A 56,548-nucleotide genomic window follows, 5' to 3' on the forward strand; every position below is an offset into this window, starting at 1 on the left:
ACCGCTTCGGTGACATCGCCCTCGGCATTGCGCCGGTAGATCCACACCGCATCGCCGCGAGAGCGTTTATGCAGGAAACCGTTGCGATACTCGTAGGACGTGGGTGCGTCATCCGGCGGAATCAGCGCCACCAGCCGTCCGACCTCGTCGTAGCGGTATTCGGTGATGGCACCCAAAGCATCCTGCTCGGCGATCAACCGTCCCGAAGAGTCATAGGCCTTGAGTTGCTCACCACCGTCCGCCGAGACTTTACGCACCAGTCGCGCACGTTCGTCGTGGACGTACGTCTCTTCGGTGCCGTCGACGTAATGCACCGCGACACTGCCGTCGTCATTCCAGACGTAGCGCGTGTCCATCTGCGAGAACGACGCCCAGTGCCTGACACATCGAGCGGCTTTCCCCGAGCGCTCCCACTCCCAGAAGAAACTCGCCCCGCCAGCCAGTTGCCGCTGCAGAATCACGTGGGCGTCGTCGTAGTCGTAACGCTCGCTGTCACCGACGGCGTTGCTGGCCTCGATCAGGTGCTGATAAGCGTCGTAGCGGTAACTGACCAGCGCTTGTTCAGTTACCCACTCCGCGTTCTGAAAAACCTGGTAATCCACACCCAGCAACTGCGCCCGGTCATAGCGCAACAGCAGCGAACGCCCGGCACCGTTGTCCAGTCGCTGCACCCGGTCAGACCGATCGCGCTGCACCGTCAGACGATTGCCATAGGCATCGCTGATCGCCGTCAGCCGTCCTGCACGAAAGTGATAAAACCGCGCCGTATCCCCGGCCAGCGCGAGGATCAGCTCCTCCGGTTCATCGCCAAGAAAAATCGCCGCCCGCGACAGACTGTTGTGAATCGCTGGACGCTCAATACTCGGCAACGGAAAGCGGGTGCGGCGGTTCTCGTGGTCGACCCAGACCACAAAGTCGCCTTCAAAGACCAGCCGATGCCCCAGCGAATGACTCCAGCCAAACCCCAACCCGACATCGATCTCAGCGGCGCTCGAGCGATACAACCGCGTGAACTCAAACGGCAACACGCCATCGAGCACGGCATCGCTCAGGGTCAGCAGTTCCTCACCGGTGACCATCGATACCGGGCAGCCATTGGTGCAGGTGAAGGGCACGCAATCGGCGCTGTCGCCGTTGGGGTTTTTCGCCTGATCCGGTGAGTCGTCGTGATGCTCGTCTTTCTTCAGCAAGGTGTTGCGCTGCGCATCCCAGCGCAACTGCATCCGGCCCTTTTTCACACCTGCCGCGATGCCTCGGGCAGCAACGGCTTTGTATTGATCGACGTATTTGATGAAGCCCTCAACGATGCCGAACATCGCCTGCACCAAACGCTTCACCGCCGACAGCAATTGCACGGCGCGATCCGCCAGACGCAGCGTCAGATAAGCGATGCCTGCACCACCACTGACGAACGTCAAGACGACGCTGATCAGCACATCGATGAGCACCTGCACCATGATCATCGATGCTGCTTCTGCGGTTTTGCCGGCGATTTCACTGGGCGGCAGCATCTCCAGCCAAAGGCTGGCAGTGCGCAGCAATAAACACAGTGCAGCTTCGTCACTGACCAGCAATTGAAGCTTTTCCATGACGTCAGGGGCTGTCGCTGCCAGCGCCATCAACTGCGTGGCGCCCTCGCCCAATCGCTCGGCGAACGCCCCGGGATCCTTGAGAATGTCCGAGAGCAAACCAATGCTGTCCCACACCCCCTCGATCGCCGCCCAACTCCCGGCGAGCATGCCGTTGCCCGCCGCCGTCGCCACCGACTGCGACCACTGCGGTTTGAAAACCTGCCACTCGCTGCGCAACCAGCCATCCAGCTCAGCGGTCAGGCCGTCATAGGCGTTGAACAGGTTCTCGACCTGACCCTCAGTGACCTCGCTGTGCACCTGCACCCGGTAGAACTTTCCCGCTGTTCCCGTGAACGAGCCCTTGCCTTGCGCGTCGAGGGTCACGGGGGTGGTTTCGCCACCATCCATGGCGATCACATCGACCACGATGTTGCCGAGCGGGATGTCGTACACCGACTCGAATTTGCTCTCGATCTCCATCACCCTGCCCTTCGGGCACTGGACGACACCTGAGAAAAATTCGTTGTCAGTGCTGCTGACGGCAGTGCTGTCGGCACCGAAGCGGATGATCCGCTCCATGCCCATCAGCGACGGAAAATCCGTCGCGTGACTGACTTTTTCCGCCGCTCGACTGGCCCAATGCTTGAGCTGCTCGCGGTAAATACTGAGGGTGGCGGGAAAGCTGTCGAGTCCTTGCTCGATGCGGGTGACGGCTTCCATCAGCGCACGCGGGTGTGCGAAGTGGACTGAATAACCGGGTCAAACATGAGCGTTCCCTCGCGCAAAAATTAGGCGCGGGAACTGTGCGGGGGATCAATCAGGAAAGAAGTCAGGCGAGTAGGCGATGACTGTAGGACTTATCTGTAAAGAATCGACAAGAAATAAACAGGTGCGCAGAAACGCAAACGCGGCGAGAGGAAAACCTCACGCCGCGTTGATTTGAGCGGAGATAAATGGATTTACAGTGTTGAATAGCGAGTACTCAGCCCTTTCAATTTGAGCTCAGCCAAGGGGTGCCCGGCTTTGGCAGCCATGCCCCACCAGTGTGCGGCTTCGAGAGGATCCGGCGACTTGCTCGGTGTTCCCGCCAGGCTGATCACACCGACCTGATAAGCCGCTTTGCCATCACCCGCAAGTGCCGCCAACCGCAACAGGCGCACACCTTCTTCACGCGCGCCCAGGCCGACACCACGAAAGGTCAGGATGTGCCCATAGAAGCTTTGCGCACCGACATCGCCAAGGTTGGCCATGCGCGCAAACTGACCTTCAAGCCAGCGCCAGCCACGCGGTTGCCGTACGAACCACGACCAGTGAAACAGCCTGCGAGCCAGCCAATAGCTCGCCCGCGCCTTGAGCCGTAAAAACACTCAGGCCTCCGCCGATTCCGGGTACTCGTATTCAAAAACGCGGACCACTTCCGAGGCGTGCCAAGAGGCGGCGGCAACGCCATCGGACGGCCCGGAAAAACGCCCCAGACGTTCAACGCACTCAAAGAAACCGGTGCGTGGCAGGCGACTGGCACCTTGGCTGATCACCAGTGAGCTGCGCAACGGTTGCTCGGCCTTGGCATCCAGCGCGGCCAGATGCTCAAGCGCGGCGGTCAAGGTTTGCATGGCCGGTGTCGGCAATTGCAACCGCTCGAGCAAGGCGCGATAAGTCAGCAGATGGCGCTGACGGCGCGCCTGATCCAGCTCTCCGAGCAATCCGTCCCAATGTTGACGACTGATGCGTACGCTCACGATTCATCCCTCCACCCTGGCACCGTCAGTTCCCAGGCCAAACTGCGGCGAATCGCGGCGTCGGGCTGACGCTCACCACTTTCGATCATGGCCAGATAAGACGGGCTGATGCCTACCGTGCGGGCCAGCGCCTCAATGGCGATGCCCTTCCCTTCGCGCAAACTGCGTAGTTGATCCAGACCTGGAAGAATCTGGTCTGGTGTGGCCGCGAGCGGCGTGACTGCCGGACGCGACGGTGTTTCGTTGATACCTGCTGCTTTTAGTAGAGCCTGATACTGAGCCCACGGCAGAACCGCGTATTCGGGTTCGCCATCGCGTGCAATTATCTGAATATCCATGACTACCCCGTAGGACAACAACACTTAGCGAGTCGGCACTTTTCCCTAGAAGTGTAATCCTAACAGCGGCCAAGGTCGCGGGGGGTATCTATCTGTACGAGGGTGTTGAGAATCAGGTTTTTTTCGGCCCCTGAAGTTGCAGTTGTTCGGGGGTATCCGGCAGGCGTTCGACGACTGCCAGTTTTTCCGGCTGCTGACGGTTGCGCCAAAGACGAAAAGCATTGAGTTCATCGTCGAGGGTTTTCATCAGCCAGGCGAGGACGGCAATGTCGTCGAGCATGCCGAACACGGGAATGAAATCCGGAATCGCATCGACCGGACTGAGGAAGTACATCAACCCCGCCACGACCGAAATCAATGCTTTGCCACTGATGGCCCGATACTCGCCGCGCCAATAGGCCAGGCACAACGCCTGGAGTAAACGTAAGTCGTCCTTGAGTTTACCGAGACGATTGCCTTGCGCGGCGCCTTTGCTGGCAACCGCAAACAATAAGGTCGGCAAGCGGCCTCGTGCCAGCAGGCGACCGGCCAGGGGCAGGAATCGAGCGAAATTCCACGGAGCTTTCATCTATTCCTCCCGTTGAAATGTTATCCACACAAATTGTGGATAACCTTGTGAACAGAGCTGCATTTCAGCGCTGGAAGCCCCGTTTCATAAGGGCTGCGCTCAGATCGGGCGTTTTTTACTCACATAAAAAACCCCAATATTTCATTGACTTGGCTGCTCAGGGCGGCTAGCGATGGCAGTCTCATTGGCTATGACTCTCCCGACTGCCATCGGTTCGCTCTGTTTACCCTTGCCAGGGTCCAGATGCAACAACGCCCCGCATAAGCGAGGCGTTGTTGTTGAAGCCTTTACCAATTACTTGGCAGCAGCGGCTTCTTTGGCTGGATCCTTGATGGCCAGCAGTTCCAGGTCGAAGACCAGAACCGAGTTGGCCGGGATTGCCGGGCTTGGCGACTGAGCGCCGTAAGCCAGATCGCTAGGGATGTACAGTTTGTACTTCTCGCCAACGTGCATCAGTTGCAGACCTTCAACCCAACCCGGAATCACGCCGCTCACCGGCAGATCGATCGGGCTGCCGCGCTCGACGGAGCTGTCGAAGACGGTGCCGTTGGTCAGCTTGCCGGTGTAGTGAACGGTCACTACGTCAGTCGGCTTAGGCTGTGGGCCATCAGCTTTCTTGACCACTTCGTACTGCAGGCCGGAAGCGGTGGTTGTTACACCAGCCTTCTTGCCGTTTTCTTCGAGGAATTTCTTGCCAGCGGCTGCCGACTCTTCGCTCATCTTGGCCATACGCTCTTCAGCACGCTTTTGCAGCGCGGCGAAGGCTTCGACCAGTTCTTCGTCTTTCAGCTTCTGTTCTTTCTTGCCAACGGCATCTTCGATGCCCTGGGCTACCGCTTTGGAGTCCAGATCATCCATGCCTTCCTGAGCCAGGCTCTTGCCCATGTTCAGGCCGATACCGTAGGAAGCTTTTTGCGCCGGGGTTTTCAGCTCTACGCTGGTCTGCGAATCACAACCCGCGAGGACCAGGCTAACCAGGGCAACCGCCGCCGCCAACCGATGCTGTTTCATGCTATTTCCTTGTTCATGCGCCGAAAGGGCAATCGAGTAAAGCCGCGAGCTTATCAGGCCGCCACGACCAATGGCTACCGGCATGAGAGCAGGAAACTTCCGATAAGTTCAGGGATTAAAACGCATTGGCGCGAAGCGACGATGAAGCTTCTGTCATCTCGCCCCGACAATCAGCGTCGTTTCTTCTTGCATCATCTGGCGTAATGGCCACTTGCCGCATAGTGCAGGCTCAGGCATAACAGCGGAACAATTCGACAAGGATGTTTATCTTGCGCCTTTTATTCCGTGTGCTGACCCTGATCGTCGTGCTGCTGGGACTCGTGCTCGCAGTGGTGCTGTATTACGTCGCCAACCCGAAATTGCCCTTCTACTCCCCCGCCGAGCAGGTGCATTACCTCGATCAGTGGAATGACGAAGACCGGCAAACCTACTATTTCACGCCTCAGGGCACGCAGGTCAAAGGCCTGCGCTATGAGTGGTTCCAGGCGTTGGAGCTGCCCTTCTCGGAGCGACGTTTCGCCTCACCCGATTACCTCGCGCGTTTCGGTTTTCTGATTGATCCGCAGCAGAAAGCCACGGCGAACAATCCGGGTAACCTCCCCGTCGGTTTTGCCCGGCACCAGAATCCCGGAAACTCCGAGCAATATCTGGACATCACTTGCGCCGCTTGCCACACCGGCGAATTGCGCTTTAACGGCCAAGCCGTGCGGATCGACGGTGGTACCGCGCAACATGTGCTGCCTTCCAGCGTTCCTACTTTGCGCGGCGGCAGTTTCGGACAGGCGTTGGTGGCAAGTCTGACCGCGACTTACTACAACCCATGGAAATTCGAACGTTTTGCCAGAACCGTGCTGGGCGACGAATACGACACGCGCCACGAGCAATTGCGCAAAGACTTCAAAACCTCTCTGAATACATTCATCAAGGTCGCCTGGAACGATACCCATCGCGGCCTCTATCCGACCGAAGAAGGTCCTGGCCGCGCCGATGCCTTTGGACGCATTGCCAATGCGACGTTTGGCGATGCGATTTCCCCCGCCAACTATCGCGTGGCCAATGCCCCGGTGGATTACCCGCAGCTGTGGGACATGTGGACATTCGATTGGGTGCAGTGGAACGGCTCGGCGCAGCAGCCGATGGCGCGCAACATCGGTGAAGCGTTAGGCGTCGGCGCCACCCTGAATTTTTTCGATGGCAACGGCCAGCCGCTGCAAGGCGAAGCACGCTATGCCTCCAGTGTGCGTGTGCGTGATCTGCACAAGATCGAAGAAACCCTGCAAAAGCTCAAGCCACCCACCTGGCCTGAGGAGCTGCTTGGCGCCATCGACAAACCACAGGCAGTGAAGGGGCGCATGCTGTTTGCCGAGAATTGCGCCGGTTGTCACGTCCCGCGCCAGACTCAGGAAGGTCAGCGCTGGGTGCAGCATTTGCACATGCTGCCGGTCGACGTCATCGGCACCGACCCGACCGCCGCCAACAATATCGCCACCCACCGTTTCGACCTGACTGCCCTGCAATGGGATCTGAAGGAACTCGAAACCCTGGACGTCAAACTGCACCCGACGCCCAAGCAACCCCTGGATCTGAGCCAACTGTCGGTGGCCAGGGGCCTGGCTTACGTCACTGCCTTCGTCGAAGACCGCGCCTACCGCGACGCCAACGTCACACCACAGGAAAAGCCCCGGCTGGACGGCTTCGGCCTGCCAATCGGCGTGCGCGAAAAAGTCGCCTACAAGGCCCGGCCGCTAGCCGGTGTCTGGGCTACTGCGCCATTTCTGCACAACGGCTCGGTGCCGAGCCTTTATCAGTTGCTGTCGCCGCAAGATGAGCGCGCCACGACCTTTTTCAAAGGCACATTCGAATACGATCCGCGACATCTGGGTTATCGCACCGAAGCCTTTACCAATGGTTTCCTGTTCGACACGCGCATCACTGGCAACCACAACAGCGGCCATGAATTCCGCGCTGGCGAACGCGGCAACGGCGTGATTGGCCGGCTGCTGCAGCCCGAAGAACGCTGGGCGCTGCTTGAATACCTGAAAGTCCTCGGCGGCCCACTGGAGGCGCAACTGCCATGATCTCGGCCTTCAAGAAAGAACTGCCGCTGTTGGCCAGAGTCTGGTTGTGGCTTGGACGTCTGCTTGGCAAAGTCCTGCTGATAATGGTCATCATCGGCCTCCTCGGCTGGGCCACTGCCACGGCATGGTTTGCCTGGCAGCACCGCGGCCCGGTTTCGGCGCAGGAGCAGATTCCGCCCGGCGAAGCCGCGATGACTCAGGACGTGATTCAGACTGCCGTGCGCGTCGTCGATCAACATCGCGAAAGCACACGCTATCTGCGCGACGCACATGCCAAGGCCCATGGCTGCGTCAAGGCTCAGGTGCAGGTTCTACCGGAACTGGCGCAGTCGCTGCGACAGGGCGTATTCAGTGAGCCAGGCAAAACCTGGCAGGCAATGATTCGCCTGTCCAACGGCAATGCCTACCCACAGTTCGACAGCATCCGCGACGCCAGGGGCATGGCGATCAAACTGCTGGACGTTTCGGGAAAACAGTTGCTCGACAACCGCCAGGCAGTGCATGAACAGGATTTCGTGATGTTCAGCCATCCGAATTTCTTTGTCAGCGATGTCGCCGAGTATCGTCAGAATGTGGCAGCGCAGGCTGACGGCAAGAAGGTCATGGCGTTTTTCCCCGGGTGGGACCCGCGCAGCTGGCAGATCCGTCACTTGTTTATTGCCTTGGCAACATTGTCGCCGCCGCCGGACAGCCCGACGGCGACTACATACTTTTCGGTTTCGCCCTACAAGTTCGGCGACGCGAATGCAAAGTTTCGCGTAGCACCAGACCCAGACAATTGCCCCGCTTACACATTGCCCAAACAGAACCACGACCTGCCAAACTTCCTGCGCAGCGCGTTGAATCAGCAATTGTCGGCAGATCGGGTACCGGCCTGTTTTATGCTGCAAATCCAGCGCCAGGATGCCAATAAATACATGCCGATCGAAGACACCAGCATCGAATGGCGCGAGCAGGATGCGCCTTTCGAAACCGTAGCGCTAATCACGCTGCCGCCGCAGGATTTCGATAATCCGGCGCTGAATCTGCAATGCGACAACCTGTCGTTCAATCCTTGGTTTGGCGTTGAGGCGCATCGCCCGATCGGCGGCATCAACCGGTTGCGCAAAGCGGTGTACGAAGCAATTAGCGACTATCGCCATCAACGCAACAGCGAATGATCCGTATGGCGCCTGCTGGCAACAACGCTGGTCGATGCCGTAATCCTTCCGACAGTGGGCCAGGTCTTGCTCGGGAACAGAACACTGAGGATCCCGGCGTCGGCAACTTTGTCGACAGACATCGTTGGCGTGATCTCGCCAGTGATTAACTTCTGCTCAAGGCCTTGAGCCAGTTCGACAAGCAGCGCGCGGACCTTCGGCATGAGCGGCTTGGCAAAACGTAGCACCGCCCCATCGCGGGTGACGGCAAAAACACGCTGATGAGGTGCCATGATTACACGGTCCAGACTGACCTTGAGGTCCGCTGCAGAGAAGAAATTCTGCTGAAGCTCCACTTCGCTCGGAGCCAGACGTGCCGTTGGTAATGGCTGAATCGAATGGTAAATGCCATGCACACGAAATTCGCGGGGGATCAACGGATTGCCGTGCTGATCCTTGGGAAACAGTTGTGCCCGGTCGAAGCTGGCGTAAGGGCTGGAAACCGGTTCGGTCAGAATAAAAAAATCACTGACGTTATGTTTGAGAATGAAGCCGACATTGGGCTGCGCTGCTGTCGACTCAGGTGATTTGGTATGCAGATAAAGCGCAACATCCTTGGCATCCTGAAAGATCGGACCAAAGATCGGCATTGCTGAGTGTGCCGGCTGTACTTGCAGGATATCCGTCCTCCAACTGGCGTTGAGGTGGCCGCGGTGCCGCCAGAGATCACCGGTTACGACGACCGTTGTTGTTCCGGCGGCCAACGTCAGCAAGATCCACAGGCTGCTTGGAATCGAACCATCTTCATACAACTCCTCGAAACGTCGAGGCTGGCCGCTACTTTTCCTGGTAAGGCGCGGCGAAAGCTCCTGCTCAAACGGCGAGTCTTTCGACGTGTATGACAGAAGCCCCCCATTACGCGCGGATAGATAACATTTCGCGAATTTTCGGTGCGTATTCATCACTTCCGACAAATCTGAAATTGCGAAGAAACGATTACGCTGAATCCATTCGGTTGTGGCCTCATCGGTACCTTGCGCTTTCACCGGACGGGCGTGAAAACTCGCCTCAAGGGTGAGGCCGCTCGGGACAATCAGCTCCCCCGCCGCGCTGACGACTACAGCGGGTATGCCAGGTTGCCTGGTGGTTGCATCGCCCTGATGATTCTTGTCGTCGGCCACCGGCGCATCTATGCGCTCTGCGCAAATGAATCGTGCATCGACGGTTTTCAGAATGAACCCGTTGAATTCGCCGTTTCGCGGGGCCTTCAACAGGCCGTGCAGGCATGCAGCGGCGTCATCGCTGGAAAGAAAGGCTGGACTGGATGACAGGAACGACAGCGCTTGGCCGTCATCGGCGGCAGAAATTTCAGCAGGATTTGGCATTGGATTGGCTCTCGTCGGGCAATTGGCTGGCTCTATGACGTAGAAGCGTCATGAAGAACATTGCTCATTGTCCGAAAGCGACGGAACCGGCAGGCACTACATAGTTATGGGTCGCGAAAAATACCCAAATCCCAGACAGCAAAAAGCCCGCACAAGGCGGGCTTTCTGTGGTGATCTGGCGTTCAGTGTTCCAGATTACCGAATATGGCGCAGCGGACGGGACTCGAACCCGCGACCCCCGGCGTGACAGGCCGGTATTCTAACCGACTGAACTACCGCTGCGCGAAACGCTTGAAACGAATGGTGGGTGATGACGGGATCGAACCGCCGACATTCTGCTTGTAAGGCAGACGCTCTCCCAGCTGAGCTAATCACCCTTCGCTTCGTTACGGGACGCATTATGCCACAAGTTTTCGTAAAGTGTTGATTTAATTGAAGTTTTTTTCAAATAAATCCGAAAACCCGTAAAACGACACATCCCGTGGGTACAACTGTACAAACCTTGAGGCAGAAAAAAACCCGCTTTGGCGGGTTTTTCCGTGGTGACCTGGCGTTCAGTGGTCCAGGTTACCGAATATGGCGCAGCGGACGGGACTCGAACCCGCGACCCCCGGCGTGACAGGCCGGTATTCTAACCGACTGAACTACCGCTGCGCTAAACACTTGAAACGAATGGTGGGTGATGACGGGATCGAACCGCCGACATTCTGCTTGTAAGGCAGACGCTCTCCCAGCTGAGCTAATCACCCTTCGCTTCGGTGTGGCGCGCATTCTACGGAGCGACCCAACCTCTGGCAAGCACTTTTTTAAATAATTTTCTCAGGCCTTCCAAAGGCTTAGAGAAGGGTTGGCCTATGGGACGGCGAAGACAATAATGCCCCCCTTTGTATAAAGGAGAGACTCACCCCATGTGGTTCAAAAACCTGCTTATCTATCGCCTGACCCAAGACCTGCCTGTCGATGCCGAGGCGCTGGAAACTGCACTGGCCACCAAACTGGCGCGTCCATGTGCAAGCCAGGAGTTGACCACCTACGGTTTCGTCGCGCCGTTCGGCAAAGGCGAAGATGCTCCACTGGTGCACGTCAGCGGTGACTTCCTGCTGATTTCCGCGCGTAAAGAAGAACGCATCCTGCCGGGCAGCGTTGTGCGTGACGCGGTCAAGGAAAAGGTCGAAGAGATCGAAGCCGAGCAGATGCGCAAGGTCTATAAGAAGGAACGCGATCAGATCAAGGATGAAATCATCCAGGCGTTTCTGCCGCGCGCGTTTATCCGTCGCTCGTCGACCTTCGCCGCCATCGCGCCGAAACAGGGCCTGATCCTGGTCAACTCGGCCAGCCCGAAACGTGCCGAAGACCTCCTGTCGACCCTGCGTGAAGTGATCGGCACCCTGCCCGTCCGCCCGCTGACCGTAAAAATGTCGCCTACCGCGACCATGACCGAATGGGTCACCACGCAAAAAGCCGCCGACGACTTCTATGTACTGGATGAGTGCGAACTGCGCGACACCCACGAAGACGGCGGTATCGTCCGTTGCAAGCGTCAGGACCTGACCAGCGAAGAAATCCAGCTGCACCTGAGCACCGGCAAAGTCGTGACTCAACTGTCGCTGGCCTGGCAGGACAAGCTGTCGTTCATGCTCGATGACAAGATGACCGTCAAACGTCTGAAGTTCGAAGATCTGTTGCAGGATCAGGCGGAACAGGACGGCGGTGATGAAGCGTTGGGGCAACTGGATGCCAGCTTCACGCTGATGATGCTGACCTTCGGTGATTTCCTGCCGGCACTGGTTGAAGCGTTGGGTGGCGAAGAGACTCCTCAAGGCATCTAAAGCCGTGTGATGTCCAAACTGTAGGAGTGAGCCTGCTCGCGATGAGGGACTGACATTCAACTTATGTGTTGATTGAAAGATCGCTATCGCGAGCAGGCTCACTCCTACATTTGTTTTGTGGTGTTCATTTAATAATAAGGATCAAGCCATGCGCGCACTGGCTGCACTCAGCCGCTTTGTCGGCAATACCTTCGCTTACTGGGTTCTGATTTTCGCGGTGATTGCGTTCCTGCAACCGGAGTGGTTCCTCGGCCTGAAAAGCGCGATCGTGCCGCTACTCGGGCTGGTGATGTTCGGTATGGGCCTGACCCTCAAACTCGACGACTTCGCTGCCGTTGCCCGCCATCCATGGCGTGTGGCGCTGGGCGTGGTTGCCCATTTCGTGATCATGCCCGGCGTGGCGTGGTTGCTTTGCCAGGTGTTTCATCTGCCGCCGGAAATCGCCGTCGGGGTGATCCTGGTCGGCTGCTGCCCAAGCGGCACGTCGTCCAACGTGATGACCTGGCTGGCTCGCGGCGATCTGGCGTTGTCGGTCGCGATCGCTGCCGTCACCACCCTCCTCGCCCCACTGCTGACCCCGGCGTTGATCTGGCTGCTGGCCTCGGCATGGTTGCCGGTATCGTTCATGGAGTTGTTCTGGTCGATCCTGCAAGTGGTGCTGCTGCCGATCATTCTCGGCGTAGTTGCCCAGCGTTTGCTTGGTGACCGAGTACGCCACGCAGTGGATGTATTGCCGCTGGTGTCGGTGGTCAGCATCGTGATCATCGTCACCGCCGTGGTGGCCGCCAGCCAGGCAAAAATCGCCGAATCCGGCCTGCTGATCATGGCTGTGGTCATGCTGCACAACAGCTTCGGTTATTTGCTGGGCTACTTCACCGGGCGCCTGTTCAAGTTGCCGCTGGCCCAGCGCAAATCGCTGGCGCTGGAAGTGGGCATGCAGAATTCGGGATTGGGCGCGGCGTTGGCCAGTGCGCATTTTTCGCCATTGGCGGCAGTGCCGAGCGCGCTGTTCAGCGTTTGGCACAATATTTCCGGGGCACTGCTGTCGACGTACTTCCGGCGCATGAGTGAGAAGGAAGATCGCGATTCGCTGGCGCAACAAGCGGCCGACTGAGGCGCAAACTTGATCCCCGGGTTAATGCTCGTCAAACTATCGCGCAACGCGGGGACGACCCTGCGGCTCGATCGAGTCATTAATCTGGGGACGACCCCGTCAATCGATGGAGGTCTCTCATGTCCTGGATCATTCTGTTTTTCGCCGGCCTGTTCGAAGTCGGCTGGGCCGTCGGCCTGAAATACACCGACGGTTTCAGCCGCCCGCTCCCCACCGTACTGACCGTTGCGGCCATGGCCATCAGCCTTGGCCTGCTTGGCCTGGCGATGAAAGAATTGCCGCTGGGTACGGCCTATGCGATCTGGACCGGTGTTGGTGCCGTGGGCACGGTGATTGCCGGGATCATCCTGTTTGGCGAGTCGATGGCGTTGATTCGGCTGGCCAGCGTGGCGTTGATCATTACCGGGTTGATCGGGCTTAAGGTCAGCGCCTAGGCCTCGACCGCTATCGCGAGCAGGCTCACTCCTACAGGGGAACGCGTTTCAAATGTAGGAGTGAGCCTGCTCGCGATGAGGCCCACACAGTCACCGACTATCTAACTGCCCCGCGCAACTCCCCGACCAACCCCTGCAACTTCGCCGGCTCAGCCGCATCAACGCCCACCGGCGCACCCGCCACCAACGTCACCCGCGACCACAACCGATGAAAAAAGCCCTTGTTCGGATCGCGACTGAAGAAACTCCCCCACAGCCCTTGCAACGCCAGCGGAATCACCGGCACTGGCGTCTCCTCCAGAATCCGCGTCAGCCCGCCCCGGAACTCGTTCATCTCGCCATCCGACGTCAGCTTGCCTTCCGGGAAGATGCACACCAGCTCACCATCCTTCAGATATTGAGCAATCCGCGTGAAGGCCTTTTCGTAGATCTGGATGTCTTCGTTACGCCCGGCAATCGGAATTGTCCCCGCCGTGCGGAAGATAAAGTTCAGTACCGGCAAGTTGTAGATCTTGTAGTACATGACAAAGCGAATCGGCCGACGCACCGCACCGCCAATCAGCAAGGCATCGACGAACGACACGTGGTTGCACACCAGCAATGCCGCGCCTTCATCGGGAATCGCCTCAAGGTTACGGTGCTCGACGCGGTACATGGAATGGCTGAGTAGCCAGATCATGAAACGCATGCTGAACTCGGGGACGATCTTGAAGATGTAGGCGTTGACGCCGATATTCAGCAGCGACACCACGAGGAACAACTGCGGGATCGACAGCTTGGCCACGCTCAGCAGCACGATCGAGACGATGGCTGATACCACCATAAACAACGCGTTGAGAATGTTGTTGGCGGCAATCACCCGCGCGCGCTCGTTTTCAGCGGTACGTGACTGGATCAAGGCATACAGCGGCACAATGTAGAAGCCACCGAATATGCCGAGGCCGAGGATGTCAATCAACACTGCCCATGTGTGCACGAAACCGAGCACTGCAATCCAGCTGTGGCCGGTGACGCTGTCAGGAATTCCGCCGGAATGCCACCACAACAGCAGACCGAACACGGTCAGACCGAACGAGCCAAACGGCACCAGACCGATCTCGACCTTGCGCCCGGACAGCTTCTCGCAAAGCATCGAACCCAGCGCGATGCCAACCGAGAACACAGTGAGAATAAGCGTTACAACAGTTTCATCGCCGTGCATCCACTCTTTTGCGTAGGCCGGAATCTGCGTCAGGTAAATCGCCCCGACAAACCAGAACCACGAGTTGCCGACGATCGAGCGCGACACCGCCGGGGTCTGGCCCAGGCCAAGTTTCAAGGTGGCCCAGGATTGGCTGAAGATGTTCCAGTTCAGGCGCATTTCCGGGGATGACGCAGCCGCGCGAGGGATGCTGCGGCTGGCCAGATAACCCAGCACGGCAATGCCGACAATGGCAGTCGAGACCAGCGGCGCGTAATGGGTCGATGACATGATGACCCCGGCACCAATCGTCCCGGCGAGAATCGCCAGAAACGTGCCCATCTCCACCAGGCCGTTACCACCCACCAGTTCATCCTCACGCAGCGCCTGCGGCAGGATCGAATATTTCACCGGTCCGAACAGCGCCGAGTGCGTGCCCATGGCGAACAGTGCCACCAGCATCAGCGACAAGTGATCAAAGAGGAAACCGACCGATCCTACGGCCATGATCGCAATTTCCGCGAGCTTGATCAGACGGATCAGCGCGTCCTTGGCGAACTTCTCCCCGAACTGCCCGGCCAATGCCGAGAACAGAAAGAACGGCAGAATAAACAGCAACGCACACAGGTTGACCCAGATCGAGCGGTCACCCTCAATGGTCAAGCGATAGAGAATGGCGAGGATCAGCGACTGCTTGAACACGTTGTCGTTGAACGCGCCGAGCGACTGCGTGATGAAAAACGGCAAGAAGCGCCGCGTGCGCAGCAGGTTGAACTGTGAGGGGTGACTCATCTTCCGTGTTTCCCTGATGTTTAAGGTAGAGAGGCCTGGGTACTGCTTATTGGATTCTCGAACCGCGATCCAGGCCACACCTTACCTAAACTTTTCAGGTTATTTCTTCAAACCTGCGATGCACGGCGAGACAAACAGCTCGCCTCGCCAGGCGCCTTGCACGGTGCGTTTGCCGACAATCAGCCACATTACCGCCAGCAACAGCACCAGCGCGGTACCGAAGACGCTGAAAAACGTCAGGTTCAGGGTGCTAGCCAGTTTCAAGGTTGCCAGCGAATACACACCCAACGGGAAGGTGAATCCCCACCAGCCGAGGTTGAACGGAATGCCGTCACGCAAGTAACGCACGGTGATCAGCAGCGCCATCAGCATCCACCACAGACCAAAGCCCCACAGCGTAATCCCTGCAATAAGTCCAAGACCCGAAGCGATTTCGCCGATGCCCGGCAGACCGTTTGCCGCGAAGATCGCTGGCGCATCACCGCCCAGCAGCAACATGCCCAGCGCACCGGTGCCGATCGGGCCGAGGGCCAGCCAGCTCGAAGCGGCCATGTTTTCGTGGGGCAGTTTATGCAGAGCCATGCGCAGCAGCAGAATCGTCAGAATGCTGAACGCTACCGGTAGGGAAAAGGCCCAGAGCACGTAGCTCGTTGTCAGTACCACCAGTTGCGAATGGGCGTCGGTCAGGTGCGGAGCGAGCAAACCACCGCTGGCCGCTGCCACTTCTGCCGCCACTACCGGCAACAGCCAAACGGCGGTCATCTGGTCGATGCTGTGTTCCTGGCGGGTAAACATCATGTAGGGAATCAACACGCCGCAAGCCAGCGACATGGCCACATCGATCCACCACAGCACTTCGGCGAGATGGATCACGCCGTCGCCCCAGCGCGGCAGGCCGAACAGCAGAACGCCGTTGATGATCGTCGCCAGACCCATCGGAATCGTGCCGAAGAACATCGATACCGTGGAGTGGCCGAAAATCCGCCGCGCTTCATCAAAGAACAGGATCCAGCGCGCGGCGTAGGCGACGGTAAACAGGCTGAATAACAGAATGTTGAACAACCACAAACCTTCAGCGAAAGCGTGCAGGCCTGGAATGGCCACCGGCAGTTGCGCCAGCGCCAACGCCAACACTCCGGTGCCCATGGTCGCGGCGAACCAGTTTGGGGTGAACTGGCGAATCACTTCGCGTGGATGCTGAAGCTGGCTGAACGGCTTGATGCCGGGTTTGGCAGTGTTGGGGCAAGTCATCATGGAGTCCTCTCCTCTGGTGAGGTTGAACCCATGGTAGAACCGAATCGAATATCTATATAACGGGTAATTTCTCTAACTGTTATCTGTTTTACCAATATGCAGTCAGACGCTGCCTTCGCTTTCGATCACCAGAATCCGTGCTGCGCCTTGCGGATGGGCGACATGCTCGGTGCCGACGCTCGCATAGAAGATGTCGCCGACATCAAGCTGCACCTGTTTTTCCTCGCCCTGCTCACGGTAATGCATGATCACCTGGCCATCGAGCACCACAAACACTTCCTCGCCGTCGTTGATATGCCATTTGTACGGCTGATCCGTCCAGTGCAGGCGCGTGGTGATGCCGTTCATGTTGGCGATGTCCAGCGCGCCCCAGGCGCGCTCGGCGGTGAAGGTCTTGCTGCGAATAATCTTCATGAGTCGATCCGTGAGAAGAAGGCTGGGCAAGGCTAACCGAAAGCGCGCCGTTTATGGAGCACGGCACACTTTGGATGGCGCTGGACGCAGGCTCAGCAACAGCGCGCCTAAAGCCAACACGATCAGAATTGCCCCGTAACCATCGGTGGTCGCCAGCAAACCGTAGTTGCGCGACAAGTGCCCGGCGAGCAATGCCGGCAGGCAGAACGCCAGATAACTGACCACGTAATACGCCGCCATCAACCCGGCGCGCTCATGGGGCAAAGCCAGCGGCACCAGGCTGCGCACAGCACCGAGAAATCCCGAGCCAAAGCCGCAACCAGCCACCAGCGTGCCGAGGAAAAACAGCGACAGACTGGCGCTGTGCACGCCCAGCAGAATCAACACCAGACCGATCGGCAGCAGGCTCGCGCCCAACTGCAATGCTCGCGCGGCGGGACGATTGCGCATCATGAAAATCATCAGTGCCCCGGTCACCGTCAAGGCTGCCACGGTTGCGCCGCCGATCAAATTGGAGGTCGAACCGGTGGCGGTGCGCACCAATGACGGTGCCAACGAGGCGTAGAAACCGCCGAGCGCCCACGTTGCCGTATTCAGCGGCAACACGCGCCACAAGGTGGCCCGCGCTTGAATCGGCACGTGCAACGTCGGCCGCAGCGATGCCCACGCCCCGGCTTGCGGGGTGACGCTTTCCGGCAAGCGCCAGACATAGACGCCCTGCAAGACGAACAGCGTGAGCAGCAGCCAATAGGTCAGTTGCAACGGCGCCGGCGCAAATTCGGCCAACAAACCGCAGCCCATGCCGCCCAAGGCCATGCCGAGCAACGGCGCCACACTGTTGATCAACGGCCCCTGCTGGCGATCCGTGTCGAGCAGGGTCGCGCTTAAAACAGCGGTGGCCATGCCGGTGGCAAATCCTTGCAGAACACGCGCGCTGATCAGCCACGCCACGCTGTCGGCATAGATAAACAGCAGCATCGCCAACGCGTTGAGCAACACGGCGGTGAAGATCACCGGTTTGCGTCCCAGGTGATCGGACAGCGAGCCGACAGTTAATAGCGCCGCCAACAGGCTGAGGGCGTAGACGCCGAAAATCAGGGTCAGAACAGCTGCCGAGAAATGCAGTTGATCCTGATACAAGTGATACAGCGGCGTCGGCGCCGTGGAAGCAGCGAGAAAACTGAGTAAGGTGATCGCCAGAAACCACAGGCTGGATCGATTGGAAGCAAGGCTGATCATGGGCACACTCCGCAAAAGCTAATTTTTTGCTTTTGCGGAGTGTGCTACTGCCTCGCGCTTAAAGCAAATTCTTTGTGTTAAGGTCTGCGGCATGGCTATTAAAGAAGGTTTACGCCCCGGCGGCCGCAGTGCCCGGGTGCAAGATGCAATTCATTCGGCAGTCCGCGCGCTCCTGCAGGAGCAGGAGCGTTCGAGCGTGACCGTCCCGCAAATCGCCGCGCGCGCGGGCGTTACACCGTCGACGATTTACCGGCGCTGGGGTGATCTGGCGGCGCTGCTCGCCGACGTCGCCCTCGCCCGCATGCGCCCGGACAGCGAACCGGCGCAAACCGGCAGCTTGCGCAGCGATATCCGCGCGTGGGCCGAGCAATATCTCGATGAGATGAGTTCGGAGCCTGGGCGCAATATGATGCGCGACGTGCAGGCGAGCGCTACGCCGGGGTATTGCGTGACGATCATTGGCGCGCAGTTGCAGACGATCATTGAGCGGCATCCGGATGAAGTGGCGCCGTGTGTCGATCGCCTGATCAATCTGGTGGTGGCGCCGGTGGTGTTCCGGATTCTGTTTTCGGCGGCGGCGCTGGAGGTGGATGAGCTGCATCGGCTGATCGATATTGCGCTACGTCTGGACTGACGCCTGCTCGCGATAAGGCCCGACCTGTCACCGCCAAAACCACCCGCTTCCCCACCTGCGACACCCCGCCGCGCCACGACCTTGGTCGACACTGACTAACCGCCCCGCGCATGCGAGACTGTCCGCCCGGGCAGGAGTGCCGGGGAGTCTTTTGTCGGGAGTGTTGCATGTCGCTGTCCACCGGGCTGATCGCCGCCGTCGCCCTGGCCTATATGGCCATCATGTTCGCCATCGCCTTTTACGGCGACCGACGCAGCGCGCCGTTGCCGCCGCGCGTGCGTGCCTGGGTGTACAGCCTGTCGCTGGCAGTTTATTGCACCAGCTGGACGTTCTTCGGCGCGGTTGGCCAAGCAGCCGAACAGCTGTGGTCATTCCTGCCGATTTACCTCGGGCCGATCCTGCTGTTGGTGGGCGCGCCGTGGGTCCTGCAGAAAATGGTGATGATCAGCAAACAGGAGAACATCACCTCCATCGCTGACTTTATCGCCGCGCGCTACGGCAAATCGCAATCGCTGGCGGTGGTCGTAGCGCTGATCTGTCTGGTCGGCGTCCTGCCCTACATTGCCCTGCAACTCAAAGGCATCGTTCTCGGCGTGAATCTGTTGATCGGCGCCGGTGCCGATGCCATGGGCACCCGTGCCCAGGACACCGCGCTGATCGTGTCGCTGGTGCTGGCGCTGTTCACCATCGTCTTCGGCACGCGCAACCTCGATGCCACCGAACACCACCGGGGCATGGTGCTGGCGATTGCTTTCGAATCGCTGGTCAAACTGTTCGCTTTTCTCGCCGTCGGCGCCTTCGTCACCTATGGCCTGTATGACGGTTTCGATGACCTGTTCAACCAGGCCATGCTCGCCCCGCGTCTCGAGGAATACTGGAAAGAAACCATCAACTGGCCGTCGATGGTGGTGCAGACCGGTGTGGCGATGATGGCGATCATCTGCCTGCCCCGGCAGTTCCACGTCACGGTGGTGGAGAACATCGATCCGCAGGATCTGCGTCTGGCCAAATGGGTGTTTCCCGCCTATCTCGCCTTGGCCGCGCTGTTTGTAGTGCCGATCGCCTTGGCCGGTCAGATGCTGCTGCCCAGCGACGTACTCCCCGACTCCTTCGTGATCAGCCTGCCCCTGGCGCAGGCGCATCCGGCGCTGGCAATGCTGGCGTTTATCGGTGGCGCATCAGCGGCAACCGGCATGGTGATTGTCGCCAGTGTGGCGCTGTCGACCATGGTCTCCAACGACATGCTGTTGCCTTGGTTGCTGCGCCGCAATAATGCCGAGCGCCCGTTTGAAGTATTCCGCCAGTGGATGCTCTCGGTGCGGCGCGTGAGCATCGTGGTGATCCTGTTGCTGGCGTACGTCAGCTATCGCTTGCTCGGTTCGACCGCGAGTCTGGCGACCATCGGCCAGATCGCCTTCGCTGCGGTGACCCAACTGGCGCCAGCGATGCTTGGCGCGCTGTACTGGAAGCAGGCCAACCGCCGCGGGGTTTTCGCCGGTTTGGCCGCGGGTACATTCCTGTGGTTCTACACGTTGATCCTGCCGATTGCCGCGCACAGCCTCGGCTGGTCGCTGAGCAGTTTTCCCGGATTGGCGTGGCTGCACAGCAATCCGTTGAACCTGCCAATTACCCCGCTGACCCAAGGTGTGGTGCTGTCGCTGGCCGGTAACTTCACCTTGTTTGCCTGGGTCTCGGTGTTATCCCGCACGCGCGTGTCGGAGCACTGGCAGGCCGGGCGTTTCATCGGTCAAGAGATCAGCGCACGGCCGAGTGCACGCTCGATGCTGGCGGTGCAGATTGACGATTTGCTGCAATTGGCCGCGCGTTTTGTCGGCGAGGAACGTGCGCGCCAGAGCTTCATTCGCTTCGCCTATCGCCAGGGCAAAGGCTTCAACCCCAACCAGAATGCCGACGGCGAGTGGATCGCCCATACCGAGCGCTTGCTGGCCGGTGTCCTCGGCGCTTCTTCGACGCGCGCGGTGGTAAAAGCCGCCATCGAAGGTCGGGAAATGCAACTGGAGGACGTCGTCCGCATCGCCGACGAAGCCTCCGAGGTGCTGCAGTTCAACCGCGCCTTGCTGCAAGGTGCGATCGAGAACATTACCCAAGGCATCAGCGTGGTCGACCAGTCGCTGAAACTGGTGGCCTGGAACCGGCGTTATCTGGAGTTGTTCAATTACCCGGACGGTCTGATCAGCGTCGGCCGGCCGATTGCCGACATCATTCGCTACAACGCCGAGCGCGGCCTGTGTGGCCCCGGCGAAGCGGAAGTCCACGTTGCCCGCCGCTTGCACTGGATGCGTCAGGGCCGCGCGCATACCTCTGAACGTTTGTTCCCCAACGGCCGGGTGATCGAGCTGATCGGCAACCCGATGCCGGGGGGCGGTTTCGTCATGAGTTTCACCGATATCACCGCGTTCCGCGAAGCCGAGCAGGCGCTGACCGAAGCCAACGAAGGGCTGGAGCAGCGAGTCAGCGAACGCACCCAGGAACTGTCGCAACTCAACGTCGCGCTGACCGAAGCCAAGGGCACCGCCGAGGCGGCCAACCAGTCGAAAACCCGCTTCCTCGCGGCGGTCAGCCATGACTTGATGCAACCGCTGAACGCCGCCCGCCTGTTCTCCGCCGCCCTCTCCCATCAGGATGACGGCTTGAGCAGCGAGGCGCAGACACTGGTGCAACATCTCGACAGTTCCTTGCGCTCGGCCGAGGATCTGATCAGTGATCTGCTGGATATTTCCCGCCTGGAAAACGGCAAGATCAACCCGGATCGCAAGCCGTTTGCGGTCAATGAACTGTTCGACATTCTCGGTGCCGAGTTCAAGGCGCTGGCGCAGGAACAAGGCCTGAGCTTCCGCGTGCGCGGCAGTCATTTGCGTATCGACAGCGACATCAAATTGCTGCGCAGGATTTTGCAGAACTTCCTCACCAATGCGTTCCGCTACGCCAAAGGCCCGGTGTTACTGGGCGTGCGTCGACGTGGCGGCGAATTGTGTCTGGAAGTGTGGGATCGCGGACCAGGGATTCCGGAAGACAAACAACAGGTGATTTTCGAGGAGTTCAAGCGCCTCGACAGCCATCAGACCCGCGCCGAAAAAGGCCTCGGGCTGGGTTTGGCAATTGCCGATGGCTTGTGCCGAGTGCTCGGCCACACTTTGCGTGTACGTTCGTGGCCAGGCCGCGGCAGCGTGTTCAGCGTCAGCGTGCCGCTGGCTCGCTCACAAGCCGTGCCGGCCAGCGCCGCCGTGGAATTGAACGGCAAGTTGCTGAGCGGCGCGCAGGTGCTGTGCATCGACAACGAAGACAGCATTCTAATCGGCATGAACAGCTTATTGAGCCGCTGGGGCTGTCAGGTATGGACGGCGCGTAATCGTGAGGAATGCGCGGCGTTGTTGAACGACGGCGTGCGACCGCAAGTGGCGCTGGTCGACTATCACCTCGATCACGGGGATACCGGCACCGAGTTGATGGCGTGGTTGCGCACGCATCTGGGTGAGCCGGTGCCAGGGGTGGTGATCAGTGCTGACGGGCGACCGGAGATGGTCGCGCAGGTGCATGCGGCGGGGCTGGATTACTTGGCCAAACCGGTGAAGCCGGCGGCGTTGCGGGCGTTGTTGAGTCGGTATTTGCCGCTCTAAAGATGTGTGTACTACAGCGGCCTCTTCGTAAGCAGGCTGGCGATCCGACGAAGCTTTTTTGGGGTTATTCAGGGAGTTCGACGAGACCATCGACATCGGTCATCGCCCGCTCCAGCAAATCCGCCGGCAAACTCTTGCTTGCCCGCGCACCCAGCAACTTGAGCTGCTCACTGCGACTGACCAGGTTGCCACGCCCCTCGGTCAGCTTGTTGCGCGCTGAACTGTAGGCTTTATCCAGCTGTTGCAGACGATTGCCAACCTCGTCCAGATCCTGAATAAACAGCACGAACTTGTCGTAGAGCCAACCGGCGCGCTCGGCGATTTCCCGGGCGTTCTGGCTCTGGCGCTCCTGCTTCCAGAGGCTATCGATTACGCGCAAAGTCGCCAGCAAGGTGGTCGGGCTGACGATGACGATGTTGCGGTCGAAGGCGTCCTGAAACAGTGATGGCTCAGCCTGCAACGCCGCCGAAAATGCGGCCTCGATCGGCACGAACAGCAAAACGAAATCGAGGCTGTGCAGGCCTTCCAGACGCTTGTAGTCCTTGCCGGCCAGGCCTTTGACGTGATTGCGCAACGACAGTACATGCTGCTTGATCGCGATCTGCCCAAGGGTGTCATCGTCGGCAGCCACGTATTGCTGATACGCGGTGAGACTCACCTTGGAATCCACCACCACTTGCTTGTCGCCCGGCAAGTAAATGATTACGTCAGGCTGGAAGCGCTCGCCGTCCGGACCTTTGAGGTTGACCTGCGTCTGGTACTCGCGGCCCTTCTCCAGACCGGCGTGTTCAAGCACACGTTCGAGAATCAGCTCACCCCAGTTGCCTTGGGTTTTCTGGCCTTTGAGGGCACGGGTCAGATTGGTGGCTTCGTCGCTCAGACGCAGATTGAGCGCCTGCAAGCGCTCCAGTTCCTTGGCCAGCGAGAAACGCTCGCGGGCCTCGGCCTGATAACTTTCTTCCACGCGTTTTTCGAAGGATTGAATGCGTTCCTTGAGCGGATCGAGCAACTGGCCGAGCCGTTGCTGGCTGGTCTCGGCAAAGCGCTGCTCGCGCTCATCGAAGATCTTCCCGGCGAGTTCGGCAAACTGCGCACGCAGTTCATCGCGCGAGCCTTGCAGGTCGTTGAGGCGTTGCTGGTGGCTTTCCTGTTGCTCGCGCAGTTCAGCGTTCAGCGAAGCGGCCTGTGCGTCGAGGCGGCGCAGCTCAGCTTCCTTATTGGCGCGTTCGAGGTTCCAGGCGTGAGAAGCATCGCGGGCGTCGTCACGCTCGATCTGCAGCAGTTCGACTTCCCGGCGCAGAGCCGCTAGATCAGCCTGCTTGGCGGCATTGGCCTGGCCGAGATCGGCGACTTCATCGCGGCTGGCGTCGAGCTGCGCGTTGAGTCCGTCCTGGGCCAGCTGTGCCATGGCCAGCCGCTCTTCGAGCAAGGCGACCTCGGCCTGGCCATTGCTCGCCCGGCGCTGCAGTTGCCAGGCGAGTGCCAACAATGGCAGCCCTGCCCCTGCGAGACCGAGCAACACGCTGGTCAAGTCCATAGCCATAGCGACTCCTGCCGATTCGATAAAGCCTGAAGGTTAACCAAGGTGTCAGGTCTTGGACAGCTCAGTCTTCGAGCAGACCAAGTTCCCGCTGCGCGCGACGATCACCGGCACGGGCGGCCTGGCGGAGCAGATCCTGACCGATACGCCGGTCACGGGCGTTACCGCACTCGCGGCACATCAATTGACCGAGGCGGCTTTGCGCAGCCACCACGCCATCACGCGCCGGTTGTTTGAGCAGGCGGCCAGCGAGGTGTTTGGCATTGTGGCTGGCGCTCAGGCGCGGGCTGTCGAGCAGCCATTCGGCAACGCGAACGGTAAAGCGCTTGGGCGGAGTAACACGGGGAGGTTCTGGGGTAACAGAGTCTGATACTGAGCGAAACTTCATAAAGCACTGTGGGACGAATCGGAAGGCGCGCCACTCTACTCTCTTTTTCTTACAGGTAAAGTCGAAAAATAACCCGGCACGCCCGTCCTAGAGCAAGCGCTCGGGACAATCCACAGAAGCTGTGGATAACTCAGTGGACAACCGCCCTCCAACCGTCGCAAAGCCTTATGGAATGGGGCCCGCAGTCAAACTGACGATTTTTTCACCAACAAAAAAAAGCGATGTTTTTCATTGACTTAAACTTTCGTTACAGGCAGCCATCGGGGTCAGGATTGATGTGACAGTGCCGTTACAGGTCGCGCAACTAATGTGCACAAGTACCTGTTACCGGGTTATATCGATGCACTTTTTCCAGTCGCTTTCACCATGACTCTGGGGTTAAGCGGCGTAAACACACAGTTTTGTGACTGGCACTCCACCGACCGACGGTAGCAATCTGCGCCATTTGGGCTGATTCTGCAGATTAGCGGGGCTGAAGCAGCGGTCGAATTGAGTCTTTTTCGAGTCAGGGTTTGCTTTAAGCATTTCGATCCGTTAGTATCCGCGGCGTTAGTACCAAGCTGAAAGTCAATTCCGGTCGAACACATCTCCACGGTCAGCCTTCTTTCAAGAAGCCCTACCGAAAAGCGGGAACGACCCCTCGATGGTTTCCAGGTAAATCTTGCGACGACACTGCCTTCGAATGATGCGAAGGGTGTTGCGAAGATCATTTACTCTGACCGAACCAACCTGCAAATTGATCAGGATCTTCACCCTGGGCCCAGAACCTCTGCCCTTGATGTGTTGCCTGCCCTCCTAAGTACCTACCTGCCAGCCCAAGCGCGCCAACTTAATTGCGCTTCAAACTGGCTGCTTTGTTCCAGTCGGGTTCTTCGTTCGACCAATGGTGGTCGACGTTACTGGAACGTTTTAACGTTGCACGGTTCTTATCCGTGTCATTTGTAGGAACACCTAATAACTATGTCTACTCAAATCCACACTCAGGATGCCATTCGCACCCTAACCAACGCTTTTGCACCGATGAACTGCCTGATCATGGCCGCTCGCAAAGGCTGCTTCAGTTTCACACTGGTCAACGAACACGGTATCGCCCGCCACAGCGAGCGTCTGTACCCCGATCAATACTCCAGCGCCGAACCGCTGCAGGCCGTGATCGACCGTACCCGTCAGGCACTGGTTGCCTGAAAGCCGAAAAGGCTGCAAAAGCAAAAGCCCCGCACAAAATGCGGGGCTTTTTATTGCCCGATGTTTCAATTTTCACCCTTGGCGCCTAAGCACTATCCGATATAACGGTTATAACTCGAAGCCGGAAATATTTTAAAAACAGGCCTTTACGTCGCGAATATGACACTACACTTCAACTCAAGCGGCGTGACCCGCTTGCGGCGAGCCTGAACCGATCCACTGCTGCCAAGCCCCCTTCAGGACTCGCCATTCATAACAAGATCCGAGGGTTTTATGGGTATCGCTGCCAGCGAACTGTGCCGCTACGTGATCCGTCCTACGCTGATCTACCTGGGACGTCACAGCGCGACTGCCGAATCTCTGCTGCTGGGCATCGCCGCCAGCCAGTCAGCCCTTGGTTCCGCCCTGCATGACCGCCGCGGCCACGGGCTTTACCGCATCGCCGAGCACCGCCATCAAGCCCTGTGGGATGATTACCTGGCACTCGATCCGGAACGCGCCAGCCTGGTTCGCGGACTCGCCAGTCAGCATGCATTCCTGACCGGCCCACATCTGGAATTGACGGTAAATCTGCGTTACGCCACCGCCATCGCCTGGCTGCTGGTCGAAGAGCAAAACCCCATCCTCCCCGATTCCAACGATTTGCTGGGAATGGCGCGTATCTGGCGCCAGACCTTTCAACCCCAAGGTCGCCTGCGCGACTTCACTTACGCCTGGCACACCTGTGTTTCAACGGTGAATCAGGTCGCCTGCTGACCGACTGGTTTCAGAAGATCGTACAACAGGTCGCGATTTTGGTCGGATTGTCCTACAAAACCGCTCTAACTCAAGGCATACGGACTATAGCGCTGAGACGAAAATGTTGGTAATTTTCGCCCCGGTGATCACCAGGAGTTCTAATAATGAAAAAAGTCATGCTCAAAACCACCCTTAGCCTCGCCGTTACCATGGCATCCACCCAGATCTTCGCAGCTGGCTTTGCCATCAACGAACACAGTATCAGCGGGATGGGCACTGGTTACGCTGGGCGATCTTCTTCTGCCGACGACGCAAGCACTGTTTATGGCAACCCTGCCGGCATGTCGCGCATCAAGCGCGAACAAGTCACCGGCGGTGTGGCATTCCTCGATGCAAAAACCGATATCAGCGATGCCAGCTCCAGCCCTAACGGCGGCAGCAACAAAGGCGACATGGTGCCCTTCACCTCCGTACCTATGGGCTTCTACGTCAAACCAATCGATGATCATTGGGCATTCGGTCTCGGCGTCTACGTGCCGTTCGGCCTGATTACCGATTACGAAAAAGGCTTTGCCGGCCGTTACTTCGGCAGCAAGTCCGAAGTACAAGTGATCACCTTCCAGCCAACCGTCAGCTACGCCTTCAACGACAAGGTGTCGATCGGTTTCGGTCCGACCATCAACCGCATTGACGGCACGCTGGAATCCAACCTGTCGATCACCCAGGCCCTGCCGGACGGCAAGGTCAAGATCAAGGGTGACGACACTGCACTGGGCTACAACGTCGGCCTGCTGGTACAAGCCACCGACACCACTCGCGTTGGTCTGACGTACCACTCGAAAGTCGACTACAAGCTCGAAGGCGACACCAAGGTCAACTACGGCGCGCTCGCCGCAGTCGGCCTGGGCGCCAACCAGAAGTACGACGCTTCGCTGAAGATCACCACGCCTGAATCGGTCGACCTCTCGGTTACCCAGGCAATCAACGATCGCTGGAACGTGTATGCCGGTACCACGTGGACCCGCTGGAGCCAGCTGGAAAAAATCACCGTCAAGAACTCCGGCGTACAGCCGCTGCTGGCCGGTCAGTTCGGCGAGATCACCGAAGACCAGAACTGGCACGACTCCTGGGCTTATGCCTTGGGTACTTCGTACCAGTTGAACAAGGAATGGGTGCTGCGTACCGGTCTGACCTTCGACCAGTCGCCAACCAACAACGTCGACCGTTCGCCACGCATTCCTACCGGCGACCGGACCATTTTCAGTATCGGTGCCGGCTGGAGCCCGACCGAAGACCTGACCATCGACGTCGCTTACTCGTACCTGAAAGAAGAGTCGGTGAAGATCCGCAACGAAAACAATCGTGGCCAGAGCTACGATGCCAAGTATGAAAACTCGGCAAATGGTTTCGGTGTCGGCGCGACCTATCGCTTCTGATGCTGTACGGCGAGGCTGACCCCTCGCCCACAAAAAAGCCCCGTTCTCTTTGCAGAGACGGGGCTTTTTATTGCCTTGAGTTTGCTTCCCGCCACGACACACTTCCAATGTGGGAGCGAGCAAGCCCTCTCCCACAAAAAGCTCAGCGCATCAGGGCTTCAGTGGTTTCGAGGCGATAGCCTTCTCGATCGCAGCAATAAATTCCGGATCATCAGGCTTGGTCAGGCTGGAGAAATTGGCGATGACCTTACCCTGGCGATCGACCACATACTTGTAGAAATTCCACTTCGGCGCGCTACTTTGTGCCGCCAGCACCTGGAACATATGCGTAGCGTCGTCACCACGCACCTTCTGCGGCTCGGTCATGTTGAACGTCACGCCGTAGTTGGCGTAGCAGACCTTGGCGGTCTCGGCGCTGTCCTTGGACTCCTGCTTGAAGTCGTTGGAAGGGACGCCAAGCATTTCCAGCCCCTGCCCTTCGTAGCGTTTATGCAGCGCTTCGAGGCCTTCGAACTGCGGCGCGAAACCGCAGAAGCTGGCGGTGTTGACCACCACCAACGGTTTGTCGGCGTACTGCTTGCAAAGATCGATGGATTCCTTGGCTCGCAACTTGGGCAGCGAGCCCTGCAGCAATTCGGGACAGTCAGCCGCGTGAGCCAAACCAGTCAACGCCATCAGCAACGCGGGAACAGCACACCAGCGCATCAGCATGTCGAGCATCCTTGAGCAGTCGTCAGACTTCGACGTTACTCGCCACGCCACGTTCTAGCAAATGCTCATGCCCAGCTGCATCAGCGCCAGACCGCCCTGATGCCAGCCCCACCACACCAGCGCCAGCAATGCGGCGCCGAGTGCGCTGATGACGATACGCGGCCAGAGTCGACTCATACGGCGCTCGCAGCGGCTTGCAGGCGTGCGACCGGCCGCTCGCGCACCGGCCAGTTCAGCGCGGCCGCCAGCAGGCTCAGAAGAATCGCCACTTGCCAGATCAAGTCATAACTCCCGGTTCGGTCATACACCACTCCGCCCAGCCAGCCGCCAAGGAACGATCCCAACTGATGGAAGAGGAACACGATGCCGCCGAGCATGGACAGGTTTCGTACGCCAAACAAGGTCGCCACCGTACCGTTGGTCAACGGCACCGTCGACAGCCACAGGAACCCCATGGCCATACCGAACAGGTAGGCCGACGTGGTCGTCACCGGCAGCCACAGAAACAGCGCAATCACCACCGCCCGCAACAGGTACAACGCCGTCAGCAATCGCGGTTTGGACATGCGCCCGCCGAGCCAGCCAGCGGTGTAGGTGCCGAAGATATTGAACAGGCCGATCAACGCCAGCACCGTGGTGCCAACGCTGGCTGGCAGATGCTGATCGACCAGATACGCAGGCAGGTGCACGCCGATGAACACCACCTGAAAACCGCAGACGAAAAAGCCAAATGCCAGCAACCAGAAACCCGAATGCGAGCAGGCTTCGCGCAAGGCTTCGGACAGCGTTTGCTCATGGCCAAGCACCGGTAGCGGCTTATCCTTGAGCATGCTCACCAACGGCACGATCAGCGCCACCAGCAGGCCCAGCACCAGCAACGCGGCCGACCAGCCAAGCCAGCCGATCAGACCCAGCGTGCCCGGCAACATGGCGAACTGACCGAACGAACCGGCGGCACTGGCAATACCCATGCCCATGCTGCGTTTCTCTGGCGGCACGGCACGTCCTACGACACCGAGGATCACCGAGAACGAAGTACCGGAAAGGCCAATACCGATCAGCAGACCGGCACTCAGTGACAGCGTCACTGCCGAGTCGGACAGGCCCATGCACACCAGACCCGCCGCATAGAGAACGCCACCGACAAGTACCACTTTTGCCGCGCCGAAACGGTCAGCCAGTGCGCCAGTAAACGGTTGTGCCAGACCCCAGATCAGGTTCTGCAAGGCAATGGCGAAGGCAAACACTTCTCGCCCCCAGCCGAATTGCGCACTCATCGGTGACAGGAACAAGCCGAAACCGTGCCGCACGCCCAATGACAATGCCAAAATCAGCGCACTTCCGACCAACACCCAACCGCACGTACGCCACATCGATGTCATTGTTGTTCTCCGCTTGCGGGTATATACCCGCTTGAGTTTGGAAAAAACCGGCCTCAGGCCAGTTCATCCAGCAATCTGAGCAAGGTTTCACGCTTCTCGGCACCCAGTCGGTCAATCAACCGCTGCTGCGCCGCTTCCCAGGCCGGCAGTGCCGCTGCCAGGCGTTGCACGCCGGTCTCGGTGAGCTTGACGATGCGGTTACGCATGTCCTCGCCCTCTGCCAACGCCACCAGTCCCTCGCCTTCCAGCACGCGCAAATTGCGCCCGAGGGTGCTGCGATCCAGCCCCATGGCTTCGGCCAGTGCCGAGATGCTCGGTTGATCCAGACGCTGCAGATTGCACAGCAAAGAATACTGCGCAACGTTGATCCCGAAGCCATCGAGAGCGCCGTCGTAATGCCTGCTGACGCCACGAGCGGCGCGACGCAGGTTGGTGCACAAACACTGAGAAGGAAGCATGATGCGTGTATATACCCGCGACTGTGTTAAATCAAGTTACAGATGAGTTTACCCATAACATTTGTGGTGCCTGACAAACCGCTATCGCGAGCAGGCTCACTCCTACAGGAAAATGCATTTCAAATTGTAGGAGTGAGCCTGCTCGCGATGAGGCCGGCATGACCAGTAGAAATCCATCAGACCAAAACCAATCCAACCAACACCATCATCTCCAGCAATTCCAGTAACGCACCCGCCGTATCGCCCGTCGCCCCGCCCAACCGCCGCATCATCACCTGCCGCAACCAGACAAACACACCGACCGAAATCATCAGCGCAACGACAGCGCCAAACCCGGCGATCAACACGCAGCCCAGAGCACTCAAGCCCAGCACCCACCAACCGGCCTTGCGCGGCAAATGATCGGCCAACGCCTGCCCCAACCCGCCCGCACGCACATATGGTGTAGCCAGAAACAACCCAAGCAACGCCGCTCGCCCGAGCAACGGTACGATCACCAATGCAAGACCTTGCTGCTGCTCGATCAACGCCAACAACGCAGCAAATTTGAGCAACAACACCAACACCAGCGTCACTACCGCAATCGGCCCGCTGCGCGGGTCCTTCATGATCGTCAGCGTCCGCTCGCGATCACCAAAACCGCCGAGCCAGGCATCGGCGCTGTCGGCCAGACCATCAAGGTGCAAGGCACCGCTGAGCAACACCCACACTGTCAGCAACAGTGCCGCATGCAGCAATAACGGCGCGCCGCTCAAGGCGAGATTCAATGCCCACAGGATCACTCCGAACAGCAGGCCCACCAACGGATAAAACAGCAGTGACCGCCCCAGCTGTTCCGGCTCGGGCATCCCCGGCAAACGAATCGGCAGACTGCTGAGAAATTGCAGGGCGATCCACAGCGGCAACATGTCAGTAACCTTCCTTGAGCGAACCATCCGCCTCGACCGTCAGCGCAAACACCGCGCCGTGAGCGACTTCAACATTAAGCAGTTGTTCGCGCGGCAGCCCGCGCGCTTGCGCCAGCAACAGGCGCATCACGCCGCCGTGGCTGATCAGCAACACCCGATCACCAGCGTAGGTATTGTGCAAGCGCGCAACGGCCGCCAGTACTCGAGAAGAAAACTCGCTGACCGGTTCACCCTGCGGCGGCGTAAACGAATACGGATCGGCCCAGAATAGCCCCAGTGCTTCGGCATCAGTCTCCATCAACGCCGCCGCGCTCTGACCTTCCCACGCGCCGAAATGCAGCTCCTGCAGATCCTTGTCCAGATGCACGGACAAACTTAGCTGCTCACCCAGTTCGGCGGCAAACCGCGCACAACGTTGCAACGGCGAACTGACGATCCGATCCCACGGCCCGCCCTCGACCACCGCCGCACGCATTTGCGTCCAGCCCTTTTCGGTCAGTGCATCGTCGAGGCTGCCACGCAGACCACCGCCCAGTTCCGTCTCACCGTGGCGCAGCAGATCCAGATGCAAGGTCATGCCGGACGATCCGCCACCGCCGCTTCGGCGAATGTCGCCATCTGCCCGTGCAGATCGCAAGCCAAGCGCAACAGAGGCACCGCCAGTGCCGCGCCACTGCCCTCGCCCAGACGTAAACCGAGTTCCAGCAACGGCTCGGCATTCAGGGTTTCCAGCACATGGCGATGGCCCGGCTCGGCACCGCGATGACCGAACAACAACCACTCGCGGCAAGCCGGATTCAAACGCACCGCAACCAGCGCCGCGACCGTGCAGATAAAGCCGTCGACCAGCACCGCAACGCCTTCTTGAGCCGCCGCCAGATACGCACCGACCAGCGCGGCGATTTCAAAACCGCCGAGATTGAACAGCGTCTGCAACGCATCGCCACGCTGCGCGGCATGCAACGCCAGCGCTCGCTCGATCACTTGCGCCTTATGACTGACACCTTCGGCATTCAGCCCGGTGCCGGGGCCGGTCAGATGCGCCACCGGGCAATCGAGCAAGGCACAGGCCAATGCGCTCGCCGCCGTGGTGTTGCCAATGCCCATTTCGCCACCGATGAACAGCTGCGCGCCCGCCGCTTTCGCCCGCAGCAGACTGTCGCGACCGCCCAGCAACGCCAGTTCGCCCTGGGCCTGAGTCATCGCCGCGCCGAGCACGAAGTTCGCCGTGCCTGCGGCGATGTTCAAGTGGCGCACACCCGGCAGGTTCAGCGCGGGATTCACCGTGCCCAGATCGACCACTTCCAGCTGCGCATCAAGCTGCCGCGCCAGCACGCTGATCGCCGCGCCGCCGCTGACGAAGTTAAGCAACATCTGCCCGGTGACTTCCTGCGGGAACGCCGAAACGCCTTCAGCGACCACGCCGTGATCACCGGCAAAAATCGCGATCCACACTTGCGAGAGCGTCGGTTTGACCTGGCCTTGCAGGCCGGCCAGTTGCACCGCGACCGATTCCAGACGCCCCAGCGAACCGGCGGGTTTGGTCAGTTGCTGCTGCCGCGCCGCCGCTTGTTCAACGACGTTGAGATCGACCGGTTTGCACGGGTTCAGCCACCAGGTTTGAGTCATAACGCAGGTCCTTTCAGAGTCAGGGGCAGGCCGGCGACGGTCAGGACAACACGCTGACAGCGCTCGGCCAGAGCTTGATGCAGCCAACCGGCTTCATCGACGTAGCGGCGAGTCAATTCGCCCAGCGGCACGACACCCATTCCGGTCTCGTTGCTGACAAAAATGATTTCACCCGGCAAGGACGCCAGGCAGTCGAGCAAGGCTTCGCGCTCGGCAGCGAGGCGTTCGGCGTCGTCGAGCATCAACAGGTTGGTCAGCCACAACGTCAGGCAATCGACCAGCAGGCAATGCTCGGCGCTGGCGGATTCGCGCAGGACGCGGGCCAGTTCCAAGGGTTCTTCAATGAGTGCCCATTCGGCAGGACGGCGAGCACGGTGATGGGCGACGCGGTCGCTCATCTCGCCATCCAGCGGTTGGCTGGTGGCAATGTAGGTCACGGCCAGGCCGCTATCGCTGGCGAGCTTTTCGGCCAGACGACTTTTGCCGGAGCGGGCGCCGCCGAGGATCAGTTGGAGCATGGGTTTATCCACAGAGTTATGTGTTGAGGCAATTGGCCTCTTCGCGAGCAAGCTCGCTCCCACAGGGTTATGGGGTGCAAACAGAATTCATGACCAACCGGGCCATTGTGGGAGCGAGCTTGCTCGCGATGAGGCCATTAAATTCACCTCAAATCCCGCAGAGCTGACGCAACAGCTCGGTATCCAGATGCTTTTCCACCAGATCCGCCAGCCGCTCGATATCGCGCTCGCGCAAGCCGTGATAATCCACCTCCTGCACATCGCTCAATCCGGCCCAGCGCAGCAACGCGGCACTCGCCGCCGGCCCTTCGAACAGGCCATGCAGATAGGTGCCGAACACTTGTCCGTCAGCACTCTGTGCACCGTCGCAACGACCGTCATCCAGGTACACCGCCGCATTCTCCAGCGCCGGGCCGCTGGTCACGCCAGCATGAATTTCATAACCACTGACTTCAGCATTCTCAAGCGCCAACCGCCCACGCACATTGCGCAACTGCTTGTCGGCCTCAAGCATGGTTTCGAACGCCAGCAAGCCCAAACCGGCACTCGTGCCCGGCGCACCTTCAAGACCGAGCGGGTCATGCACCTGCTCACCGAGCATCTGCAGACCGCCACAAATCCCCAACACTTTGCCGCCATAACGCAGATGCCGGTTGATCGCCGAATCCCAACCATTGGCACGCAAATACGCCAGATCGCTGCACACGCTTTTCGAGCCCGGCAGAATGATCAGGTCAGCAGCAGGAATCGCCTGCCCCGGCCCGACAAATTGCAGATCGACCTGAGGATGCAAGCGCAGCGGATCGAAGTCGGTGTGGTTGCTGATGCGCGGCAATACCGGCACTACCACTTTCAAGACTTGTTCGGCCTTGTCGGTCTGGCGCTGATCGATGCCGTCCTCGGCCTCCAGATGCAGATCCATCACGTACGGCAACACGCCCACCACCGGTTTTCCGGTGCGTTGTTCCAGCCAGTCGAGGCCCGGTTGCAGCAAGGCGATGTCACCGCGAAAACGGTTGATGATGAATCCTTTGACCCGCGCCTGTTCGCTCGGCGACAGCAACTCCAGGGTGCCGACCAGATGCGCGAAAACCCCGCCACGATTGATGTCGGCAATCAGCAACACCGGGCAATCCACCGCTTCGGCAAAGCCCATGTTGGCGATGTCGCCCGCGCGCAGATTGATCTCGGCCGGCGAGCCCGCGCCTTCGACCATCACCAGCGGATAGGCGGCGCTGAGTCGCTCGTGAGAAGCCAAAACAGCTTTCATCGCGATGGCTTTGTAGTCGTGGTACGCCACGGCATTCATCGACGTCACCGCGCGACCATGAATGATCACTTGCGCGCCGGTGTCGCTGTTCGGCTTGAGCAGCACCGGGTTCATATCGGTGTGCGGCTCAAGAAACGCCGCTTGCGCCTGCACCGCTTGTGCACGGCCGATCTCACCACCATCCGCCGTTACTGCACTGTTCAGCGCCATGTTCTGCGGCTTGAACGGGACGACTGCCACGCCCTGCCGGGTCGCCCAGCGGCACAGCGCCGTCACCAGTGTGCTTTTGCCGGCGTCGGAAGTGGTGCCCTGCACCATCAGCGTGGTCATGGTTTGTCCTTGGTAAACGCGATTAAAGCGTGTTCGAGACGCGCCTCTTCAGCCGCATTGGCGGGCAAGCCAAAACGCAGGCTGCTGTTGTGGGTGAAGATGCGCAGCAAGATGCCGCGGCGGGCCATGAACTCGTGCAACGCTTCGGCATGCTCGGTGATCAACCACTGGAACAGCGCGCAACCGCCCTGCGGCTTGAAGCCATAGCGTTCAAGCAGCGCTGCCAGTCGTTCGCTGGCTTCATCACTGCGAATCCGTTGCCGTGTGTGCCCTTCAGTGTCTTGCAGACACACTTGGCCAAGCACTCGGGTTGGCCCGCTCACGGCCCATGGCCCGACCTGTTCGGCGAGCAGTTTGAGCAACTTGCGCTCGGCCAGGACAAAGCCCAGACGCACCCCGGCCAGACCGAAAAACTTGCCGAACGAACGCAACACGATCAGCCCGACCTGATGCGCATGCGGGGCCAGACTCAGTTGCGGCGTGTTGTCCATGAACGCTTCATCGACCACCAGCCAGCCACCGCGCCGGGCGAGCCGCGCATGCCAGTCGAGCAACCGTGCCTGGGTCAGGCTCAGGCCGGTCGGATTGTTCGGATTGACTACCACCAGCACGTCGAGACTGTCGAGAAAGAACTCGACTTCCTGCTCCAGCACCTCGCGCACGATATAACCACTGCGCCGCCACGCTTCGGCATGTTCGGCATAACACGGCGACAACACACCAACCTTGCCGGCGCGGCGCAAACGCGGCAGCAACTGGATAGCCATCTGCGAACCGGCCACCGGCAACACCTGCGCGGCGCCGTAGTAATCACACGCGGCTTGCTCCAGACCGTCATCGGTTTCCGGCAAGCGCGCCCAGGCGCGTAGCGGGATTTCCGGGATCGGAAATGGCCATGGCGCGAGGCCGCTGGACAGGTCGAGCCAGTCCGCCTCGGCAATGCCGTAATCGTGTGCAGCCTTGCGCAGCCGGCCACCGTGCTCAAGCATAGAATTCAGCCCCCACGCAGAGAATCAGCAGCCATAACCATACGCCGCGCTGGACCAATTGCCAGCCACGGTCGATGGAATCTGCGTCAGCCGCTGCGCCCTCGCCAAGCTGAGGACGGTCGTGAAGTTCACCGTGATAAATCGCCGGGCCGCCCAATTCCACGCCCAGCGCACCAGCGCCCGCCGCCATCACCGGACCGGCGTTGGGGCTGTCCCATTTCGGCGCCTGTGTGCGCCAGCATTTCAATGCGAGTCGGGTTTTGCCGAGCAGTGCGTAGGTCAACGCCACCAGACGCGCAGGAATGTAGTTGAGCACGTCGTCGATTTTCGCTGCGGCCCAACCGAAACGCTCGAAGCGTTCGTTGCGGTAGCCCCACATCGCATCGAGCGTGTTGCTCAAGCGATAGAGCACAACGCCCGGCGCACCCGCCACGACAAACCAGAACAGCGCGGCAAACACCGCGTCACTGCCGTTTTCCAGCACTGACTCAGTGGCAGCGCGAGCGACGGCAGTGCTGTCGAGTTCATCGGTCTGACGACTGACCAGATAGCCGACTCGCTTGCGCGCCTCATCCAGATCATCCGCACGTAAAGCAGCAGCCACCGGCGCGACATGCTCACCGAGGCTGCGCATGCCGAGGGCGCAATACAACGCGAGAATCTCAACGACCCAACCCACGTACGGCGCCCAGGCAAACGCCGTGGCGAGCAAGGTCAGCGGCAGCACCGCGATCACCCACGCGGTGACGCCATGGCTGCGCCAGCCCCGGCCAGCGGCGTTGAAACGTTGCTCGATGCGCCCGGCAAAATTGCCGAACGCCACCAGCGGATGCCAGCGTTTCGGTTCACCGAGCAGCGCATCCAGCGCCACTGCGGCGACACTCAACAACGCCACACTCATTGACTCACTCCCCAATAATTTTCATACAGCAACTCATTGAGCGGACGCGCCTGCGCCCACCCTTCGAGTACCAGCATCGGCGCCGGATAGAATTCCTTGACCGGGCCCAGACACAAAACCGCCAGCGGCTTGGCGCCTTCAGGCAGTTTCAGCAGATCGGCCAGCGCCTGCGGTTCGAACAGCGAGACCCAGCCCATGCCCAAGCCTTCGGCGCGAGAGGCCAGCCACAGATTCTGGATCGCGCAGGACAGCGAGGCCATGTCCATTTCCGGCAGCGTGCGGCGACCGAAGATGTGTTTTTCGCGATCGTCCATCAGCGCCGCGACCAGCACTTCGGCGCAATCGTGGATGCCTTCGACCTTGAGCTTCATAAACTCGTCGCTGCGCTCGCCGAGCGCTTCAGCGGTGCGGACGCGCTCTTCTTCGACGAGATTCTGGATCTGGCCGCGTAAAGTTCGGTCGCTGATGCGAATGAAGCGCCAAGGCTGCATCAGGCCGACGCTTGGCGCCTGGTGGGCGGCTTCCAAGAGTCGGCGCAACAGCTCCGGCTCGACGCTGCCACCGGTGAAGTGGCGCATGTCGCGGCGTTCGGCGATGGCTCTGTAAACCGCTTCGCGCTCGGCTTCGGAGAATGCGTTGTCGGTCATGGCCTCTTCGCGAGCAAGCTCGCTCCCACATTGGACGGGGGGCTTGCTCAAGAAACACGATCCCCTGTGGGAGCGAGCTTGCTCGCGAAGGCGGCCTCACGGTCTGGCACAAACAATGCGGCAATCGCAGTCGGATTCGACGGGAAATAGAAGTGCACATAAGAAGCCGTCATCCGCCCATCCCGATAAACCGCCTCGGCACCGCGCCCGCCATTCGGGCTCAAGCCACGGGCAATCGGCGTCAGCTCGGTGGTGGTCAGCGAATGATGATAAGTGTGCCCGCGCAACGAGCCTTCCGGCAGATCCACAGCTTGCAGCGCCAGTGCCGCCAGACGCTTTTGCATCACCGCGTCGCCCTTGAGCAACCCGACCAGTTCAGCACGCGTACCTTCAACATCGGTCAGCGAGTCGAGCAAATAAAGCATCCCGCCACATTCAGCGAGCAACGGTTTCCCCGCCGCATGATGCGCACGGATCGCCTCAACCATCGCGGTGTTTTGCGACAACGCAACGTGATGCAGTTCCGGATAACCACCGGGCAGATACAAGCTGTCCGCTTCAGGTAATTGCGTATCGCGAATCGGCGAGAAGAAACTCAGCTCGGCGCCCATCGCGCGCAACAGATCGAGACTCGCGCCATAGGTGAAGGCAAACGCCTCATCACGCGCAACGGCAATGCGCACACCCTTCAGCAGCGGCTCGACAGCGATGACGTCAGGCGCGGCGAACTCCACGGCCGGTGGCAGCGCTACCTCGCAACTGCTGGCCAGTGCGTCGGCAGCGGCGTCGAGACGCACATCCAGGTCATTCAGTTCGCTGGCCTGCACCAGACCGAGATGGCGGCTCGGCAGTTCGATGCCAGTCTCGCGGGACAACGCGCCGTACCAACGCAGACCTTCCGTGAGACTGCCTTCGAGCAATTGCGCATGGCGCAAGGTGCCGACACGATTGGCCAACACGCCGGCAAATGGCAAATCCGGTTGATACTTCGCCAGGCCCAGCGCCAGCGCACCAAAGGTCTGCGCCATCGCCGTGCCGTCGATCACACCGAGCACCGGCACACCGAAGTGCCGCGCCAGATCGGCGCTGGACGGTGTGCCGTCGAACAGGCCCATCACGCCTTCGATCAGAATCAGATCCGCCTCGGCAGCGGCTTCCCACAACAGGCGACGACTTTCCTGCTCGCCGACCATCCACATGTCCAGTTGATACACCGGCGCACCGCTGGCGCGCTCGAGAATCATCGGGTCGAGAAAGTCCGGACCGCATTTGAACACGCGCACCTTGCGCCCCTGATTGCGATGCAAACGGGCGAGCGCGGCGGTGACGGTGGTCTTGCCCTGACCGGAGGCCGGCGCGGCGATAAGTACCGCCGGGCAGTGACGTGGTTGATTCAAAGTTCGACGCCTTTCTGCGCTTTGATCCCGGCCTGGAAGGCGTGTTTGAGCATGCCCATTTCGGTGACCGTGTCGCCCATCTCGATCATTTCCGGCTTGGCCGCACGACCGGTGACGATCACATGCTGCATCGGCGGACGCGCCTGTAGATCGCTGAGCACCTGATCGAGATCGAGGTAGCCGTGCTTGAGGGCGATGTTGAGTTCGTCGAGCACCACCAGACCGATCGACGGATCGCGCAGCAGCTCACGGGAAACCGCCCACGCGGCTTCGGCAGCGGCGATGTCGCGCTGACGATCCTGGGTTTCCCAGGTGAAACCTTCGCCCATCACGTGGAAACGCACCTGCTCTGGGAAGCGGCGGAAGAACAACTCCTCACCGGTGCTGTTACGGCCCTTGATGAACTGCACCACACCGCACTGCATGCCGTGGCCCATGGCGCGGGCGAGCATGCCGAAGGCCGAGCTGCTTTTACCTTTGCCGTTGCCGGTCAGCACCAGCACCAGGCCGCACTCATCGGGCGAGTTGGCGATGCGTTCATCGATCACGGCTTTTTTGCGCTGCATACGCGCCAGGTGGCGTTCGTCGCGCTCGGGGGAATCAGTCATGGGGGAGCTCTCCGTTGGGGCTGGATAACGGCGGGCAGGCACAAGAATAGACGGCAAAAAGCCTGGCATCGCCCACCGTGATGCCGCTGGATGGATCAGGCCGGTCTCCGGGCTCATGAGCGGCGTTTCGCCTGACTGCGCGCCTTCCCGCTTCTGTCGAGGCAGTGGCTCAAGGCGCAGTTTTCACTCATTTACCGTTGCGGGGGCAGCGCCGGGATCGTGGTGGTTCTTCGTGCGAAGACAACCCTCACCGGCTTCCCTGTTTCACTCTGTCGACGGGGGTCACAGAGCACCTGAAACAAGCGGCGAAGGTTAGAGGGTTGGGGGTGGAGCGTCAATTAAAGAGGCGGCCATCGGGCGAATAACTGCCGCCGATCAATTATCTGACGCCAATCTTGTGCCACACTGATACAAATGATATCAAAGAGCCATGCTTTTTCCGAAAAGCCCACCACAACAATAAAGGATGATGACGATGCAAGGCATGATCATCAGCAACCCGCGCCTGGAATTTCTGCGCCCGGTGCTTGAACGCTGGTTTGACTGTATCGACCGCTACAACGCCGTGCGCGGCGACAGCGACACCCCGTACTGGCATGACGAGAAAGCCAATCTCGGATTGCTCTCGGCGGCGGCCTGGATGGCCGAGCTGGTCACTTTGAATGACACTGCCACGCGCAAACAGAATGAAGAAGGCGAGCGCAACGCTCGCGCCGACCTTTTTCTCGCCGGTGCCGAAGACCGCGCCTTTATCCAGGCCACTCAGCGCTGGCCAAAGGTCACCAACCTGAATCTGACTCAAGCTCTGCTGGACATCACCAACGACGCCAAGCGCATCAGTTATGCCAGCGACCTCAAGCTCGGCTGCCTGTTTGTCGCGCCGCAAAAAGCCCAGCACAGCGCCAGCCCCGAAGAGCTGCAAGACATGGTCGACGACCTGCAAAAGGAACACACCTGCGCGGTCGCCTGGTATTTCCCCTACGCCTACCGCAAATTGCGCAGCGAAGCCGGCAACTATCACCCGGGCATTGCCGTGCTGTTCAAGGAAGCCCGCGGCTGAGCAGTTGAACCATCGGGCTTGCGCCCTCCTCTATGATTAGGAATGCATTCATAGGGAAGATCAGCAATGCGCAAGCCCCAGCTCGTTTTTGTCATCGCCTTCGCCGGAGGACTCGCCGCCTGCGGTGAAACCTCCAGCCTGCAAGTCTCCGACGGCACCGGCCCGTCACCGAAATTGCCTGAACCAAACAAGACCCTGATTCCGACGGTGAACATCGCCCCGGCGATCGGCTGGCCCGCGGGCGGCAAACCGACCGCAGCGGCCGGTACTCAGGTGGCAGCCTTCGCTGAAGGCCTCGATCATCCGCGCTGGCTCTATGTGCTACCCAATGGCGATGTGCTGGTGGCGGAAACCAACGCCCCGCCGAAGCCTGATGACAGCAGCGGCATTCGTGGCTGGGTCATGAAGAAAGTCATGGGTAAGGCCGGCGCCGGCGTGCCGAGCCCGAACCGCATCACCCTGCTGCGTGACGCCGATCATGATGGCGTCGCGGAAACACGCACGGTGTTTCTGCAGAACCTCAACTCGCCGTTCGGCATGACCCTGGTCGGCAATGATCTGTACGTCGCCGATACCGATCGCCTGCTGCGCTTTAACTACGAACCGGGCGCGACCGAGATCAAATCGCAGCCAATCAAGGTAGTCGATCTGCCGGGCGGCACGCTGAATCACCACTGGACCAAAAACGTCATTGCCAGCAAGGACGGCAGCAAGCTGTACGTCACTGTCGGATCGAACAGCAACGTCGGCGAAAATGGTCTGGATAAAGAAGAAGGCCGCGCAGCGATCTGGGAAGTCGATCGGGCGACCGGCAATCACCGCATCTTCGCCTCGGGCATCCGCAACCCCAATGGCCTGGCCTGGGAACCCACCAGTGGGGCGCTGTGGACAGCCGTCAACGAGCGTGACGAGATCGGCAGTGATCTGGTGCCGGACTACATCACTTCAGTGAAGGACGGTGGTTTCTATGGCTGGCCGTTCAGTTACTACGGTCAGCATGTCGATGTCCGCGTTACGCCGCAAAACCCCGATCTGGTGGCCAAAGCCATCGCCCCGGATTACGCGATCGGGCCGCACACTGCCTCGTTGGGCCTGAGTTTTGCCGACGGCAACAAATTGCCAGCGCAGTTCAAGGAAGGCGCATTCATCGGTCAGCACGGCTCGTGGAACCGCAAGCCGCACAGTGGCTACAAGGTGATTTTCGTGCCGTTTACCGGTGGCAAGCCAAGCGGCAAACCGGTGGATGTCCTGACCGGGTTCCTCGACAAGGACGAGAATGCTTTGGGTCGGCCGGTGGGCGTGGTGATCGACCAGCAAGGTGGCTTGCTGGTAGCGGATGATGTTGGCAACAAGGTGTGGCGAGTGTCGGCCAGCAAATAGTTTTCGCCATGCACAAACAACTGTAGGAGTGAGCCTGCTCGCGATAGCGGTCGATCATTCAACATTGATGTTGAATGTGACACCGTCATCGCGAGCAGGCTCACTCCTAGACATTAGATTTTGGGCAACTTGAATTACGGGTTATGCGCCAGATGCTCCGGCTGCAGCACCCGCTTGGCACTCAGATAAGCCTTCTGCCAATACGCCTTCGACAGGCTGTCCAGCTTCACCGTGCCGCCCGTGGCTGGCGCGTGCACAAAGCGCCCTTCGCCGACGTAAATCCCCGCGTGACTGACCTGCGAACCGCCATTGGTGGCGAAGAAGATCAGGTCGCCAGTCTGCAAGCCTTCCTTGCCGACGTTCGGCGCCTGCATGACGATCATTTCGCGCGTGGAACGTGGCAACGAAATACCCGCCGCATCGCGGTAGACAAAACCGATCAGGCCACTGCAATCAAACCCCGAATCCGGCGTGTTACCGCCCCAGCGATAAGGCGTGCCGACCAGGCCAAGCGCGCGAAACAGCACGTCTTCAGCAGCCGGTGAAAAAGCTTGGGAGGGGCCGAATACGACCGGGGCGCGAACCACCGGCGCAGGTGGCGGCGTGCGACTGGCGCAGGCGCTGAGCAGCGCTATGCAGAGCATCAATGTGAGGCGGGCCGACATCGTCATAAGCAGAACATCCTGATCTGGCTGCGGCTTTTTCTGCCGATGGACAGAAAACAAAACCGCCTGCGTGAGCACGCAGGCGGTTTGCCATCAATATAGATACAGGATTCTAGCGGCTACGCGGCAAACTTCAAGTAAGACTTTAACTTCACCTTGTAAAGTCTAGGTCTACTCCGTTGCCGGGAGCCTGATTGTCGCCGCGAACGCAGCGACAACGGGGATTACTTGCGAGCGGTAACGACCGTCGGAGCGTTGGCCAATGCGCGTTTCGCTTCGATGAAAGTCTTGCTCCAGTAGCTGTCACCCAGGCTGTCGATGCGAACACCGCCGCTGCGACGACTGCTGGAGTGGATGAACTGGTTGTCACCCAGGTAGATCCCGGCGTGGCTGACACGACCGCGACGACCATTGGTGGCGAAAAACAGCAGATCGCCCGGCTCAAGGTTGCTGCGCGAGACCAGCGGAGCATCAACGTTGATCATTTCGCGGGTCGAGCGTGGCAGGTTCATGCCGGCTTCTTCGCGGAACAGGTAGCCGATGAAACCGCTGCAATCGAAGCCGGCTTCAGAGGTACCGCCAAAACGGTAACGGGTACCGATCAGGGACATGCCGCGCTCAAGGATGCTGTCGGCCAGAACAGGAAGCTGATAAGGCTTCTTGCCATTGAATTCGTTGAGTTCTTTTTCGGTGTCCAGTTCTTCCTGGTAAATAACGGAAGACTGGGCCGTGGCAGAATTTTTAACCTGTTGAGGCTGCTCTTGAACTGGAGAATGAGCAGCGCAACCGTACAACAGGGTGACGAGTGCGAGAGGCACGAGGGGTGCGAAGCGCTTTAGCATGGGCACGACCGTGGCTGATAGTTGTAAAGAAGCCGAGACTATGCCCGCTATCAACCTCATTTGCAAATTCAATCGATCTTTTTGTGACTTCTCGGTTTCTCGTTTACATCTAAGCGCTTAAGCCCATTTGAACCGATACGCGGCCTGCACACCGTGCAGGAAAGCGGATTTTGTGGCGCCTGAAATATGCCGAGACACGCTGAAAGCCGCGCCGTTACCAGCCTAGCGTTTCTTTCAGGAAGGGGATGGTCAGCTTGCGTTGAGCCTGCAACGAGGCCTGATCGAGCTGTTCAAGCAAGTCAAACAACGCACTCATGCTGCGGGTGCCGCGAGTCAAAATAAAATGCCCGACTTCATCGGTCAGGTGCAGACCGCGACGCGATGCGCGCAATTGCAGCGCGCGCAATTTGTCTTCATCGGAGAGCGGACGCATCTGGAAAATCAGCGCCAGGGTCAGGCGCGATTTCAAGTCAGCCAGTTTGACCGGCAGTTCACGCGGAGAGGTCGAGGCGGCGATCAGCAAGCGCCGACCACTGTCACGCAGACGGTTGAACAGATGAAACATCGCCTCTTCCCAGTCAGCCTTGCCGGCGATCACCTGCAAGTCATCCAGGCAAACCAGTTCGTACTGTTCAAGGTTATCGAGGATTTCAACGCCGCGATCCATCAATTCGGCCAACGGCAAGTACACCGCCGGCTCCCCCATCTGCTCGAATCGCAGACACGCCGCCTGCAACAGATGCGTACGCCCTACGCCGTGTTTGCCCCACAGGTAGATCAGGCTTTCTGTCCAGCCGGCGTCGGCTTCGCATAGACGCTCGACATAGCCGAGTGCAGCGGCATTGGCGCCTGGGTAGTAGTTGATGAAGGTGGCGTCGTCACGCAGACGCACACCTAGGGGCAGCTGAATCGGTTTCATGCTGACTGAACAGTTCTCAAGGAACCGTTAGTGGCCTCTGTGTAAAGTTTGCGAAGTTTATACCCGTGAAGCTGAGCGCACAATGCGACAGAGTCCAAGCAAAATCAAAGGTTTGCGTTAATACGCTGGTTTTATGACAGATTCTTTGGCGCCAGCGCCTGCAGGACACGGGCCAACCGGCGATTCGCCGGGTTGGCCCGCACCATTACAACTGCGGATCGTCAACGCCACTATAGATGTCGGAATCCTTGTACAAGTCGTGCACATGGCGCACCAGCACCATGATCACCGCCGCCACCGGCAATGCCAGCAGCACACCGGTGAAACCGAACAGCTCACCGCCAGCCAGAATCGCGAAGATCACCGCCACCGGATGCAGACCGATGCGGTCGCCGACTAGCAACGGCGTCAGCACCATGCCTTCCAGCGCCTGACCGACCATGAACACCGCGACGATCCCGACCATCGGGTACAGATCGCCACCGAACTGGAACAACCCGGCAATCAGTGCCGCGCCAATACCGATCACGAAGCCCATGTACGGCACGATCGCCGCCAGACCCGCGATCAGACCGATCAACAGCCCCAGCTCCAGCCCGACAATCATCAGGCCTGCCGCGTAGATCACGCCCAGCGCCAGCATCACCAGCAACTGACCGCGAACGAATGCGCCCAACACCTCATGACATTCGCCGGCCAGCGCGACCACACGTTCTTCGCGATCACGCGGCAGCAGGCTGCGGATCTTGGCCATCATCACGTCCCAGTCGCGCAGCAGGTAGAAACTTACTACCGGGATCAGCACCAGATTGGCCAGCCAGCCGATCAGCGCCAGACTCGAAGCGGTCGCCTGACTCAGCACCACACTGACAATGTCGGTGGTCTGGCCCATGTGTTCGCTGATCGCCGCTTTGACCTTGTCGAACTTCCAGAAACCGTCCGAAAGCCCCAGCTTGGCCTGTGCCCACGGCAACGCCGTGTGTTGCAACCAGTCGAGCATTTGCGGCGCCAACTCGTACAGACGCAGCAACTGCTTAGCGAGCATCGGCACCAGCACCAGCAGCAGCGCGGTGACGATCAAGGTGAACAGAGCAAACACCGCGATCACGCCCCAAGTACGCGACAAACCGAGCCGCTCCAGGCGATCCACCAGCGGATCGAACAGATAAGCCAGCAGCAGCGCCACCAGAAACGGCGTGAGGATCGGGTGCAGCAACCAGACAAATGCGCAAAGCAGGACTACCCCACCGAGCCAGAACCAACGCCGCGTATCGGCCATGTACCACTCCTGTTGCTTCTATATAAGGAAAGACTTACCAGCGAAACCGCAACGATGGTGCTGCCGGTGTCGGGGCCGGAGCCGCGACCGGGGCTGCACCTGCAACCGCAGGCTGTGGCGCTGAAACCTGCGCCGGCGCCTCGGCCGGCAGTTCCTGCAACTTCGCCAGCGACAACTGCGCACGCATCTGATCGGCACTGCCATTGACCCGATAGACGATGCGATCGCCGTCAACACTTTGCAGACGCACGCCAAACGGTTCGAGTAACCGCAACAGCGCCGCGTAATGCTCCAGATTCATACCTTGCACTTCCAGAGTCTGCTGCCCCGAAGCGCCGGGCTTGGCCACAAAACGTGGCGCCAGGCGCTCAGCCACCGCCAGCATCACCGCGTCCGCGACAGCGGCCTGATCGGCGCCCTGCACACTGCCCGCCTCTTTCTGATCGCCCAGCCACAAGTGCCACTTGGCCTGCCACTGCCCGCCTTCTTCGCGGGCATGCACCGCCAGCAAGGCGTCAGCGTTGTAGCGTTCGGAGGCACCGCGCAACGGTGCCGGATCGGTGCCTTCCAGCGCTGGCGCCGTGGCTACCAGTTGCTCACTCAGGTCTGCCAACGGCAAACGCAATGGCAAGCCGCGATGCTGCGCAGCTGTACGCAACGGCGCAGCAGCGGCCTGACCGTCGCCAACCAGACTCGAACCCTCAGCCGAGTCGTTCAGCCACCAACTCAGGATCGACGGGCGACTGGCGCCCCACACCGACAATCCGGCGCGTCGCAGCGCCTGCTCGGTGGTCGCCGGATCGAAATCGACCTTCAGCACCTCCGGGGGGCCAGCATCAAAACCGAACTGACTGATGATCTGCTGCGGATCCTTGCGAATCGCCGCCAGCCCCGGATTCTGCGGAGCCTTCGGATCGCCGGTCAAACGCAGCACCAAGGTATCCAACGCTGCTTGGGTGGCGCGATCACGCTCCTCCGGTGCCTGGCCGTTGACCGGCTCACGCACTTGATAAAGGCCTTTGAGGTTTTCGGCGTGACTCGCCAGGCTGATCAGAGACAAACAACCCACAAACAACAATTTACAAAAACGCATGGAAAATTCCCGTCGACAGGAGCGGCTGGAACAGGCCGCGTGAATCGGTTGAGCAAGGCTGTGACAATCTGCCAGCACCAAACATTCACACGACAGCGGTAAGTTTTTGCACAGTGATAACGATAGACGGTTAATCGCCCCACCTTATACAGGCGTTCATTCGCCTCAATTGCAAAAAATTTCCGTGGATATGGCCCTGCCCGTCGGTGCGAGGATGGCCGCTGCCCCTCAAGCCTGATAAAATCGCGCGCCTTCGCAGACCGGCAACAGCCGGGCACCTCGAAACTCGCGTGAGGCCATCGCCCCGTCGATTTCGAAGTTCCCGCTGAACTCGGTCGTTACCCCTGAATCCCCTCCCCTAAAGGCCTGGATCATGAGCAAGCAACCCTCCCTGAGCTACAAGGACGCCGGTGTAGACATCGACGCCGGTGAAGCATTGGTCGAACGCATCAAGAGCGTCGCCAAGCGCACTGCGCGCCCGGAAGTCATGGGCGGCCTGGGCGGTTTCGGCGCCCTCTGCGAAATCCCGGCCGGCTACAAGCAGCCAGTGCTGGTTTCCGGCACCGACGGCGTCGGCACCAAGCTGCGTCTGGCGCTGAACCTGAACAAGCACGACAGCATCGGCATCGACCTGGTTGCCATGTGCGTGAACGACCTCGTGGTGTGCGGCGCAGAGCCACTGTTCTTCCTCGACTACTACGCCACCGGCAAACTGAACGTCGAGACCGCGACCCAAGTCGTGACCGGCATCGGCGCTGGCTGCGAACTGTCGGGTTGCTCGCTGGTTGGCGGCGAAACCGCTGAAATGCCTGGCATGTACGAAGGCGAAGACTACGACCTGGCCGGTTTCTGCGTCGGCGTCGTGGAAAAGTCGGAGATCATCGACGGCTCGAAAGTCGCCACCGGTGACGCGCTGATCGCGCTGCCATCGTCCGGCCCGCACTCCAACGGCTACTCGCTGATCCGCAAGATCATCGAAGTCTCCGGTGCCGACATCGAAAACATCCAGCTCGACGGCAAACCGCTGACCGACCTGCTGATGGCCCCGACCCGCATCTACGTGAAGCCGCTGCTCAAGCTGATCAAAGACACCGGCGCCGTCAAAGCCATGGCCCACATCACCGGTGGCGGCCTGCTCGACAACATCCCGCGCGTTCTGCCAAAAGGCGCTCAGGCGGTGGTTGACGTGGCTAGCTGGACTCGCCCGGCCGTATTCGATTGGCTGCAAGAGAAAGGCAACGTTGACGAGACCGAGATGCACCGCGTGCTGAACTGCGGCGTCGGCATGGTCATCTGCGTGGCTCAGGAGCACGTTGAAGTGGCGCTGAACACCCTGCGTGACGCCGGCGAACAGCCTTGGGTGATCGGTCAGATCGCTGCTGCTGCCGAAGGCGCAGCTCAGGTTGATCTGCAGAACCTTAAGGCTCATTAATGTCCGCAACCTGTGATGTCGTGGTGCTGTTGTCCGGCACCGGCAGTAACTTGCAGGCTCTGATCGACAGCACGCGGGCCGGCGACAACCCGGTCCGCATCGCTGCAGTGATTTCCAATCGCGCCGACGCCTACGGCCTGCAACGCGCCAGTGATGCGGGTATCGCCACCCGCTCGCTGGATCACAAGGCATTCGAAGGTCGCGAGGCCTTCGATGCTGCTCTGATCGAACTGATCGACGAATTCAATCCGAAACTCGTGGTACTGGCCGGCTTCATGCGCATTCTCAGCGCTGACTTCGTTCGCCACTACCAGGGTCGCCTGCTCAACATCCACCCGTCGCTGCTACCCAAATACAAAGGGTTACACACTCATCAGCGCGCGCTGGAGGCCGGCGACACTGAGCATGGCTGCTCCGTGCACTTCGTCACCGAGGAACTCGATGGCGGACCACTGGTCGTACAAGCAGTATTACCGGTAGAGTTGCACGACACGCCGCAGAGTCTTGCGCAGCGAGTCCACGTTCAGGAACACCTGATCTACCCGATGGCAGTACGCTGGTTTGCCGAAGGCAGGCTGGCACTCGGTGAACACGGTGCTTTACTGGATGGCCAGTTACTCGCGGCCAGCGGCCACTTGATTCGACACTAGGAGATATTATGCGTCGCGCCCTGCTCTTCGCTTGCGCTCTGCTCGCCCTGCCCTTCGCGCAGGCAGCCGAACTTCAACCGTTCTCCGCCAGCTACACCGCCGACTGGAAGCAACTGCCCATGAGTGGCACCGCCGAGCGCAGTCTGGTCAAGGAAGCCAACGGCGTCTGGAAGCTCAGCTTCAAGGCCTCGATGATGATCGCCAGCCTGACGGAAGAAAGCACCCTGACCCTGGACAAGGACATCCTGCTGCCGCAGTCCTACCACTTTGAACGTGGTGGCCTGGGCAAAGCGAAAAAGGCTGATCTGGATTTCGACTGGAACAGCAAAATGGTCACCGGCACCGACCGTGGCGACGCGGTGAAAATCCCGCTGAACCGTGGCATGGTCGACAAGTCCACCTATCAGTTGGCACTGCAACATGACGTCGCTGCCGGCAAGAAGACCATGAGCTATCAAGTGGTCGATGATGGTGAAGTCGATACCTATGACTTCCGCGTACTGGGTTCGGAAAAAGTCGAGACCAAGGCTGGCAAGATCGATGCGATCAAGGTCGAGCGCGTGCGCGACCCGACGCAAAGCAAGCGCACCACCGTGCTGTGGTTCGCCAAGGACTGGGATTACTTGCTGGTTCGCCTGCAACAAGTCGAAACTGACGGCAAGGAGTACAACATCATGCTCCAGGACGGCACGGTCAACGGTAAAACCGTTAAAGGCAGCTGATCCGCCGCAAGAACAAAGAGCCCCGCGAAATGCGGGGCTTTTTTTGTCTGCGCTTTAGCCCGATTTTATGTGTCACCTTCACCCCTCACCCCAGCCCTCTCCCGAAGGAGAGGGAGCCGACCGAGATGTCTGGCGCGATGCATCGACCTGTAAGATCGAGTCAATTATGGATTCTCCAAAGCAAGATCAGGTCGGTGTAACTCGCCAATCTCCCACGGTCAGTCCCCTTTCCCAATGGGAGAAGGAGCCGACCGAGATGTCTGGCGCCATACATCGACCTAAAAATCGAGTCGATTATGGATTCACCAAAGCAACATCAGGTCGGTGTAACTCGCCAATCTCCCACGGTCAGTCCCCTCTCCCTCCGGGAGAGGGCTAGGGTGAGGGGCTTTTGAAGGCAAAACTCAAACCGAGAATTTGGCCACCATGCTGTTCAAATCCACCGCCAACCGCGACAACTCCTGACTCGCCGCACTGGTCTGATTGGCTCCCGCCGAGGTCTGCATCGCCAGATCACGAATATTCATCAGATTGCGATCCACCTCCCGAGCCACCGCTGCCTGCTCCTCCGAGGCACTGGCGATCACCAGGTTGCGCTCGTTGATCAGCGTGAATGCCGAGGCGATCTCTTCCAGTGCAGTCCCGGCCGCCTTGGCCAACTCCAGCGTCGAACGCGCCCGCACATTACTCTGCTGCATCGAACTGACCGCCGAATCGGTACCCTGCTGAATCCCGCCGATCATCTGCTCGATTTCCTGGGTCGACTGCTGCGTGCGATGCGCCAATGCCCGCACCTCATCTGCCACCACTGCAAACCCGCGCCCGGCATCACCGGCGCGCGCGGCCTCAATCGCAGCATTCAAAGCAAGCAGATTGGTCTGCTCGGCAATCGAACGAATCACATCCAGCACTTTGCTGATGCTGTAGACCTTCTGCGCCAGATCTTCCACCTGACTCGCATTGGCCGTCACATCATCGGCAAGCGATTCGATAGACAACACCGTTTGATGCACCTGCTCGCGGCCATGCTGGGCTATGCGATCGGATTCACGAGAAGCCTCGGAGGTAGCCACCGCATTGCTCGCCACCTCCTCCACCGCAGCCGTCATCTGATTGACCGCCGTGGCCGCCTGTTCGATCTCCAGGCTCTGCTGATGCAACCCGCGCGTAGCGTCTTCCGTGACGCAACTCAGCTCCTCCGACGCCGAGGCCAACTGGCTGGAGGACTCGGAGATTTGCCGAATCGTGTCGCGCAGGTTGTGTTGCATGCTCTTGAGCGCCTGCAGCAGTCGCGCCGGCTCGTCCTTGCCGCTGATGCTGATATCGCCGGTCAGATCACCACCGGCCACCACCTCGGCGACACCCAGCGATTGCGCCAGCGGCAGCACGATGCTGCGCGTCAGTAGCAGGGCCAGACCGATGGTGATCAGCGCAGTAACGCCGATCATCACCCCAACCCACACTCGCGAATTGATAAACACCAACCGCGCGGCTTCAGTGGCGAGATTGGCATTGTGTTTATTCAGCTCAACCAGTTCGCGTAAAAGCACTGCGATTTCATCGGCCAAAGGACTCATCTGCCCGTTGAGAATGGTCGCGGCCTCCTCGACCCGATTCTGTGCAGAGAGCTGCATGACCTGCGCCTGAAACTCCAGATACTGGTGCTCGGCGACCTTGAAACGGTCGAACAGCTTGCGCTCTTCAGGCAACACAATCAGCACGTCATAACGCTGCTGGGCTTCACTGAGTACATCGCGCAATTCATTGAGTTTGGCAACATTCTGTTCGAGCGCCTGCGGATCGCGATTGAGCAACAGGCGCATGGTCAGCGCACGCAGGCGCAGCATGTCCTGACTCATCTCACCGACCGCCATGACACTCGGCAGCCAATTGTTATCGACCTCGTCAGACTGGGCGCGCATGTTCGACATTTGCAGCAAGGCGAACGCGCCAAGGGCAAACACCATCAACGCCAACACGCCAAAACCGAGGCCGGCGCGCGGGGCGATATTGAGACTACGGATACTCATTGCTCTGGTTCCTTCCAAAAGCGCTGCATCAACCCTGCAGCTGGTTGCTTTAGAAGGTATCGGCCCGGCGAAAAAATGCGTAAGACCAAAATGTGATATCAAAAGGCCTTAATACTTCGAACCGAAGGCATTAACGATTCAGCGCGGTTTTGCCGGACTTGAACACCGTTCGCGGCAAGATAGCCAGGAAGTTATCTCTTGCGACCTTCTGCGCAATATTCTCCGGCAGCGCATCAAGGAAAGGCTTGAAGCTGTGCATTTCCTGACCGAGCTTATTGAAACGCCCTACTACGTCGGAGCCGAGCATGAAGCGTTCAGGGTATTTTTCCACCAGCGCCAGCCACTCAGGACGCGGTTTGCCCTGCTCATCCAGCAGATACGGCGTGAGCATGCTCCAGGACAGGTCGATAAACAGGTTGGGATACGCCTCAAGCATGCGCGTCAGCGTGGGCAGCAAGAAACTCAGTTGCGTCTGATGTCGATGGATTTCAGCGCTGGTGCCGGCGTGAGCCCAAATGAATCGCGTGTGTGGGTGATTACGCAGCGGCTCTTCGATTTCCTTCAGGTACAGCGGATTTTTCTCACGCTTGGAGGTGATGTTGGAATGCAGCATCACCGGCAGATCGTTCTCGGCGGCCAGATGATAGATCTTGGTCATGGCTTCGTTGTTGGCGCGCGGCGTATCGCCGGACGTCAGCGCCGTGAGGTCATCATGACGAGTGAACACCTCGCCAATGCCCTGCCACAGCCCCGGATACAGATCGAGCATGCGCTGGATGTGCGCGGCTGAATTCTTGTCGTTCGGGTTGAAGCCCGAGAGGAACGGATGAAAGTACGGGCGCTGCTCGGGTGACAGCTTCTGCACAGCATCGGCAACGATCACGTCGGTCGCACTGTACCAATAGGCATCGGCGTCATCGCCCGCGTAATAGCGCGGACGCTTGGGTTCGTCCTCATGCCATTTCTTCGCCACCGGAATCCCGGAAATCATCACATGCTCGACGGAACCGTCCTTCATGGCCGTCAGCAATTTCGCCATGCCCGCGCTTTCCTGGAAAAAATCCACGTAATGCAGGTGTGCATCGCTGTAGGTGTATTCGCGGGCGCTGACATTGCCGGCAAGCAGCAGAAGGCAGACAAGACTCAAACGATACAGGGACACAAGTAATCTCCAGGAAGTAGGCATAGCCTAGACCCCGCCCTGACGACAAGGGTTCATCCCGCAGGAAAGTGGAACGCGTACCGGTGGGAATGCTCTATAACTGCAAGGTCTTTTTTGATCGAACGACTTTTCCTACTGCCAGTGAGGTTCCCATGACCGTTACCGTCAATACCGTCTCCGCTGAAGGTTTCCGCCACACCGTACAGATTGATGATCACGAACTGTTTGCCGACGTGCCGAAAACCGCCGGCGGCGAAGGCTCCGCACCTGAGCCACACGACTACTTCGACGCCGCCCTTGGTGCCTGCAAAGCACTGACTTTGAAGATGTACGCGAAAAAGAAAGACATCCCGCTGACCGGCGTTGGTGTCGACGTCAAACGTGACAACAGCGAAGAGCAAAAGGGTAAATACGTCTTGCACGTCACCCTTACTCTCAAAGGCGTCCTGACCGATGCCCAGCGCGAGGAATTGCTGCGCGTCGCTGACCGTTGCCCGATTCACAAGCTGATGACCACCACTGACGTGACCATCGAAACCCATGCACCGCAGGGCTTCGACAGCCAGTAATCCTCCTCATGCCAGCGGCGGGTTATGCTTCTGGCATCACCCGCTCAGCTTGGAATGCACCATGGACACGCAACCTCTGATCATCCGCCCGCGCGCCGAAGACGTCGAAGGCCAGCCGATTCTGCGCCCCTTGCCGTCAGCCAAATGCCGCAGCGTCGGGCCTTTCGTGTTTTTTGATCACATGCTCGAGACGGTTTATCCGACGGGCAAGGGCATGAATCTCCGACAGCACCCGCACATCGGTCTGTCGACCCTCACGTATTTGTTTGAAGGGCAGCTCCAGCACAAGGACAGCCTTGGCTCCGATCAGGTGGTCGGCGCTGGCGACGTCAGCTGGATGACTGCCGGCAGCGCGATTGCGCACGTTGAGCGCACGCCAGAGCCGCTGTGGGAGCAAAGCTTCACCATGCACGGTTTGCAAATCTGGCTGGCCTCGCCCAAGGAGCACGAGCAAGGTCCTGGGCATTACAGCCATCACCCGGCGGCGACCTTGCCGGTCAGCGATAACCTCGGCGTGCAGATTCGCATGATTGCCGGGTCAGGCTTTTGCCTGGAATCGCCGGTCCCGGTGCTTTCTCCTACGTTGTATGCGGAAGTGAAGATGCAAACGGCGACCACTTTGCTGATTCCGACCGAGCATGAAGAGCGGGCGGTTTATGTGCTGAGTGGGGATGCGCAGCTGAATGGCGAGGCGATTGAGCCGCATGCGTTGGTGTTGTTACCGGCCGGGGAAGAAATGAGCCTGTTTGCCGAAAGTGATGTGCACGCGGTGGTGTTCGGCGGCGCGCCGTTGGACGGGCCTCGGCGGATCAACTGGAATTTTGTTGCAAGCGATCCGGCGGCGATTGATGAGGCACGGCGCAAATGGGCGGCCGGGGACTGGCCGACTGTGCCGGGGGAAGTTGAGCGGATTGAATTACCTCGTTAAGCCTTTACCCTCACCCCAGCCCTCTCCCGGAGGGAGAGGGAGCCGACCGAGGTGTCTGGCGTCATACATCGACCTGAAAAGTCTTGGTGATTATGGATTCACCCCGGGCACTTTCAGGTCGGCGTAATCCCTGAGCATCCCCCAATCAGTCCCCTCTCCCTCTGGGAGAGGGTTAGGGTGAGGGGCTCTTCGCTTTTCAGCCCTTGAACACTTCATCCAGCAAATCATGCATCGACTTGAACGCGCGCTTCGCCGTCTTCGCGTCGTACATCATCTTGCCCGGCACATTGGCATGCGGATCAGTAAACGAGTGCACCGCACCGCCGTAGCTCAACAACTGCCAATCCACGTTCGCCGCGTTCATCTCGTCTTCAAACGCCGGCAACTGCTCCTTCGGCACCAACGGGTCGGAAGCACCATGCAACACCAACACCGAGCCCTTGATGTTCTGCGCATCCGCCGGGTTCGGCGAATCCAGCGTACCGTGGAACGACACCGCCGCCTTCACCGGCGCCCCCGTGCGAGCCAGATCCAGCGCACAGCAACCACCAAAGCAGAAACCGAACACCGCCAGTTTCGACGTATCAACCGCCGCTTCGCCTTGCTTCTGCAGTTGATCGAACGCCGCCTGCATACGCTTGCGCAGCAACGCACGGTCATCCTTCAACGGCATCATTGCCGCGCCAGCCTGGTCAGCATTCTGCGGACGTACAGCTTGACCGTAGACGTCAGCGATCAACACCACGTAGCCCTCGGCCGCGACCGACTTGGCGATCTCTTCAGCGCCAGCGCTGACACCCATCCAGTTCGGCGCCATCAACAAACCCGGCAGCGCCCCCTTGTGCTCGGCGTCGAACGCCAGACGACCCTCATAAGGCTGGCCGTCAATCTGATAGACCACGGAACGTACAGTGACTTGGCTCATTTCTGACTCCAGATTGGTTAAACACCAGAATGAAAAAACCCGCCGAAGCGGGTTTTTCTACGACTTGGTTAAACCGACAGTTCAACCAGCAGCTTGTTCAGACGGCGCACATACGCGGCCGGATCTTTCAAGCTGTCGCCAGCAGCCAGGGCTGCCTGATCGAAGAGAATGTGCGACAGATCGCCAAAACGCTCTTCGCTCTGCTCGCCATCGAGTTTCTCGATCAGCGGGTGGCTCGGGTTGAATTCGAAGATCGGCTTGGAATCCGGAACCTTCTGCCCGCTGGCTTCGAGGATCTGGCGCATTTGCAGACCCAAGTCCTGCTCGCCGATGGCCAGAATCGCCGGCGAATCGGTCAGACGATGCGATACGCGAACTTCAGCCACGGAATCGCCCAGCGCGGTTTTCAGACGCTCAACCAGACCTTCTTTGGACTTGGCGACTTCTTCCGCGGCTTTCTTGTCCTCTTCCGAGTCCAGGTTGCCCAGATCGAGGTCACCACGTGCCACGTCGACAAAGGTCTTGCCGTCGAACTCGCTGAGGTAGCTCATCAGCCACTCGTCGATACGGTCGGTCAGCAGCAGCACTTCGATGCCTTTCTTGCGGAAGACTTCCAGGTGCGGGCTGTTCTTGACCTGCGCGTAGGTTTCGCCGGTGAGGTAGTAGATCTTGTCCTGACCTTCCTTGGCGCGCGCCAGGTAGTCGGCCAGACCGACGATCTGCTCGCCGTCGTCGCCATTGGTCGATGCGAAACGCAGCAGACCGGCAATTTTTTCTTTGTTGGCGAAGTCTTCAGCCGGGCCTTCTTTCATGACCTGACCGAAATTCTTCCAGAAGCCTTTGTATTGCTCAGGCTCGTTTTTCGCCAGTTTTTCCAGCATGTCGAGCACGCGTTTGGTCAGCGCGGTCTTCATCGAATCGATGATCGGGTCTTTCTGCAGGATCTCGCGCGACACGTTCAGCGACAGGTCGTTGGAGTCGACCACGCCTTTGATGAAGCGCAGGTACAGCGGCAGGAACGACTCGGCCTGATCCATCACGAACACACGCTGCACGTAAAGCTTCAGGCCCTTCGGCGCTTCACGCTGGTACAGGTCGAACGGTGCGCGGGCCGGCACGTATAGCAGCGAGCTGTATTCGAGCTTGCCTTCGACTTTGTTGTGGCTCCAGGCCAGCGGGTTTTCAAAGTCGTGAGCGATGTGTTTGTAGAACTCCTGGTATTCCTCGTCCTTCACTTCAGTGCGAGGGCGAGTCCACAGGGCGCTGGCGCGGTTGACGGTTTCCCATTCAACGGCAGGAGCCTCTTCGCCTTCGGCAGCAGCCGCTTCTTTCGGCAACTCGATCGGCAGCGCGATGTGGTCGGAGTACTTCTTGATGATGTTGCGCAGACGCCAGCCATCAGCAAACTCGTCTTCCGCGGCTTTCAGGTGCAGAACGATGCGGGTGCCGCGTTCCGGTTTTTCGATGGTGGCGACTTCGAACTCGCCCTCGCCTTTCGAC

The 56,548-nt window shown here is 59.5% G+C and carries 53 protein-coding genes, 4 tRNA genes and 1 riboswitch (1 of these 58 cut by a window edge); of the genes, 17 read left to right on the forward strand and 40 right to left on the reverse strand.

Going from position 1 to position 56,548, the window contains the following annotated elements; genetic code table 11:
* From GTU76_RS09270 to bamJ, 6 genes are all read right to left on the reverse strand, one after another.
* The coding region (locus GTU76_RS09270) for a DUF6531 domain-containing protein (protein WP_180698485.1) at nt 1-2,291 on the reverse strand (2,291 nt) is incomplete at its 3' end.
* Nucleotides 2,292-2,530: 239 nt separating this feature from the next.
* Nucleotides 2,531-2,938 carry an SEL1-like repeat protein gene (locus GTU76_RS09275; RefSeq protein ID WP_180698486.1) on the reverse strand — a complete coding sequence of 136 codons (408 nt, stop codon included), beginning with the start codon at nt 2,936-2,938 and terminating at the stop codon, nt 2,531-2,533.
* Nucleotides 2,939-3,310, reverse strand: a complete 372-nt coding sequence (locus GTU76_RS09280) for a hypothetical protein (RefSeq protein ID WP_003223109.1) — start codon at nt 3,308-3,310, stop codon at nt 2,939-2,941.
* A complete protein-coding gene (locus tag GTU76_RS09285; protein WP_016987827.1) occupies nt 3,307-3,648 on the reverse strand; it encodes a helix-turn-helix domain-containing protein in 342 nt (113 codons plus the stop codon). Before GTU76_RS09285 ends, GTU76_RS09280 begins: the two co-directional genes overlap by 4 nt.
* 112 nt (nt 3,649-3,760) lie before the next feature.
* A complete protein-coding gene (locus tag GTU76_RS09290) occupies nt 3,761-4,216 on the reverse strand; it encodes a YkvA family protein (protein ID WP_016987828.1) in 456 nt (151 codons plus the stop codon).
* Nucleotides 4,217-4,510: 294 nt separating this feature from the next.
* The gene (gene bamJ, locus GTU76_RS09295) at nt 4,511-5,227 is read right to left on the reverse strand and encodes a BamJ family beta-barrel-assembly machinery protein (protein WP_007919751.1); all 717 of its coding nucleotides are present in this window, start codon (nt 5,225-5,227) and stop codon (nt 4,511-4,513) included.
* Between the two features lie 269 nt (nt 5,228-5,496).
* Between bamJ and GTU76_RS09300 the strand changes: the two genes are divergently transcribed.
* Together GTU76_RS09300 and GTU76_RS09305 are read left to right on the forward strand one after the other, a co-directional pair.
* Nucleotides 5,497-7,305, forward strand: coding sequence for a di-heme-cytochrome C peroxidase (locus GTU76_RS09300; protein WP_180698487.1), 1,809 nt, complete (start codon nt 5,497-5,499; stop codon nt 7,303-7,305).
* Entirely contained in the window at nt 7,302-8,465 is a 1,164-nt protein-coding gene (locus GTU76_RS09305; protein ID WP_246376026.1) for a catalase family protein, read from the forward strand. Before GTU76_RS09300 ends, GTU76_RS09305 begins: the two co-directional genes overlap by 4 nt.
* Here GTU76_RS09305 and GTU76_RS09310 read toward each other — a convergent pair.
* From GTU76_RS09310 to GTU76_RS09330, 5 genes are all read right to left on the reverse strand, one after another.
* Nucleotides 8,447-9,829 carry a hypothetical protein gene (locus tag GTU76_RS09310; protein WP_180698488.1) on the reverse strand — a complete coding sequence of 461 codons (1,383 nt, stop codon included), beginning with the start codon at nt 9,827-9,829 and terminating at the stop codon, nt 8,447-8,449. The two genes, GTU76_RS09305 and GTU76_RS09310, sit on opposite strands and share 19 nt — an antisense overlap.
* 205 nt (nt 9,830-10,034) lie before the next feature.
* Nucleotides 10,035-10,111 (reverse strand) — tRNA-Asp (locus GTU76_RS09315).
* A 19-nt stretch (nt 10,112-10,130) separates the two neighbouring features.
* Nucleotides 10,131-10,206, reverse strand: a tRNA-Val gene (locus tag GTU76_RS09320).
* Nucleotides 10,207-10,406: 200 nt separating this feature from the next.
* Nucleotides 10,407-10,483 (reverse strand) — tRNA-Asp (locus GTU76_RS09325).
* A gap of 19 nt (nt 10,484-10,502) precedes the next feature.
* Nucleotides 10,503-10,578, reverse strand: a tRNA-Val gene (locus tag GTU76_RS09330).
* Between the two features lie 159 nt (nt 10,579-10,737).
* Between GTU76_RS09330 and rdgC the strand changes: the two genes are divergently transcribed.
* The 3 genes from rdgC to sugE all read left to right on the forward strand — a co-directional run bounded on the left by rdgC (nt 10,738) and on the right by sugE (nt 13,206).
* Entirely contained in the window at nt 10,738-11,658 is a 921-nt protein-coding gene (gene rdgC, locus GTU76_RS09335) for a recombination-associated protein RdgC (protein ID WP_007919763.1), read from the forward strand.
* A 148-nt stretch (nt 11,659-11,806) separates the two neighbouring features.
* The gene (locus GTU76_RS09340) at nt 11,807-12,772 is read left to right on the forward strand and encodes a bile acid:sodium symporter family protein (protein ID WP_180698489.1); all 966 of its coding nucleotides are present in this window, start codon (nt 11,807-11,809) and stop codon (nt 12,770-12,772) included.
* A gap of 119 nt (nt 12,773-12,891) precedes the next feature.
* Nucleotides 12,892-13,206 (forward strand): quaternary ammonium compound efflux SMR transporter SugE, encoded by a 315-nt coding sequence (sugE, locus tag GTU76_RS09345; protein WP_180698490.1) that lies wholly within the window; start codon nt 12,892-12,894, stop codon nt 13,204-13,206.
* Between the two features lie 97 nt (nt 13,207-13,303).
* Here sugE and GTU76_RS09350 read toward each other — a convergent pair whose 3' ends face one another.
* The 4 genes from GTU76_RS09350 to GTU76_RS09365 form a co-directional block, all read right to left on the reverse strand.
* Nucleotides 13,304-15,178, reverse strand: a complete 1,875-nt coding sequence (locus GTU76_RS09350; protein ID WP_180698491.1) for an MFS transporter — start codon at nt 15,176-15,178, stop codon at nt 13,304-13,306.
* 99 nt (nt 15,179-15,277) lie between these two features.
* Complete coding sequence (locus GTU76_RS09355) at nt 15,278-16,429, reverse strand: TDT family transporter (protein WP_026000820.1); 1,152 nt, start codon at nt 16,427-16,429, stop codon at nt 15,278-15,280.
* Nucleotides 16,430-16,534: 105 nt separating this feature from the next.
* The gene (locus tag GTU76_RS09360) at nt 16,535-16,846 is read right to left on the reverse strand and encodes a cupin domain-containing protein (RefSeq protein ID WP_180698492.1); all 312 of its coding nucleotides are present in this window, start codon (nt 16,844-16,846) and stop codon (nt 16,535-16,537) included.
* Nucleotides 16,847-16,897: 51 nt separating this feature from the next.
* Nucleotides 16,898-18,085 (reverse strand): MFS transporter, encoded by a 1,188-nt coding sequence (locus GTU76_RS09365; RefSeq protein WP_180698493.1) that lies wholly within the window; start codon nt 18,083-18,085, stop codon nt 16,898-16,900.
* A gap of 91 nt (nt 18,086-18,176) precedes the next feature.
* On the opposite strand from GTU76_RS09365, the gene GTU76_RS09370 reads away from it, so the two are divergent.
* Together GTU76_RS09370 and GTU76_RS09375 are read left to right on the forward strand one after the other, a co-directional pair.
* Entirely contained in the window at nt 18,177-18,719 is a 543-nt protein-coding gene (locus GTU76_RS09370; RefSeq protein WP_180698494.1) for a TetR/AcrR family transcriptional regulator, read from the forward strand.
* Nucleotides 18,720-18,886: 167 nt separating this feature from the next.
* Nucleotides 18,887-22,357, forward strand: a complete 3,471-nt coding sequence (locus GTU76_RS09375; RefSeq protein ID WP_016987837.1) for a hybrid sensor histidine kinase/response regulator — start codon at nt 18,887-18,889, stop codon at nt 22,355-22,357.
* Between the two features lie 64 nt (nt 22,358-22,421).
* On the opposite strand, the gene GTU76_RS09380 is transcribed toward GTU76_RS09375, so the two are convergent.
* Both GTU76_RS09380 and GTU76_RS09385 read right to left on the reverse strand, forming a co-directional pair.
* Nucleotides 22,422-23,786 (reverse strand): DNA recombination protein RmuC, encoded by a 1,365-nt coding sequence (locus GTU76_RS09380; protein WP_180698574.1) that lies wholly within the window; start codon nt 23,784-23,786, stop codon nt 22,422-22,424.
* 175 nt (nt 23,787-23,961) lie between these two features.
* Nucleotides 23,962-24,285: an SEL1-like repeat protein gene (locus tag GTU76_RS09385; RefSeq protein ID WP_016987839.1), complete on the reverse strand. Its 324-nt coding sequence runs from the start codon at nt 24,283-24,285 to the stop codon at nt 23,962-23,964.
* A gap of 960 nt (nt 24,286-25,245) precedes the next feature.
* Between GTU76_RS09385 and GTU76_RS09390 the strand changes: the two genes are divergently transcribed.
* The 3 genes from GTU76_RS09390 (at nt 25,246) to GTU76_RS09400 (ending at nt 27,644) form a co-directional block, all read left to right on the forward strand.
* Nucleotides 25,246-25,470, forward strand: coding sequence for a hypothetical protein (locus tag GTU76_RS09390; RefSeq protein ID WP_003214941.1), 225 nt, complete (start codon nt 25,246-25,248; stop codon nt 25,468-25,470).
* A 273-nt stretch (nt 25,471-25,743) separates the two neighbouring features.
* The gene (locus GTU76_RS09395) at nt 25,744-26,226 is read left to right on the forward strand and encodes a hypothetical protein (protein ID WP_016987840.1); all 483 of its coding nucleotides are present in this window, start codon (nt 25,744-25,746) and stop codon (nt 26,224-26,226) included.
* A gap of 146 nt (nt 26,227-26,372) precedes the next feature.
* Complete coding sequence (locus tag GTU76_RS09400) at nt 26,373-27,644, forward strand: OmpP1/FadL family transporter (RefSeq protein WP_016987841.1); 1,272 nt, start codon at nt 26,373-26,375, stop codon at nt 27,642-27,644.
* Nucleotides 27,645-27,794: 150 nt separating this feature from the next.
* Here GTU76_RS09400 and GTU76_RS09405 read toward each other — a convergent pair whose 3' ends face one another.
* The 14 genes from GTU76_RS09405 to cobO form a co-directional block, all read right to left on the reverse strand.
* Nucleotides 27,795-28,355 carry a glutathione peroxidase gene (locus tag GTU76_RS09405; RefSeq protein WP_016987842.1) on the reverse strand — a complete coding sequence of 187 codons (561 nt, stop codon included), beginning with the start codon at nt 28,353-28,355 and terminating at the stop codon, nt 27,795-27,797.
* 54 nt (nt 28,356-28,409) lie between these two features.
* The gene (locus GTU76_RS30240; protein ID WP_016987843.1) at nt 28,410-28,532 is read right to left on the reverse strand and encodes a hypothetical protein; all 123 of its coding nucleotides are present in this window, start codon (nt 28,530-28,532) and stop codon (nt 28,410-28,412) included.
* Complete coding sequence (locus GTU76_RS09410) at nt 28,529-29,737, reverse strand: MFS transporter (RefSeq protein ID WP_016987844.1); 1,209 nt, start codon at nt 29,735-29,737, stop codon at nt 28,529-28,531. The genes GTU76_RS30240 and GTU76_RS09410 overlap by 4 nt, the downstream gene beginning before the upstream one ends.
* Nucleotides 29,738-29,790: 53 nt before the next feature.
* Entirely contained in the window at nt 29,791-30,195 is a 405-nt protein-coding gene (locus tag GTU76_RS09415) for a MarR family winged helix-turn-helix transcriptional regulator (RefSeq protein WP_016987845.1), read from the reverse strand.
* Nucleotides 30,196-30,371: 176 nt separating this feature from the next.
* A complete protein-coding gene (locus GTU76_RS09420; protein WP_175554958.1) occupies nt 30,372-31,103 on the reverse strand; it encodes an adenosylcobinamide-GDP ribazoletransferase in 732 nt (243 codons plus the stop codon).
* 1 nt (nt 31,104) lies between these two features.
* Entirely contained in the window at nt 31,105-31,680 is a 576-nt protein-coding gene (gene cobC / locus GTU76_RS09425; protein WP_175554959.1) for an alpha-ribazole phosphatase family protein, read from the reverse strand.
* A complete protein-coding gene (gene cobT / locus GTU76_RS09430; protein WP_016987848.1) occupies nt 31,677-32,732 on the reverse strand; it encodes a nicotinate-nucleotide--dimethylbenzimidazole phosphoribosyltransferase in 1,056 nt (351 codons plus the stop codon). The genes cobC and cobT overlap by 4 nt, the downstream gene beginning before the upstream one ends.
* Entirely contained in the window at nt 32,729-33,250 is a 522-nt protein-coding gene (cobU, locus tag GTU76_RS09435) for a bifunctional adenosylcobinamide kinase/adenosylcobinamide-phosphate guanylyltransferase (protein ID WP_175554960.1), read from the reverse strand. The genes cobT and cobU overlap by 4 nt, the downstream gene beginning before the upstream one ends.
* A gap of 148 nt (nt 33,251-33,398) precedes the next feature.
* A complete protein-coding gene (locus GTU76_RS09440; RefSeq protein WP_180698495.1) occupies nt 33,399-34,850 on the reverse strand; it encodes a cobyric acid synthase in 1,452 nt (483 codons plus the stop codon).
* Nucleotides 34,847-35,839, reverse strand: coding sequence for a threonine-phosphate decarboxylase CobD (gene cobD, locus GTU76_RS09445; protein WP_180698496.1), 993 nt, complete (start codon nt 35,837-35,839; stop codon nt 34,847-34,849). Before cobD ends, GTU76_RS09440 begins: the two co-directional genes overlap by 4 nt.
* The gene (cbiB, locus tag GTU76_RS09450) at nt 35,832-36,740 is read right to left on the reverse strand and encodes an adenosylcobinamide-phosphate synthase CbiB (RefSeq protein WP_180698497.1); all 909 of its coding nucleotides are present in this window, start codon (nt 36,738-36,740) and stop codon (nt 35,832-35,834) included. The genes cobD and cbiB overlap by 8 nt, the downstream gene beginning before the upstream one ends.
* A complete protein-coding gene (bluB, locus tag GTU76_RS09455) occupies nt 36,737-37,387 on the reverse strand; it encodes a 5,6-dimethylbenzimidazole synthase (protein WP_016987853.1) in 651 nt (216 codons plus the stop codon). The genes cbiB and bluB overlap by 4 nt, the downstream gene beginning before the upstream one ends.
* 47 nt (nt 37,388-37,434) lie before the next feature.
* A complete protein-coding gene (locus GTU76_RS09460; protein ID WP_180698498.1) occupies nt 37,435-38,784 on the reverse strand; it encodes a cobyrinic acid a,c-diamide synthase CobB in 1,350 nt (449 codons plus the stop codon).
* Complete coding sequence (cobO, locus tag GTU76_RS09465; protein WP_003223053.1) at nt 38,781-39,392, reverse strand: cob(I)yrinic acid a,c-diamide adenosyltransferase; 612 nt, start codon at nt 39,390-39,392, stop codon at nt 38,781-38,783. Before cobO ends, GTU76_RS09460 begins: the two co-directional genes overlap by 4 nt.
* Nucleotides 39,393-39,473: 81 nt before the next feature.
* A riboswitch (cobalamin riboswitch) is annotated at nt 39,474-39,704 on the reverse strand.
* A 163-nt stretch (nt 39,705-39,867) separates the two neighbouring features.
* On the opposite strand from cobO, the gene GTU76_RS09470 reads away from it, so the two are divergent.
* The gene (locus GTU76_RS09470; RefSeq protein ID WP_077571724.1) at nt 39,868-40,452 is read left to right on the forward strand and encodes a hypothetical protein; all 585 of its coding nucleotides are present in this window, start codon (nt 39,868-39,870) and stop codon (nt 40,450-40,452) included.
* A 66-nt stretch (nt 40,453-40,518) separates the two neighbouring features.
* Nucleotides 40,519-41,832, forward strand: a complete 1,314-nt coding sequence (locus GTU76_RS09475) for a PQQ-dependent sugar dehydrogenase (protein ID WP_175554965.1) — start codon at nt 40,519-40,521, stop codon at nt 41,830-41,832.
* Between the two features lie 134 nt (nt 41,833-41,966).
* Here GTU76_RS09475 and GTU76_RS09480 read toward each other — a convergent pair whose 3' ends face one another.
* The 5 genes from GTU76_RS09480 to GTU76_RS09500 all read right to left on the reverse strand — a co-directional run bounded on the left by GTU76_RS09480 (nt 41,967) and on the right by GTU76_RS09500 (nt 46,630).
* Nucleotides 41,967-42,503, reverse strand: coding sequence for a C40 family peptidase (locus GTU76_RS09480; RefSeq protein ID WP_016987857.1), 537 nt, complete (start codon nt 42,501-42,503; stop codon nt 41,967-41,969).
* Nucleotides 42,504-42,721: 218 nt separating this feature from the next.
* Complete coding sequence (locus tag GTU76_RS09485) at nt 42,722-43,339, reverse strand: C40 family peptidase (RefSeq protein WP_007919826.1); 618 nt, start codon at nt 43,337-43,339, stop codon at nt 42,722-42,724.
* 214 nt (nt 43,340-43,553) lie between these two features.
* Nucleotides 43,554-44,258, reverse strand: a complete 705-nt coding sequence (gene hda, locus GTU76_RS09490; protein ID WP_007919828.1) for a DnaA regulatory inactivator Hda — start codon at nt 44,256-44,258, stop codon at nt 43,554-43,556.
* Nucleotides 44,259-44,463: 205 nt separating this feature from the next.
* Complete coding sequence (locus GTU76_RS09495; protein WP_016987858.1) at nt 44,464-45,537, reverse strand: AI-2E family transporter; 1,074 nt, start codon at nt 45,535-45,537, stop codon at nt 44,464-44,466.
* Between the two features lie 34 nt (nt 45,538-45,571).
* Nucleotides 45,572-46,630 (reverse strand): DUF2066 domain-containing protein, encoded by a 1,059-nt coding sequence (locus tag GTU76_RS09500; protein WP_016987859.1) that lies wholly within the window; start codon nt 46,628-46,630, stop codon nt 45,572-45,574.
* A 373-nt stretch (nt 46,631-47,003) separates the two neighbouring features.
* Here GTU76_RS09500 and purM point away from each other — a divergent pair, with 373 nt between their 5' ends.
* Genes purM through GTU76_RS09515 form a run of 3 tightly spaced genes read left to right on the forward strand, consistent with a single transcriptional unit; the run spans nt 47,004 to nt 49,434 of the window.
* Entirely contained in the window at nt 47,004-48,062 is a 1,059-nt protein-coding gene (gene purM, locus GTU76_RS09505) for a phosphoribosylformylglycinamidine cyclo-ligase (protein WP_016987861.1), read from the forward strand.
* Complete coding sequence (purN, locus tag GTU76_RS09510) at nt 48,062-48,712, forward strand: phosphoribosylglycinamide formyltransferase (RefSeq protein ID WP_016987862.1); 651 nt, start codon at nt 48,062-48,064, stop codon at nt 48,710-48,712. The genes purM and purN overlap by 1 nt, the downstream gene beginning before the upstream one ends.
* Before the next feature lie 8 nt (nt 48,713-48,720).
* Nucleotides 48,721-49,434 carry a DUF3108 domain-containing protein gene (locus GTU76_RS09515; protein WP_016987863.1) on the forward strand — a complete coding sequence of 238 codons (714 nt, stop codon included), beginning with the start codon at nt 48,721-48,723 and terminating at the stop codon, nt 49,432-49,434.
* Between the two features lie 404 nt (nt 49,435-49,838).
* Here GTU76_RS09515 and GTU76_RS09520 read toward each other — a convergent pair whose 3' ends face one another.
* Both GTU76_RS09520 and GTU76_RS09525 read right to left on the reverse strand, forming a co-directional pair.
* Nucleotides 49,839-51,464 carry a methyl-accepting chemotaxis protein gene (locus GTU76_RS09520; protein ID WP_016986399.1) on the reverse strand — a complete coding sequence of 542 codons (1,626 nt, stop codon included), beginning with the start codon at nt 51,462-51,464 and terminating at the stop codon, nt 49,839-49,841.
* A 130-nt stretch (nt 51,465-51,594) separates the two neighbouring features.
* Nucleotides 51,595-52,650 (reverse strand): amidohydrolase family protein, encoded by a 1,056-nt coding sequence (locus tag GTU76_RS09525; RefSeq protein ID WP_180698499.1) that lies wholly within the window; start codon nt 52,648-52,650, stop codon nt 51,595-51,597.
* A gap of 128 nt (nt 52,651-52,778) precedes the next feature.
* On the opposite strand from GTU76_RS09525, the gene GTU76_RS09530 reads away from it, so the two are divergent.
* Together GTU76_RS09530 and GTU76_RS09535 are read left to right on the forward strand one after the other, a co-directional pair.
* Nucleotides 52,779-53,195 carry an OsmC family protein gene (locus GTU76_RS09530; RefSeq protein ID WP_095119948.1) on the forward strand — a complete coding sequence of 139 codons (417 nt, stop codon included), beginning with the start codon at nt 52,779-52,781 and terminating at the stop codon, nt 53,193-53,195.
* 61 nt (nt 53,196-53,256) lie between these two features.
* On the forward strand, nt 53,257-54,123 hold the full coding sequence (locus GTU76_RS09535; RefSeq protein WP_180698500.1) for a pirin family protein: 867 nt from the start codon (nt 53,257-53,259) through the stop codon (nt 54,121-54,123).
* A gap of 196 nt (nt 54,124-54,319) precedes the next feature.
* Here the strand turns inward: GTU76_RS09535 and GTU76_RS09540 are convergent, their stop codons facing one another.
* Both GTU76_RS09540 and htpG read right to left on the reverse strand, forming a co-directional pair.
* Nucleotides 54,320-55,048 carry a dienelactone hydrolase family protein gene (locus GTU76_RS09540; protein WP_175554969.1) on the reverse strand — a complete coding sequence of 243 codons (729 nt, stop codon included), beginning with the start codon at nt 55,046-55,048 and terminating at the stop codon, nt 54,320-54,322.
* Nucleotides 55,049-55,116: 68 nt separating this feature from the next.
* A protein-coding gene (gene htpG, locus GTU76_RS09545; RefSeq protein WP_026000821.1) for a molecular chaperone HtpG crosses the window boundary here: on the reverse strand, nt 55,117-56,548 show its 3' portion. Its footprint extends 473 nt past the window's final position; 1,432 of the gene's 1,905 nt are visible here — the last part of the coding sequence; its start codon lies beyond the right edge, outside the window; the stop codon is at nt 55,117-55,119.

It is taken from the genome of Pseudomonas crudilactis (genome assembly GCF_013433315.1).
GTDB classification, from domain to species: domain Bacteria; phylum Pseudomonadota; class Gammaproteobacteria; order Pseudomonadales; family Pseudomonadaceae; genus Aquipseudomonas; species Aquipseudomonas crudilactis.

Excerpts from the sequence above, each read along its gene's own strand:
- sugE (WP_180698490.1), top strand. The coding sequence starts at position 12,892 with ATGTCCTGGATCATTCTGTTTTTCGCCGGCCTGTTCGAAGTCGGCTGG.
- GTU76_RS09340 (WP_180698489.1), top strand. The coding sequence starts at position 11,807 with ATGCGCGCACTGGCTGCACTCAGCCGCTTTGTCGGCAATACCTTCGCT.
- GTU76_RS09350 (WP_180698491.1), bottom strand. The coding sequence starts at position 15,178 with ATGAGTCACCCCTCACAGTTCAACCTGCTGCGCACGCGGCGCTTCTTG.
- bluB (WP_016987853.1), bottom strand. The coding sequence starts at position 37,387 with ATGACCGACAACGCATTCTCCGAAGCCGAGCGCGAAGCGGTTTACAGA.
- GTU76_RS09470 (WP_077571724.1), top strand. The coding sequence starts at position 39,868 with ATGCAAGGCATGATCATCAGCAACCCGCGCCTGGAATTTCTGCGCCCG.
- bamJ (WP_007919751.1), bottom strand. The coding sequence starts at position 5,227 with ATGAAACAGCATCGGTTGGCGGCGGCGGTTGCCCTGGTTAGCCTGGTC.
- GTU76_RS09385 (WP_016987839.1), bottom strand. The coding sequence starts at position 24,285 with ATGAAGTTTCGCTCAGTATCAGACTCTGTTACCCCAGAACCTCCCCGT.
- cobU (WP_175554960.1), bottom strand. The coding sequence starts at position 33,250 with ATGCTCCAACTGATCCTCGGCGGCGCCCGCTCCGGCAAAAGTCGTCTG.
- GTU76_RS09390 (WP_003214941.1), top strand. The coding sequence starts at position 25,246 with ATGTCTACTCAAATCCACACTCAGGATGCCATTCGCACCCTAACCAAC.
- GTU76_RS09310 (WP_180698488.1), bottom strand. The coding sequence starts at position 9,829 with ATGCCAAATCCTGCTGAAATTTCTGCCGCCGATGACGGCCAAGCGCTG.
- cobO (WP_003223053.1), bottom strand. The coding sequence starts at position 39,392 with ATGACTGATTCCCCCGAGCGCGACGAACGCCACCTGGCGCGTATGCAG.
- GTU76_RS09530 (WP_095119948.1), top strand. The coding sequence starts at position 52,779 with ATGACCGTTACCGTCAATACCGTCTCCGCTGAAGGTTTCCGCCACACC.
- GTU76_RS09415 (WP_016987845.1), bottom strand. The coding sequence starts at position 30,195 with ATGCTTCCTTCTCAGTGTTTGTGCACCAACCTGCGTCGCGCCGCTCGT.
- GTU76_RS09520 (WP_016986399.1), bottom strand. The coding sequence starts at position 51,464 with ATGAGTATCCGTAGTCTCAATATCGCCCCGCGCGCCGGCCTCGGTTTT.
- GTU76_RS09540 (WP_175554969.1), bottom strand. The coding sequence starts at position 55,048 with ATGAGCCAAGTCACTGTACGTTCCGTGGTCTATCAGATTGACGGCCAG.
- GTU76_RS09405 (WP_016987842.1), bottom strand. The coding sequence starts at position 28,355 with ATGCTGATGCGCTGGTGTGCTGTTCCCGCGTTGCTGATGGCGTTGACT.
- rdgC (WP_007919763.1), top strand. The coding sequence starts at position 10,738 with ATGTGGTTCAAAAACCTGCTTATCTATCGCCTGACCCAAGACCTGCCT.
- GTU76_RS09360 (WP_180698492.1), bottom strand. The coding sequence starts at position 16,846 with ATGAAGATTATTCGCAGCAAGACCTTCACCGCCGAGCGCGCCTGGGGC.
- GTU76_RS09500 (WP_016987859.1), bottom strand. The coding sequence starts at position 46,630 with ATGCGTTTTTGTAAATTGTTGTTTGTGGGTTGTTTGTCTCTGATCAGC.
- GTU76_RS09515 (WP_016987863.1), top strand. The coding sequence starts at position 48,721 with ATGCGTCGCGCCCTGCTCTTCGCTTGCGCTCTGCTCGCCCTGCCCTTC.
- GTU76_RS09285 (WP_016987827.1), bottom strand. The coding sequence starts at position 3,648 with ATGGATATTCAGATAATTGCACGCGATGGCGAACCCGAATACGCGGTT.
- GTU76_RS09410 (WP_016987844.1), bottom strand. The coding sequence starts at position 29,737 with ATGACATCGATGTGGCGTACGTGCGGTTGGGTGTTGGTCGGAAGTGCG.
- cobC (WP_175554959.1), bottom strand. The coding sequence starts at position 31,680 with ATGACCTTGCATCTGGATCTGCTGCGCCACGGTGAGACGGAACTGGGC.
- GTU76_RS09480 (WP_016987857.1), bottom strand. The coding sequence starts at position 42,503 with ATGACGATGTCGGCCCGCCTCACATTGATGCTCTGCATAGCGCTGCTC.
- cobD (WP_180698496.1), bottom strand. The coding sequence starts at position 35,839 with ATGCTTGAGCACGGTGGCCGGCTGCGCAAGGCTGCACACGATTACGGC.
- GTU76_RS09420 (WP_175554958.1), bottom strand. The coding sequence starts at position 31,103 with ATGTTGCCGCTGTGGATCGCCCTGCAATTTCTCAGCAGTCTGCCGATT.
- hda (WP_007919828.1), bottom strand. The coding sequence starts at position 44,258 with ATGAAACCGATTCAGCTGCCCCTAGGTGTGCGTCTGCGTGACGACGCC.
- GTU76_RS09365 (WP_180698493.1), bottom strand. The coding sequence starts at position 18,085 with ATGATCAGCCTTGCTTCCAATCGATCCAGCCTGTGGTTTCTGGCGATC.
- GTU76_RS09290 (WP_016987828.1), bottom strand. The coding sequence starts at position 4,216 with ATGAAAGCTCCGTGGAATTTCGCTCGATTCCTGCCCCTGGCCGGTCGC.
- GTU76_RS09370 (WP_180698494.1), top strand. The coding sequence starts at position 18,177 with ATGGCTATTAAAGAAGGTTTACGCCCCGGCGGCCGCAGTGCCCGGGTG.
- GTU76_RS30240 (WP_016987843.1), bottom strand. The coding sequence starts at position 28,532 with ATGAGTCGACTCTGGCCGCGTATCGTCATCAGCGCACTCGGCGCCGCA.
- GTU76_RS09485 (WP_007919826.1), bottom strand. The coding sequence starts at position 43,339 with ATGCTAAAGCGCTTCGCACCCCTCGTGCCTCTCGCACTCGTCACCCTG.
- cobT (WP_016987848.1), bottom strand. The coding sequence starts at position 32,732 with ATGACTCAAACCTGGTGGCTGAACCCGTGCAAACCGGTCGATCTCAAC.
- GTU76_RS09525 (WP_180698499.1), bottom strand. The coding sequence starts at position 52,650 with ATGCCTACTTCCTGGAGATTACTTGTGTCCCTGTATCGTTTGAGTCTT.
- purM (WP_016987861.1), top strand. The coding sequence starts at position 47,004 with ATGAGCAAGCAACCCTCCCTGAGCTACAAGGACGCCGGTGTAGACATC.
- cbiB (WP_180698497.1), bottom strand. The coding sequence starts at position 36,740 with ATGAGTGTGGCGTTGTTGAGTGTCGCCGCAGTGGCGCTGGATGCGCTG.
- GTU76_RS09495 (WP_016987858.1), bottom strand. The coding sequence starts at position 45,537 with ATGGCCGATACGCGGCGTTGGTTCTGGCTCGGTGGGGTAGTCCTGCTT.
- GTU76_RS09400 (WP_016987841.1), top strand. The coding sequence starts at position 26,373 with ATGAAAAAAGTCATGCTCAAAACCACCCTTAGCCTCGCCGTTACCATG.
- GTU76_RS09535 (WP_180698500.1), top strand. The coding sequence starts at position 53,257 with ATGGACACGCAACCTCTGATCATCCGCCCGCGCGCCGAAGACGTCGAA.
- purN (WP_016987862.1), top strand. The coding sequence starts at position 48,062 with ATGTCCGCAACCTGTGATGTCGTGGTGCTGTTGTCCGGCACCGGCAGT.
- GTU76_RS09355 (WP_026000820.1), bottom strand. The coding sequence starts at position 16,429 with ATGACTTGCCCCAACACTGCCAAACCCGGCATCAAGCCGTTCAGCCAG.
- GTU76_RS09395 (WP_016987840.1), top strand. The coding sequence starts at position 25,744 with ATGGGTATCGCTGCCAGCGAACTGTGCCGCTACGTGATCCGTCCTACG.
- GTU76_RS09440 (WP_180698495.1), bottom strand. The coding sequence starts at position 34,850 with ATGACCACGCTGATGGTGCAGGGCACCACTTCCGACGCCGGCAAAAGC.
- GTU76_RS09305 (WP_246376026.1), top strand. The coding sequence starts at position 7,302 with ATGATCTCGGCCTTCAAGAAAGAACTGCCGCTGTTGGCCAGAGTCTGG.
- GTU76_RS09375 (WP_016987837.1), top strand. The coding sequence starts at position 18,887 with ATGTCGCTGTCCACCGGGCTGATCGCCGCCGTCGCCCTGGCCTATATG.
- GTU76_RS09475 (WP_175554965.1), top strand. The coding sequence starts at position 40,519 with ATGCGCAAGCCCCAGCTCGTTTTTGTCATCGCCTTCGCCGGAGGACTC.